Source organism: Pseudomonas sp. DWRC2-2, from assembly GCF_049897885.1.
Classification (GTDB): Bacteria; Pseudomonadota; Gammaproteobacteria; order Pseudomonadales; family Pseudomonadaceae; genus Aquipseudomonas; species Aquipseudomonas azotoformans_A.
Genome location: NZ_JAFCXD010000006.1, coordinates 285643 through 343313 on the forward strand (window position 1 = coordinate 285643; position 57671 = coordinate 343313).

49 protein-coding genes and 1 pseudogene (2 of these 50 only partly in view) are annotated in these 57671 nt (G+C 59.5%); 20 read left to right on the forward strand and 30 right to left on the reverse strand.

What is annotated here, in order from left to right:
• Positions 1 to 488, reverse strand: partial view of a GABA permease gene (gabP, locus tag ACP7EW_RS25130; RefSeq protein WP_426220659.1) — the 5' end (the start) only. It extends 922 nt beyond the left edge of the window; the window shows 488 of its 1410 coding nt (coding positions 1-488); the start codon lies at positions 486 to 488; the stop codon falls past the left edge of the window.
• Between the two features lie 351 nt (positions 489 to 839).
• On the opposite strand from gabP, the gene ACP7EW_RS25135 reads away from it, so the two are divergent.
• From ACP7EW_RS25135 to ACP7EW_RS25160, 6 genes are all read left to right on the forward strand, one after another.
• Positions 840 to 1121, forward strand: coding sequence for a BrnT family toxin (locus ACP7EW_RS25135; RefSeq protein WP_426220661.1), 282 nt, complete (start codon positions 840 to 842; stop codon positions 1119 to 1121).
• 3 nt (positions 1122 to 1124) lie between these two features.
• A complete protein-coding gene (locus ACP7EW_RS25140) occupies positions 1125 to 1493 on the forward strand; it encodes a BrnA antitoxin family protein (RefSeq protein WP_426220663.1) in 369 nt (122 codons plus the stop codon).
• A gap of 10 nt (positions 1494 to 1503) precedes the next feature.
• On the forward strand, positions 1504 to 1956 hold the full coding sequence (locus tag ACP7EW_RS25145; RefSeq protein WP_426220665.1) for a GNAT family N-acetyltransferase: 453 nt from the start codon (positions 1504 to 1506) through the stop codon (positions 1954 to 1956).
• Positions 1957 to 2152: 196 nt separating this feature from the next.
• Positions 2153 to 2902 carry a response regulator gene (locus ACP7EW_RS25150; RefSeq protein ID WP_426220667.1) on the forward strand — a complete coding sequence of 250 codons (750 nt, stop codon included), beginning with the start codon at positions 2153 to 2155 and terminating at the stop codon, positions 2900 to 2902.
• A complete protein-coding gene (locus ACP7EW_RS25155; RefSeq protein ID WP_426220669.1) occupies positions 2899 to 3960 on the forward strand; it encodes an ATP-binding protein in 1062 nt (353 codons plus the stop codon). Before ACP7EW_RS25150 ends, ACP7EW_RS25155 begins: the two co-directional genes overlap by 4 nt.
• Positions 3961 to 4179: 219 nt before the next feature.
• Positions 4180 to 4494 carry a hypothetical protein gene (locus ACP7EW_RS25160; protein ID WP_033903078.1) on the forward strand — a complete coding sequence of 105 codons (315 nt, stop codon included), beginning with the start codon at positions 4180 to 4182 and terminating at the stop codon, positions 4492 to 4494.
• Here the strand turns inward: ACP7EW_RS25160 and ACP7EW_RS25165 are convergent.
• The gene (locus ACP7EW_RS25165) at positions 4463 to 5362 is read right to left on the reverse strand and encodes a glycine betaine ABC transporter substrate-binding protein (RefSeq protein WP_426220671.1); all 900 of its coding nucleotides are present in this window, start codon (positions 5360 to 5362) and stop codon (positions 4463 to 4465) included. The genes ACP7EW_RS25160 and ACP7EW_RS25165 overlap by 32 nt on opposite strands.
• 156 nt (positions 5363 to 5518) lie before the next feature.
• On the opposite strand from ACP7EW_RS25165, the gene ACP7EW_RS25170 reads away from it, so the two are divergent.
• Positions 5519 to 7555: an FAD-dependent oxidoreductase gene (locus ACP7EW_RS25170; RefSeq protein WP_426220674.1), complete on the forward strand. Its 2037-nt coding sequence runs from the start codon at positions 5519 to 5521 to the stop codon at positions 7553 to 7555.
• Here ACP7EW_RS25170 and ACP7EW_RS25175 read toward each other — a convergent pair.
• The gene (locus ACP7EW_RS25175; RefSeq protein ID WP_426220676.1) at positions 7552 to 8223 is read right to left on the reverse strand and encodes a TetR/AcrR family transcriptional regulator; all 672 of its coding nucleotides are present in this window, start codon (positions 8221 to 8223) and stop codon (positions 7552 to 7554) included. The two genes, ACP7EW_RS25170 and ACP7EW_RS25175, sit on opposite strands and share 4 nt — an antisense overlap.
• A gap of 140 nt (positions 8224 to 8363) precedes the next feature.
• On the opposite strand from ACP7EW_RS25175, the gene ACP7EW_RS25180 reads away from it, so the two are divergent.
• Positions 8364 to 9140: a hypothetical protein gene (locus ACP7EW_RS25180; RefSeq protein ID WP_426220678.1), complete on the forward strand. Its 777-nt coding sequence runs from the start codon at positions 8364 to 8366 to the stop codon at positions 9138 to 9140.
• Between the two features lie 60 nt (positions 9141 to 9200).
• Here ACP7EW_RS25180 and ACP7EW_RS25185 read toward each other — a convergent pair whose 3' ends face one another.
• The 16 genes from ACP7EW_RS25185 to ACP7EW_RS25260 all read right to left on the reverse strand — a co-directional run bounded on the left by ACP7EW_RS25185 (position 9201) and on the right by ACP7EW_RS25260 (position 26308).
• Entirely contained in the window at positions 9201 to 10085 is an 885-nt protein-coding gene (locus tag ACP7EW_RS25185; RefSeq protein WP_426220680.1) for a DMT family transporter, read from the reverse strand.
• 114 nt (positions 10086 to 10199) lie between these two features.
• Entirely contained in the window at positions 10200 to 11696 is a 1497-nt protein-coding gene (locus ACP7EW_RS25190) for an aldehyde dehydrogenase (RefSeq protein ID WP_426220682.1), read from the reverse strand.
• A complete protein-coding gene (locus ACP7EW_RS25195; RefSeq protein ID WP_016979684.1) occupies positions 11696 to 12598 on the reverse strand; it encodes a dihydrodipicolinate synthase family protein in 903 nt (300 codons plus the stop codon). Before ACP7EW_RS25195 ends, ACP7EW_RS25190 begins: the two co-directional genes overlap by 1 nt.
• Positions 12599 to 12636: 38 nt before the next feature.
• Positions 12637 to 13968 (reverse strand): MFS transporter, encoded by a 1332-nt coding sequence (locus ACP7EW_RS25200; protein ID WP_038851411.1) that lies wholly within the window; start codon positions 13966 to 13968, stop codon positions 12637 to 12639.
• A 161-nt stretch (positions 13969 to 14129) separates the two neighbouring features.
• Positions 14130 to 15449: an NAD(P)/FAD-dependent oxidoreductase gene (locus ACP7EW_RS25205; RefSeq protein WP_426220685.1), complete on the reverse strand. Its 1320-nt coding sequence runs from the start codon at positions 15447 to 15449 to the stop codon at positions 14130 to 14132.
• 83 nt (positions 15450 to 15532) lie between these two features.
• Positions 15533 to 16255, reverse strand: coding sequence for a GntR family transcriptional regulator (locus ACP7EW_RS25210; protein WP_426220687.1), 723 nt, complete (start codon positions 16253 to 16255; stop codon positions 15533 to 15535).
• 137 nt (positions 16256 to 16392) lie between these two features.
• Positions 16393 to 17406, reverse strand: a complete 1014-nt coding sequence (locus tag ACP7EW_RS25215) for a GlxA family transcriptional regulator (RefSeq protein WP_426220688.1) — start codon at positions 17404 to 17406, stop codon at positions 16393 to 16395.
• 1 nt (position 17407) lies between these two features.
• Positions 17408 to 18253, reverse strand: coding sequence for an ABC transporter permease (locus ACP7EW_RS25220; protein ID WP_426220690.1), 846 nt, complete (start codon positions 18251 to 18253; stop codon positions 17408 to 17410).
• Entirely contained in the window at positions 18250 to 19098 is an 849-nt protein-coding gene (locus ACP7EW_RS25225) for an ABC transporter permease (RefSeq protein ID WP_038851404.1), read from the reverse strand. The genes ACP7EW_RS25220 and ACP7EW_RS25225 overlap by 4 nt, the downstream gene beginning before the upstream one ends.
• Complete coding sequence (locus tag ACP7EW_RS25230; protein WP_426220693.1) at positions 19095 to 20207, reverse strand: quaternary amine ABC transporter ATP-binding protein; 1113 nt, start codon at positions 20205 to 20207, stop codon at positions 19095 to 19097. Before ACP7EW_RS25230 ends, ACP7EW_RS25225 begins: the two co-directional genes overlap by 4 nt.
• An 88-nt stretch (positions 20208 to 20295) precedes the next feature.
• Complete coding sequence (locus ACP7EW_RS25235) at positions 20296 to 21144, reverse strand: glycine betaine ABC transporter substrate-binding protein (protein ID WP_426220695.1); 849 nt, start codon at positions 21142 to 21144, stop codon at positions 20296 to 20298.
• Positions 21145 to 21509: 365 nt separating this feature from the next.
• A complete protein-coding gene (dctA, locus tag ACP7EW_RS25240) occupies positions 21510 to 22796 on the reverse strand; it encodes a C4-dicarboxylate transporter DctA (RefSeq protein WP_033903071.1) in 1287 nt (428 codons plus the stop codon).
• 40 nt (positions 22797 to 22836) lie between these two features.
• Positions 22837 to 23778 carry a D-2-hydroxyacid dehydrogenase gene (locus ACP7EW_RS25245; RefSeq protein WP_426220697.1) on the reverse strand — a complete coding sequence of 314 codons (942 nt, stop codon included), beginning with the start codon at positions 23776 to 23778 and terminating at the stop codon, positions 22837 to 22839.
• Complete coding sequence (locus tag ACP7EW_RS25250) at positions 23775 to 24158, reverse strand: VOC family protein (protein ID WP_426220699.1); 384 nt, start codon at positions 24156 to 24158, stop codon at positions 23775 to 23777. The genes ACP7EW_RS25245 and ACP7EW_RS25250 overlap by 4 nt, the downstream gene beginning before the upstream one ends.
• Complete coding sequence (locus tag ACP7EW_RS25255) at positions 24151 to 25101, reverse strand: hydroxymethylglutaryl-CoA lyase (protein WP_426220701.1); 951 nt, start codon at positions 25099 to 25101, stop codon at positions 24151 to 24153. The genes ACP7EW_RS25250 and ACP7EW_RS25255 overlap by 8 nt, the downstream gene beginning before the upstream one ends.
• A 16-nt stretch (positions 25102 to 25117) precedes the next feature.
• Positions 25118 to 26308: a CaiB/BaiF CoA transferase family protein gene (locus ACP7EW_RS25260; RefSeq protein ID WP_426220703.1), complete on the reverse strand. Its 1191-nt coding sequence runs from the start codon at positions 26306 to 26308 to the stop codon at positions 25118 to 25120.
• A gap of 112 nt (positions 26309 to 26420) precedes the next feature.
• Between ACP7EW_RS25260 and ACP7EW_RS25265 the strand changes: the two genes are divergently transcribed.
• Positions 26421 to 27389 (forward strand): LysR family transcriptional regulator, encoded by a 969-nt coding sequence (locus ACP7EW_RS25265; protein ID WP_426220705.1) that lies wholly within the window; start codon positions 26421 to 26423, stop codon positions 27387 to 27389.
• 73 nt (positions 27390 to 27462) lie between these two features.
• Here the strand turns inward: ACP7EW_RS25265 and ACP7EW_RS25270 are convergent, their stop codons facing one another.
• From ACP7EW_RS25270 to vasI, 11 genes and pseudogenes are all read right to left on the reverse strand, one after another.
• The gene (locus tag ACP7EW_RS25270; protein ID WP_256733706.1) at positions 27463 to 29118 is read right to left on the reverse strand and encodes a GGDEF domain-containing protein; all 1656 of its coding nucleotides are present in this window, start codon (positions 29116 to 29118) and stop codon (positions 27463 to 27465) included.
• A 339-nt stretch (positions 29119 to 29457) separates the two neighbouring features.
• Positions 29458 to 32658, reverse strand: coding sequence for a hypothetical protein (locus ACP7EW_RS25275; RefSeq protein WP_178953886.1), 3201 nt, complete (start codon positions 32656 to 32658; stop codon positions 29458 to 29460).
• 12 nt (positions 32659 to 32670) lie between these two features.
• Positions 32671 to 34086, reverse strand: a complete 1416-nt coding sequence (locus tag ACP7EW_RS25280; protein WP_426220708.1) for a hypothetical protein — start codon at positions 34084 to 34086, stop codon at positions 32671 to 32673.
• Positions 34087 to 34141: 55 nt separating this feature from the next.
• Positions 34142 to 35167 carry a helix-turn-helix transcriptional regulator gene (locus tag ACP7EW_RS25285; RefSeq protein WP_426220710.1) on the reverse strand — a complete coding sequence of 342 codons (1026 nt, stop codon included), beginning with the start codon at positions 35165 to 35167 and terminating at the stop codon, positions 34142 to 34144.
• 585 nt (positions 35168 to 35752) lie between these two features.
• Positions 35753 to 36046, reverse strand: a pseudogene (locus ACP7EW_RS25290) (tyrosine-type recombinase/integrase); the annotation flags it as partial.
• Positions 36047 to 36110: 64 nt separating this feature from the next.
• A complete protein-coding gene (gene tssM / locus ACP7EW_RS25295; protein ID WP_426220712.1) occupies positions 36111 to 39722 on the reverse strand; it encodes a type VI secretion system membrane subunit TssM in 3612 nt (1203 codons plus the stop codon).
• Positions 39723 to 39807: 85 nt separating this feature from the next.
• Entirely contained in the window at positions 39808 to 41046 is a 1239-nt protein-coding gene (locus ACP7EW_RS25300; protein WP_426220714.1) for a T6SS immunity protein Tli4 family protein, read from the reverse strand.
• A complete protein-coding gene (locus ACP7EW_RS25305) occupies positions 41034 to 42830 on the reverse strand; it encodes an esterase/lipase family protein (protein ID WP_426220715.1) in 1797 nt (598 codons plus the stop codon). The genes ACP7EW_RS25300 and ACP7EW_RS25305 overlap by 13 nt, the downstream gene beginning before the upstream one ends.
• On the reverse strand, positions 42827 to 45349 hold the full coding sequence (locus tag ACP7EW_RS25310; RefSeq protein ID WP_426220718.1) for a type VI secretion system Vgr family protein: 2523 nt from the start codon (positions 45347 to 45349) through the stop codon (positions 42827 to 42829). Before ACP7EW_RS25310 ends, ACP7EW_RS25305 begins: the two co-directional genes overlap by 4 nt.
• Before the next feature lie 5 nt (positions 45350 to 45354).
• On the reverse strand, positions 45355 to 46773 hold the full coding sequence (gene tssA, locus ACP7EW_RS25315; RefSeq protein WP_426220720.1) for a type VI secretion system protein TssA: 1419 nt from the start codon (positions 46771 to 46773) through the stop codon (positions 45355 to 45357).
• Positions 46761 to 47357, reverse strand: coding sequence for a type VI secretion system-associated protein VasI (vasI, locus tag ACP7EW_RS25320; RefSeq protein WP_426220722.1), 597 nt, complete (start codon positions 47355 to 47357; stop codon positions 46761 to 46763). Before vasI ends, tssA begins: the two co-directional genes overlap by 13 nt.
• Positions 47358 to 47765: 408 nt before the next feature.
• On the opposite strand from vasI, the gene tssB reads away from it, so the two are divergent.
• From tssB to ACP7EW_RS25375, 11 genes are all read left to right on the forward strand, one after another.
• Positions 47766 to 48269 (forward strand): type VI secretion system contractile sheath small subunit, encoded by a 504-nt coding sequence (gene tssB, locus ACP7EW_RS25325; protein WP_178952879.1) that lies wholly within the window; start codon positions 47766 to 47768, stop codon positions 48267 to 48269.
• Positions 48270 to 48305: 36 nt separating this feature from the next.
• Entirely contained in the window at positions 48306 to 49778 is a 1473-nt protein-coding gene (gene tssC / locus ACP7EW_RS25330; protein WP_426220902.1) for a type VI secretion system contractile sheath large subunit, read from the forward strand.
• On the forward strand, positions 49779 to 50189 hold the full coding sequence (gene tssE / locus ACP7EW_RS25335) for a type VI secretion system baseplate subunit TssE (protein ID WP_426220726.1): 411 nt from the start codon (positions 49779 to 49781) through the stop codon (positions 50187 to 50189).
• A 7-nt stretch (positions 50190 to 50196) separates the two neighbouring features.
• On the forward strand, positions 50197 to 51963 hold the full coding sequence (gene tssF / locus ACP7EW_RS25340) for a type VI secretion system baseplate subunit TssF (protein WP_426220728.1): 1767 nt from the start codon (positions 50197 to 50199) through the stop codon (positions 51961 to 51963).
• Positions 51927 to 52949 (forward strand): type VI secretion system baseplate subunit TssG, encoded by a 1023-nt coding sequence (gene tssG, locus ACP7EW_RS25345; RefSeq protein WP_426220730.1) that lies wholly within the window; start codon positions 51927 to 51929, stop codon positions 52947 to 52949. Before tssF ends, tssG begins: the two co-directional genes overlap by 37 nt.
• A complete protein-coding gene (gene tssJ, locus ACP7EW_RS25350; RefSeq protein WP_426220732.1) occupies positions 52946 to 54295 on the forward strand; it encodes a type VI secretion system lipoprotein TssJ in 1350 nt (449 codons plus the stop codon). The genes tssG and tssJ overlap by 4 nt, the downstream gene beginning before the upstream one ends.
• Positions 54296 to 54332: 37 nt before the next feature.
• Positions 54333 to 55679, forward strand: coding sequence for a type VI secretion system baseplate subunit TssK (gene tssK / locus ACP7EW_RS25355; RefSeq protein ID WP_178952869.1), 1347 nt, complete (start codon positions 54333 to 54335; stop codon positions 55677 to 55679).
• Positions 55672 to 56514, forward strand: a complete 843-nt coding sequence (gene icmH / locus ACP7EW_RS25360; protein WP_426220735.1) for a type IVB secretion system protein IcmH/DotU — start codon at positions 55672 to 55674, stop codon at positions 56512 to 56514. Before tssK ends, icmH begins: the two co-directional genes overlap by 8 nt.
• Before the next feature lie 103 nt (positions 56515 to 56617).
• The gene (locus ACP7EW_RS25365) at positions 56618 to 57139 is read left to right on the forward strand and encodes an Hcp family type VI secretion system effector (protein ID WP_426220737.1); all 522 of its coding nucleotides are present in this window, start codon (positions 56618 to 56620) and stop codon (positions 57137 to 57139) included.
• 75 nt (positions 57140 to 57214) lie between these two features.
• The gene (locus tag ACP7EW_RS25370) at positions 57215 to 57472 is read left to right on the forward strand and encodes a PAAR domain-containing protein (protein WP_426220739.1); all 258 of its coding nucleotides are present in this window, start codon (positions 57215 to 57217) and stop codon (positions 57470 to 57472) included.
• Positions 57473 to 57497: 25 nt separating this feature from the next.
• Positions 57498 to 57671 carry the 5' end (the start) of a type VI secretion system Vgr family protein gene (locus ACP7EW_RS25375; protein WP_426220740.1) on the forward strand. 1758 nt of this gene lie beyond the right edge of the window, so only the first 174 of its 1932 coding nucleotides appear in the window; its start codon is at positions 57498 to 57500; its stop codon lies beyond the right edge, outside the window.

The following is a 57671-nucleotide window of genomic DNA, read 5'->3' on the forward strand; positions in this document are numbered from 1 at the left end:
ACCTTGGCCATGGCGAACCAGAACTCGAACTCGCCGTACTTGGACACGCTGAACAGATTGGTGACCACCAACAAAAAGATCGACAACAAGGCAAACAGCCAAGCGTCGATCTGTGGGAACCATTGGTTGAGGATATGCCCGGCGGCCAGGGCCTCGATGGGGATCACCAGCACCCAGAACCACCAGTACAACCAACCGATGGTAAACCCGGCCCAGCGGCCAATGGCCTGGTCGGCGTAGGTCGAAAAAGATCCGGTATCGGGGTTGGCCACCGCCATCTCCCCGAGCATGCGCATCACTAGCACCACCAGCGTGCCGGAGAACAGATAAGCCAGCAGCACCGCCGGCCCCGCCGCCGCAATCGCATGCCCGGAACCGACAAACAACCCCGCCCCGATAATGCCCGCAATGGAAAGCATGGTCACATGACGCGGCTTGAAGCCTTGCGCCAACTGGCCGTTGGAATCGTTGGAATTCAGGCTATTCATTGTTTTTGTTGTTCTCGGTGATCGACGTCAAGGTGTACTGACTGAAGAGTCAAGCGATCATCATTTCTTAATGATGGGTCACCTTACGCGGCCTGAGTTCATCAAAAATAGCCTGGGAGCGGCGGGGATTGGTCTGATATCGACATGGGTTCGCATCTGTCAGATGAATCAGAATCCGACTACTTAAAAAAGCACCGGGTGCCCACGGACATACCTAGGTGGCCTCAGCACAATCAAACCCTCATTGATAAGCAGGGATAAGGCGTATCCAAAATGTAATGCGCGGAAGTAAACCAGCCTCCTGACTGTCACTTTCTTCAATCGCTTTTATATACATATAAAGTATGCATAATGAGAACATTCAGGATTCAATATGACGAGACGAAAAACACCGCAAATCAGCAGAAGCACAATGGCATTAGCCTTGCCGAGGCGGAACCGGTGTTCTACGACGAGGCAGCTCTGACAATCCAAGATCATCGTCATGATGAAGAACGCTGGGTGATCGTTGGCTCGGACGCGAAGGGACGCGTGTTAGTCGTGGCTTACACCTACCGCGATCCAAATTTTGTGCGAGTCATCAGTGCGCGACTCGCATCGAAGAATGAAAGGCGCCAATACCTAGAGGCTTGAGACATGAAAGACGAATACGACTTCAGCTCCGGTAAACGCGGTGCAGTCGCCAGTAACAAGGGCAAGACCCGCATCACTATCATGCTGGACGACTCGGTGATCGAGGCGGCACGTGCACGCGCGGAAAATGCTGGTACAGGCTATCAGACCGTGATCAATAACCTGCTACGTCAGGCGCTGCTTTCCCAAGAAACACATAACCTGGCACCTTCGTCGGTGAAAAAAACCAAAACCCTGCACGTTATCAAAGATGGCATTAGCGTCTGCGAGGTCGAAGCGCTGGAACAACAGCTGATCGCACTCGCTGGCGAGTTAAATCGAGTGTTGGCTTCTCCCAGACTCACCAAGTCAAAGGCCAAGTCCACTTTATGAAGGTATTACTTTGTCTACACACCCTCTAAACATTATCCGCCGGGCCACATCCGACGACGTGCACGCCCTGATCGAACTGGACACCTACGCAGCGGCCCACACCCATCGCCGTGTGTTCATCCATGATGCCGTGGTTCGTCAAGAATGCCTGGTGGCCGTCGACACTGTTGGCCGTTGCGCCGGTTACCTCGTTCTGACCCATGACTTTTTCGAGTATGGTTTTGTGGCGCTGGTGGTCGTCTCACCCGCTCATCAGCGTCAGGGCATTGCGCAGCGGTTGCTGGCGGCGGCAGAGGCGGCGTGCAAGACGCCCAAGCTGTTTACGTCAACCAATGCGTCAAACACCGCCTCCCAGGCGCTGTTTGCAAAGGCCGGATTCGTGCCGAGCGGGCAGATCGACAACCTGGACGATCACGATCCTGAGTGGATCTATGTGAAATTCATCACTCCAACCGTGCGCTAACCTGCCCAGGCACGGCATGTACTCGGGGCAGCCCCTTGTAAAAAATTTCCCCTCTCCATCATTCCTCCACAAAACCTCCCATGAATGCGCACGTTAGCTGCGCATAATCGGGTTCGATGTTGAGCGCTATGATCAATACCTGACAGCGTGGGCCATGGAGCGGCAACCACGACAAGGCCTATTCACCGAGCAGACTATGAACGATTACCCCGTCGCATCGACACCCCCGCCCAGCAGCAACCGGGAGAACCAGGCCTTGGTGCTGATCGCCGAAGACGAGCCCGAGATTGCGGATATCCTGATCGCCTATCTCAAGCGCAGCGGCTTTCGCACCGCCCACGCCCTTGATGGCCGGCGTGCGCTGGAACTGCACCAGAGCCTCAAGCCGGATCTGATGCTGCTGGATGTGCTGATGCCCCACGTCAATGGCTGGCAGGTGCTGGCCGAAGTGCGCCATCGCGGCAACACGCCGGTGATCATGCTGACCGCGCAGGGTCAGGACATGGACAAGTTGATGGGCCTGCGTATCGGTGCCGACGACTACATCGTCAAGCCGTTCAACCCAGCCGAGGTGGTGGCGCGTACCCAGGCGGTGCTGCGGCGCTCCGTCAACTACACATCGGGTGTCAGCGCCAGTGTGCTGCGGGTAGATGGGTTTGAAATCGATATCGAAAGCCATCAGGTCACGGTGAACATCGATGGTAACGCCCTGCCGCTGCTGCTGACCGTCACCGAATTCAAATTACTGGCCCAATTGGCTCGCGCGCCGAAACGTGTGTTCAGCCGCGCTGAGCTGTTAGCCCTGTGCTCGCCGGAAAGCGATAGCCTGGAACGCACAGTCGACAGCCATATCAGCAAGTTGCGCCGCAAGATCGAGGACCTCGGGCTGCAAGGTGTGCCGGCAAGCATTCGCGGGGTGGGTTACCGCTTCGGGAGTGGCGCGTGAAACTATTCAACGGCTTGAGCCGCCAGATCATCCTGTCCATGTCGGTCGTGGTGCTGTGCGTGATCGCGCTGGCGGTGATCGGCTCCTATGTGTTCTACGCCCTGCTTTGGACCTACTGGCCACTTCCGGACGAGCAGGTCGATGAGTGGATGCCCGCCAATGCCGAATGGGCGTGGATGGGTTTGACCACTTGCGTCAGCCTGGCGGTCGGTGCATTCGTGGCGACCAAGTTGTCGCGGCGCATCCTGATGCCATTGAATTCGGTGGCCGAGAACCTGCGCAAACTGGCGGACGGCGACCTCGATGTGCAGGCCGTGGCTGGCGATCAGTCCATCGGTGAGGCGGCTATTTTGGTGAATGACTTCAACAGCATGGCCCAACGCTTGAAACGCATGGCGCAGGAACAGGCGTTCTGGAACGCGGCGATCGCCCACGAACTGCGCACGCCGCTGACCATCTTGCGCGGACGCCTGCAAGGTTTGGCCGAGGGTGTGTTCGAGCCGGACACGGCGCAGTTCTACAGCCTGCTCGGGCAGGTCGAAGGGCTGGCGCGGATGATCGAGGACCTGCGCGTGGTCGGCCTGGGTGACAGCGGCTACCTTGAAATCAACGTGCAAGACGCCGACCTGGCCGCAGGGGTTGAAGAGGATGTGCGACTGTTCGAACCGAGCCTGGCCGCTGCTGGTTTTACCCTGCAACTGGACCTGCAACGCCGCATTCTGCGCTGCGATCCCGCACGCATCCGCCAGGCGTTGCTGGCCCTGCTGGACAACGTGCGTCGGCATGCGACACCCGGCAACGTCAACGTGCACCTGAGCACGCGTGATGGCGTGCACTACCTGAGGGTGCGCGACGACGGTCCCGGTATTGATGAGAGCTTTGCGACGCACCTGTTCGAACCTTTCCAGCGCGGCGAAAACTCTCGCTCACGCGCCCAGGGCGGCAGCGGCCTGGGCCTGGCGGTGGTGCGCGCAATTGCGATTGCCCATGGCGGCGCTGTGACCTGTCGAAAAATGGAAAACGGCGGAACGCTGTTCGAACTCAGCTGGAACCTTTGAGTAAGCCAGGCCCGCCATGCGCATCTTTTCCAGGCTGTTCAGAACCACCCAGCGCTATCGTTATTTTGTCTTGTTGGACACCGCGCTTGTTTGCATTGCGTTCAAAAGCTGCGCCGCAATGCCTCAACACGGGCACTGGATAGAAGTTGAACACATCAACCTGTCGTGGCTGGGCAATCCCCTCCCCAGCCGTGCCCGGTTAACTGAGCGAGTGTGAACATGAGCCCTTCCCTATCACTCCTTGAAGAGTCGCTGCGACAGCACACGGCTCGCCTGAAACGCCTGCAACGGTTCTGGGTGCCGCTGCAACAGCGCGCACCGAAGTGGGTACTGGCGCTGTGGATCATCGGCGTTTTCGTGTCGCTGGCGACGCAATGCTGGTGCCATTGGTTCGTGACCGCGCCGCTGATCTGCGTGTTGATCGTCGCGGAAATCGTGATCGACGAGGCGCAGATGACACTGCAGTTGCGCACCGATGCCGTTCGCGATTCGTTGCGAGCGATTATGGCGACCGGGAAACCAATCCCGGATTGAACATCCCCTCAAAGCGCGCCTTGTTCGCCGCGTAATACGCCGCCACCGCCTTGTCTGCCGTGCTCTCGCGCGCCTGCATCATCAACGCTTCGAGGTCGGCCTGGGGGATGGAGAAATGCGCAAAGAAGTACGCCACTTCGGGATGCTCCTGGCTGAAGCCTTTGCGGGCCATGGCGTGGATCTGCTCGGCGCCGCCGAAAATCTGCTTGGGATCATCCAGGTAGCGCAGCGACCATCTGGAGAACATCCAGTGCGGGCTCCAGGCGTTGACCAACGACCACTTGTCGCGCTTGAGGTTGCGGTCCAGCTCGTTGAGCATGCCGCTTTCCGAAGACCCCACCAGTTTGTAGCCCGCCAGCTTGTAGTCCTCGATCGCCTTGACGGTGAGCTTGTACTGGCCGTTGCCGACTTCGGAGGTAAAGATCTTGCCGTCGAACTTCTCGCGGATCCCGGGTTTGTTCAGGTCTTCCACGCTGGCGACTTCCGCGACCGGCACCGACGTGGGCACAGCCATGCCGATTCGCCCTTCATACAGCACGCCGAGGTCTTCGAGGCGGTCTTTGTACTTGTCGTAGAACGCCTTGTGGGTGCTGGGCAGCCAGACCATCGGGATCAGGTCGATGTTGCCGTTGGCCAGCGCCTGGAACTGGATGCCGATGTCGGCCATCACCAACTTGACCGGTTGCTTGAGATGTTCCTGCAACGCCGTGCTGGCGAGCTTGACGGTGATTTCCGTGTCGGACCAATTCACCCAACCGATGCGCACCGGTGGTTTTTCCTCGGCGTGGGTCATCGCCGCACTGGCGCCCAGCGCAAGGCCGAGCAGGTAGGCACAGGCTTTTTTCCGATAGTGCACATGAGCATTCATCAGACGTCCTCCTAAGGGGTGAGGCCGATCTTAGCGACGACTTCAGGGCACCGCAATAAAAATGTACAGCTATGTCTATCATTATTGACACTTATGTACATTTATCCTAATTTCAGATCGCCGAGCCTGATGATGCCCACTACGGAGCACAGAATAATGTCCAGCGATCCCCTGCTGCAGCCCTACAAAATCAAGCACCTGACCCTGCGCAATCGGATCATGACCACGGCCCACGAACCGGCCTACCCGGTGGACGGCATGCCGCAGGCGTTGTACCGCGCCTATCACGTCGAACGCGCCAAGGCCGGCGTGGCCTTGACCATGACCGCAGGCTCCGCTGCCGTGTCACGGGACAGCCCGCCGGTGTTCAACAATGTGCTGGCCTACAAAGATGAAGTGGTCGGCTGGCTGAAGGACCTGACCGATGAGTGCCACGAACACGGCGCGGCGGTGATGATCCAGCTGACGCACCTGGGCCGGCGCACACGCTGGGACAAGGCCGACTGGCTGCCGGTGGTCTCGCCATCGCACCGTCGCGAGGCGTCACACCGCTCCTTCCCGAAGAAGATGGAAGACTGGGACATCGAGCGGATCATCAAGGACTACGTCGACGCCGCCGAGCGCATGCAGGCTGCCGGGTTGGATGGCCTGGAGCTGCAAGCCTACGGCCATTTGATGGACCAGTTCTGGTCACCGCTGACCAACGAACTGGACGGCCCTTACGGCGGTTCGCTGGAAAACCGCATGCGCTTTACCTTCGACGTCCTGCGCGGCATTCGCCAGCGCGTCGGTGAGGACTTTCTGCTGGGCGTGCGCTACACCGGTGACGAAGCGCTGCCGGGCGGGTTCACCGCCTACGAGGGCCTGCAGGTGTCGCACATGCTCAAGGACAGCGGGCTGGTGGACTTCCTCAACGTGGTACGTGGGCATATCGATACCGACGCGGGGCTGACCGACGTGATTCCGATCCAGGGCATGCGCAACTCGCCGCACCTGGATTTTGCCGGCGAGATCCGCGCGTCCACCGGCTTCCCCACGTTCCACGCGGCGAAAATCCCGGACGTGGCCACCGCGCGCTACGCCATTGCGTCGGGCAAGGTGGACATGGTCGGCATGACCCGCGCCCATATGACCGACCCGCACATTGTGCGCAAGATCATCGAGCGGCGTGAAGACGACATCCGCCCCTGCGTCGGCGCCAACTACTGCCTGGACCGCATCTACCAGGGCGGCGCCGCCTACTGCATCCACAACGCGGCGACCGGCCGTGAAACCAGCATGCCCCATGAGATTCCCAAGGCTGCGGTGAAGCGCAAAGTACTGATCATCGGCACGGGCCCGGCCGGGTTGGAAGCCGCAAGGGTTGCCGGCGAGCGCGGGCATGATGTGACCGTACTGGAAGCGGCGGACCAGCCCGGCGGGCAAATCCGCCTGACCGCCCTGAGTGAGCGGCGTCGCGAGATGATCGGCATCATCGACTGGCGCATGGCCCAGTGCGAACGCCTGGGCGTGAAATTCCACTTCAACACCTGGGCCGAAACCGAGACGGTGCTGGCCCATGAGCCGAACGTGGTGATCGTCGCCACCGGCGGCATGCCGCACACCGACGTGCTGGCCGCGGGCAATGAACTGGTGGTGTCGACCTGGGACATCATTTCCGGCGACGTCAAACCGGGGCGTCATGTGTTGATCTTCGACGATGCCGGCGACCACGCCGCGCTGCAAGCCGCCGAGGTGATTGCGCAAAGTGGCGCCAGCGTCGAAATCGTCACCCCGGACCGCGCGTTCGCCCCGGAAGTCATGGCCATGAACCTGGTGCCCTACATGCGCAGCCTGCAGGACCTGGACGTGACTTTCACCGTGACCTATCGGGTTGAGACGGTGGAGAAACGCGACGGTCGGCTGGTCGCGCGTTTTGGCAGTGACTACGGCGCGGTGCACAAGCAACGGATCGTCGACCAAGTGGTGGTCAACCATGGCACGATTCCCCTGGATGACCTGTACTTCGAGTTGCGCGCGCACTCCAGCAATGGCGGCGCGGTCGAGCAGCAGGACTTGATTGCCGGGAACGCGCAGAACATCGTGACCAACCCTGAAGGTCGCTTCCAGCTGTTCCGGATCGGCGATGCGGTGGCCGCACGCAATACCCATGCGGCGATCTACGATGCGTTGCGGTTGGTCAAGGACCTTTAAAAACGTTCAAACACCCCCGGTGTGGTTTCGGCATAGCCAAACGCCCCATAGAAGCGGTCCAGTTCACGCCGCTTCAGGGCCTTGCCGGTAAACACGCTGACATACTGGGGAATACGCCGGAACCGCACCACCACGTCCTCGCTGGTGTTCATCGAGATATAGCCGATCTGCGTCAGGTAGATGGTCCGGGCACGCACATCGGCGGCCTCGTCGTCGTAACCGAAACGCCGGAACATGCCGGTCAAGGCGTTGATACGGGTGTCATCGGCCTGCGCGATTTCTGCCGCGACCTCCGCCGACTGCATCGCCCAACTGCGCACGGCGAATTCGAATTGCGAGTCGAACAGTTCCGGGTTCAACCAGCATTCGAAGACGTTGAGAATGGCCTCGGAAATACTCTCGGCATAGCGCTCGCACTGGTACACCAGGTTACCGGTGTTTTTGTCGCGCCAACGGCTCAGCAAGGCGGCGAGCAGTTGCTCACGATCCTCGAAAAACCAATAGAAACTGGTGCGTGACAAGCCCAGCTGCTTGGCCAGGGGCATCACGCGCACGGCGTCAATACCGGATTCTTTGAGGGCCGCGTAGGCGGCGTCCAGCCACACATCGACCGAGCCGCGCCAGCCTGTGTCCTGGTTCTTGCCTCGCGGTTTTGCGGGTTGCGACATCCTTGGGTCACCTTTGCCGGGGAATTGCCGGTCACTCTACACGCCCTCATCCATGAGTGCAGTTCGTCGGTAAAACCGCACGGAGAAAAAATCCGGACTACTGTATTTATGTACAGTTAAATAACTTAAGGATGAGCATCATGAACGACAATTTGAAGCAGTCAGGTTCTACCACCACTTCCCAACCCACCACCACATTCGAGCAGGCCAAAACCGGCAGAGCCCTGGATTTCACTTGGACGCCTGACGCCAACACGACCACCACCATCGTTTCGGCGGATTGTGTCGACTACCGCGTCAATACCGCCCAAGGCAGCCCGACCGGTGACAGCCACTCCATCGCACGGCTGACCTATGCCCAAGGCAACGGCGGTGGCCAGGTCGGCACGCTGTTTCTCGAGGAGGTGCGTGCCGGCGTACGCGCCAACACCCAGATCGGACTAATGGTAGGCCGCAAATGGGCGCTGGATGCCGACGCAGCGGACACCGGCAGCATTGGCACCTACGTGGTAGAACAGTTCGATGACATGCGCGCCAGCGTCAACTATGTGGGGGCGTTCGCCCGCGTCTTTGCCGATCCCCGGATGGTCAGTTATCACGCTGGGGGTCATGTGCACACCAACATCTCGATCACGGGCAGCAGAGCCCTGACCATGGCGGACTCCGGCAAGTCGATCCTGGTCATCAGCAACACGGACGTTACGCTGACAATCGGCGACGACGTGACCGAAGGCTTCAGGGCCACCCTGATCCAGGCGGCCGCCGGCAAGATCAACCTCGCCGCATCGAGCAGCCACACCCTTTACAGCAATGCGGGAAACCGCACTCGCACCCTCAGCCCATTGGATGAACTGGAGGTCAGCACGTTTCCAGGGGGGCCGGTGTTCCTGGCGTTTCGGGTCAGGCCTGCGGCTTGATGCAAACGCTCGGATCTGGTGTCACCGCTACCGGATGGGTGCCGGTGACTGCAACACCACTTAGCCAGGCTGCGCGGTGCCTTTAGTGGCGGCGCCCTCCCCCTGCGCCGACAACACAATCGCCAGCACGATCAACGCCGCGCCTGCCAACATTCGGTAGGACGGCGCTTCATGGAACAGCCACCAGGCGCAGGCAATCGCGTACACCGGCTCCAGGGAAATGATCATGCCTGCGCTGCGGGCGTTCAAACCCTTGAGGCTTTTGACGAACAGCGCCTGGGACACCGCCGTGCAGAGCACGCCGAGAATGGCCAGGTTGAGCCAGTCGACAGGCTCCAGCGCCACCAGGTCGAACACTGCAACCGGCACCATGAACAGCGCCACGGTAGCGTTCTGCCAGAACACCACTTGCACGCCATTTCGGCCATCGGTGGCGCGGCGGTTGGTCATGGCCAGCAAGGCGAACGACAGCCCCGAGGCAATCCCCCACAGCAGCCCGACCGTGCCTTGGTTGGCGATCTCGAACGAGGGTGTCACCAGTATCAGGCCGAGCGTGACCAACAGCAGCAACAGCGCTTCAGCCAGGCGCGGCCGGTCGCGGAACACCGCCATGTCGAGCAAGGTGATAAACGCCGGAAAGCTGGCAAAGCCCAAGGTGGCGACAGCGACGCCACCGACCTTGATCGCAATAAAAAACGTGATCCAGTGCGCGGCCAGCATCAGCCCTGAGACGGCATAGATGCCGAGTTTCCTGAGGTTCAGGCCGCGCAGCAGCGCGCGGTCCTGCAGGTGTGCGAACACCCCCAGGGCCAGCAAGGCAAAGGCTGCACGGCCAAAGGTGATCACACTGGCGCTGGCGTGGATCAGTGCGCCAAAAATACCGGTCAAGCCGAACAGAATTGCAGTGATATGGGCAGAAGTAAGGGCAGTACGATAGGCAGTCATGAAAAGGCTTCGAAAAAACGAGCTGGGCCGTGGACTTCTTATTGTTGACCCGGTGGAAAGGAAGGCGCCCCAATCGCCGCTTGCGTGGAGCTTTGTAGAGGGACGCCTGGTTTTTTAACCTTCGGACACGTCGATCCAGATGGTCTTGATCTCGGTGTACTGGTCGTGTGCCCAGATGGACTTGTCACGCCCACCGAAACCCGACTGCTTGTAGCCACCGAACGGGGTCGAGGCATCGCCTTCGCCGAAGCAGTTGACGGTGACGATACCGGCACGGATCTCGCGGGAGAGCTTGATCGCATTGCGCAGGTTGTCGGTGTACACCGACGCCGCCAGGCCGTAGATGGTGTCGTTGGCCAGGGCAATAGCTTCTTCCAGAGTGTTGAACGTCGTGACGGTCAGCACAGGGCCGAAGATTTCTTCCTTGAACAGTACACTGTCGGCCCCCACGCCATCGACCACGGTCGGCTCCACGTAGATATCGCCTTGCGTCTTGCCACCGTAGACCACGCGCAGGTTTTCGTTGCCGGCCTGCACCAGGTACGAGCTGACCTTATCGAAATGCGCACGGCTGACCATCGAGCCCAGGCGATTGTCCGGGTCGAGCGGGCTGCCCATCTTCCACGCTTGCAACTGCACGCCGATGCGCTTGAGCAGCTCGTCCTTGATATCGGCATGGACGATAAGGCGCGAAGACGCCGAGCAGTTCTCGCCCATGTTCCAGAACGAACCATTGACGATATGCCCCGCCACCACATCCAGGTCGGCCACGTCGTTCATCACCACGGCCGGGTTTTTGCCGCCCAGTTCCAACACGATGCGCTTGAGGTTCGACTCTGCCGCGTACTGCAGGAACAGGCGCCCGGTGTCGGTGGAGCCGGTGAAGCTGACCATGGTGACGTCCATGTGGCGACCCAACGGTTCGCCCACTTCACGACCGCCGCCGGACACGACGTTGAACACGCCCGCCGGAATCCCGGCCTGGGCGCCCAGCTCGGCCACGCGCAACGCGGTCAACGTGGTTTCCTTGGCCGGCTTGACCACGATCGAGCAACCCGCCGCGAGGGACGGCGCGATTTTCCAGGCCAGCATCAGCAACGGGAAGTTCCACGGCAGCACCAGGCCGACCACGCCGATGGCTTCGCGTACCACCAGGGTCAAGGCGTCGGCGCCGACTGGGGCGGTGTTGTCGTAGATCTTGTCGATCAGCTCGGCATGCCAGCGGATCATGTGGATGGTTTCCGGCACGTCGGTCAGCTGGCACTCACGCACCGGCTTGCCGCTGTCCAGGCTTTCCAGCACGGACAGTTCGTGGGAGTGCTGTTCCAGCAGGTCGGCAAAACGCAGCAGGACTTTCTTGCGCGTGCCGGGGCTGAGCTTGTGCCAACGGCCGTCGTCAAACGCTTGCTTGGCCGAAGCCACGGCGTAGTCCACGTCGTCGCTGTTGCACGCAGTGATTTCAGCCAGCACTTCGCCGGTTGCCGGGTTGGTGGTGGTGAACGTCTTGCCCGAGCCCGAGGTGTGGGCAGCGCCGCTGATGAAGGACGTGTTGGGAAACCGGATGTCCTGGGCGATGGCCGCGTATTCGGCGGCGCTGAGCAGGTGAGTCATCATGCACCTCCGACGATTTGCGCAACGTCGCGCTTGAGGTTGGTGATCACAGTTTGCAGCGCCTGGTTTTCGCTTTCGGTCAACGGTTGCAGCGGTGCGCGCACGCTGCCGGTACGCAGGCCATTGAAGGCGCAACCGGCCTTGATCGCCTGGACGAATTTACCGCCTTCGAGGAAGTCCATCAGCGGCATGAAGGCGCTCATGATCTTGCGACCCTTGTCGAAGTCTTTTTCGACCACGCAGGCTTCATACAGAGCGACGTGTTCACGCGGCACGAAGTTGGAACCGGCGCACACCCAGCTGCGGGCGCCCCAGGCGAAGAACTCCAGGGCCTGGTCATCCCAGCCGCAGGACAACGCGATGTTCGGGTATTGAGTGGCCAGGCGGTGGACCTGGCCCATGTCGCCCGAGCTTTCCTTGATCGCCACGACGTTTTTCGAAGCGGACACGGCCTTGAAGTACTCATCGCCCATGCTCACGCTCATGCGGCCTGGGTAGTTGTAGAGCATGATCGGCAGGCCCGCAGCCTGGTCCACGGCCAGGGCGTGGATGGCGTTTTCCTGTTCGGTGGGCAGTGCGTAAGGCGGCGAACCAACCAGGATTGCGTCAGCCTTGATCGCACGGGCGGCCTTGGCGTATTCCACCGAATCTTCGGTACGGATGGCGCCGGTGCCGACGATCAACGCGACGCGGTTGCCAATGACTTCCTTGGCGTGGGCAGCCAGGTCGATGCGCTCCTGAGAGGTGTGCGCGTAGTACTCGCCGGTGGAGCCGCCGATGATGATGCCGTGTACCTTGGATTCGATCAGGTATTCCAGCACGTCGGCGAACGCGGCGCTGTCGATCTGGCCGGTGGCGGTCAACGGGGTGATTGCCGGGGTGTAGATGCCTTCAAACTTCATGAGTGTTTCTCCAACAGTGAAAGTGATGTGGTTTGCGCTCAACTGCTCAACGCAGCGGCGTCCCGCAAGTTCAGCGAACGTGTTTCCGGGGCCATGGCCCAGGCGGCGGCCAGGCCGATGAACGTCACGCCAGCCGCGACGTACATGGTGTTGCCGATACCAATCGAGTGAAGCGACAGTGGTACGAGATAGGTACCGATGGCAGCGCCGACTCGCGACAGTGAGGTGCCGATGCCCACGGCGAACGCGCGGATTTCGGTGGGGAACAGTTCGTTCGGGTAAACCAGTTGCAGCACCTGGGCGCCGCCGATGAACACGGCGTAGGCGCCGAACAGCAGCAGCACGAGAATTTCGTGGCTATTGGAAAACGCCGCCAGCAACAGCAAGGCAAGGCCTGACCACAGGAAGCTGTTGATCAGCATGCTGCGTCGACCGATGGTGTTGATCAGCCGCGTGGCCAGCACGCAACCCACCACGAACAGCAAGGTGATGAACATCGAACCGTAGGAGGCCCACTCGCCTTTCAGGTTGAGGGCTTGCAAGACTTTGGGGGCGAATGCGTAAACGGCGAACACGGGGATGATCGAACAGGACCAGAACACCGAGACAAAGAACAAGCGCTTGCCGTATCCCGAGCGCAGCAGGTCACGGAAGGTCATCTTGCGTTCGTCGGGTTGCTCCGGCAGATCGCGCAATGAGTAGTGCGGCCCGTAGACGCGCTTGATGACCTGCTCGGCTTCGGCCTCGCGGCCCTTGCTCAGCAACCAGCGCGCCGATTCCGGCGTACCCAGGCGCAGCACAAACAGCACCAGCCCGATCACCGAGGCACTGGCCAATGCGTAGCGCCAAGCGTCGTCGGCACCGGTATTGAGGATCGCGTTGCCGACCACATAGGCGAATGCCGCCCCGGCGAACCAGAGGATGGTCAGGGCGGCCAGCCGAGGGCCGCGTTGCTTCTTCGGTAGGAACTCCACCAGCAAGGAGGTGGCAACGGGGTATTCAATGCCCACGGCCAGGCCGATGATGAAGCGCAGGGCGAACAATGCCCAGGCCGACTCCACCCAGAACTGCGCCAGGGAACACACAATAAATAACGACGGGCCAATGAAATAAACTTTCTTGCGCCCTAACTTATCGGTCAGCCAGCCGCCGATAAAACCGCCAAAGAACACGCCGATCAAGGCAGAGGCGGCAATAAGGCCTTGCCAGAACTCGGTCAGTTCCAGTGCACCGGTCACTTGCAGCATCGCAATGCCGATAATGCTTAATACATAGCCATCCACAAATGAACCACCGCCCGAACGGGCGGTGAGCAATCGGTGAAAGTTGTTAAGCGGTACATCCTCAACTGAGGCATTCGGACTTGTCATTATTATCTCCTACTTCGCTTCGTTCATTCGCCGGGGTACAACGCACACTTGAAATCCAGGCGAATGAAAGCCGTCTCAATCAGAAACCGCAGTCGCGTAAACGCCTGCTGTTTTCCAATCAATAGATTAAGTTCGGTATTGCGTAACGAGCGTGTTGCGAATCAGCTTTCCTGGCCGGCGCGGCTTTGCCCCCATAGCAAGTTCATGTTTACACCCGCTGATAACAGCGGCTCCGGTGGGTTTCTGCTCGGGCCCGGGGACGTCAACAGGAAGTCCACCAGGTGATTGCGCTTGCCCGCCAGCCATTCGGCCAGCAAGGTGCCAGTAACCGTGCCGCGGGTGACGCCCAGGCCGTTGCAGCACAGCGCGCCATAGACGTTTTTGGCCAGCTCGCCGAAGTGCGCCATATGGTTGCGCGACAGGCTGAGGGAGCCGCCCCAGGTGTAGTCGAACGTCACCTCGCGGTGCAGCGGGAAGCGGCGGTCGAAGGACTCTTTGTGGCGCTTGACGAACCGCTGCAGGTACTTGGGGTTGCTGCGCCCGTCGGCGTTGAAGCTGAAGCTGTTGCGCACCAGCAGGCGGTTGTCGACGGTGCGGCGTAAGGTGGTGCCAAACGGGTCGGCGGGGATTACACCCCAGAATGGATGGCCACCCAGGCGTGCCTGCTCGTCTTCGTCCAGCGGTCGGGTCAGGCTGGCGTAGGTGAAGATCGGCAGCATGCGGCTCTTGAGGAAACCAAAGCTCATGGCGAACGCGTTGTTGGTCAGCACCAGCTTGTCGGCGATGATGCGCCCGCCCTTGTGGATCAACACGGTCTTGTCGCCATACTCCACTTCGGTAATCGGGGTGTTTTCGTACAGCGTCACGTTGGCCGGCAAGGTGTCCGCCAGTCCTTTCACCAGCGCCGCTGGCTGCACCAGTGCGGTGCCCGGTGTGAACAGGGCCTTGCGGTAGAAACCGGTGCCGATGTGGTTGGGCATATCGTCGGCTTCGATCACTTGATAGGCCTGGCCGAGTTTGTCGAGGCCACGGCGGTAGGCATTCAGCACGGCAATGCCACGGTCCTCGACGGCGGCCTGGTACTTGCCGCAATCGCGCCACTGGCAGTTGATGTTGTGCTGCTCTACCAGCGCGCGCAGCATGGACTGCCCGGCGAGATTGAGCTCCATGCTGATCCGGGCGGTGGCGATGTCGCCGATGTAGTCTTCGGCACCGATGTCATGGGGCAAGTCGATGGCAAAACCAGCGTTGCGCCCGGAAGCGCCGTAGCCGACCTCCTGGGCTTCGATCAACACGATCTCGTCATCCGGAAAATTCAGCGCCAGTTGACGCGCCGCCGCAAGGCCGGTGTACCCCGCCCCGACCACGGCCCAGCGCGCCGAGCGAATACCGCTGTGGCGCGGGCGTGCCACGCGCGGTGGGCTGAGGTGAAACCAGCCACAGGTTGAATCGTCTGCCGGGGTGTTTCTGATGAGTGCCATTTTCGCGACCTGGGTTCTTTTATAGTTGTTAGAGCTAACAGCTACCCGTCTGCATCGCGTCACACTGGCCCGGCATCAACCGATCAGAAGGTGAGCGCTACATCCAGGCCTTCGGGCGCCGCGTACTCGGACATCCGCCGACGGGACAGTTCGAGGTGGGCCCGCACGATTTCCCCGGCCGAGACCGGATCGTGGTGTTCGATTGCATGGATCATCTCGTCGTGCTGCTGGGCGGCCACTTCCAGGTCTTCCTGCATGTCGACGGTGGTCGGATGGCGATAGAAGATTTTGCCCAGGCGTGCGTGGTCGATCAGCAATCGTTGCAAGCTCGGCATCAGGTAGGCGTTGTGGGCCATCTTGCCGATTTGCAGGTGGAACTCGTCGTTGTACAACACACGGTTCTCGACATCTTTTTCCTCGATAGCGATACGGAACAGCGCCTGGATACGCTTCAACTCCACCACCTCGGCAGGCGTTGCGTGGGAGCAGGCCAGCTGTGTGGTGGCGATGTAAATCAGCGGTGCCGCCAGGAAAAAACTGCGCAGCGACTGGTAACTCATGGCCGACACCCGCGCGGCGCGGTTGGCTTCGAGATCGATGTACCCTTCCGCCGCCATCTGCCGCATCAGTTCACGCACCGGTGGGCGCGACAAACCGAATTCATCACACAACGCCAGCTCGTCCACCACCGCACCGGGTGCCAGTTCCATGCTGAGGATGCGACGCCGCAGCGCTTCACCCAGTACCGCCTTGCGATCGATGCTTGGCTCGGCCGAAGCCGGTGCAGTGAGTTCTTTAGTAGCCATGTGAAACCTTCCTAGTAGTAAGTGCACACGGTCTACTACCTGTATTCGCACTATAAAACAACAAAATACTTTGTGTCTACAATTTAAATACACGGCGTTAAATTCAGTTGAAACCCTTTGCCAGCGGGGCTTTCCAGCTATTTGACCAAGCGAATTTCCTTGGACGGACGATGGCCGAAATAGGCGCTGTAGCACTTGCTGAAATGGCTGGGCGAGACAAAACCACAGGCTACCGACACCTCGACGATGGTCAGCGAGGTGTGCTGTAACAAACGCCGTGCCTCGGTGATGCGCAGGTCCATGTAATAGCGTTGCGGCGAGGTGCCCAGTTGCTCCTTGAACAGCCGCTCGATCTGTCGCCGCGAGCGCCCGGCGTAAAGGCACAGGTCGACCATTTGCAACGGCTCTTCGAGGTTGACGTCCATCAGGTTGATCACTTCGCGCAGCGGCCCACTGACCGAAACGTTCAACATCGGCTTGATCCGGCGAAAGCGCGACGCCTCAAACGCCAGGATGTCTTCAATACCGTCGGTGAGGCTCTTGCCGTGCAAGCTGCGGATCCACTCCAGCGCCATGTAGAACGTGCCGGTGGGGCTCGATGCCGTCAGACGGTTACGGTCCACCACGTAGGCTTCACTGGTGACATGACTGAGCCGCGCGATCTCGGCCAATGCAGGGCGATGCTCGGGGTGAATCGCGCATCGGTATCCCTCCAACAGCCCCGCCCGCTCCAGAAACCAAGCACCGTTCCACACGCCCGCCAGCGTTACGCCCTGCTCCGCCGCCGCACTCAGCAGCACGGTCAATTCATCGTTGTAACGCAGCGGCGTGCGATAACCGCCGCAGATCACCAGCAAATCCAGATCGAGCACAGACTCCAGGGTCAGGCGCGCGTCGGGGCGGATCACCAGGCCCAGGTCACTCACCACCTCATCGCAGACCAGGCCGAAGGTGCGCGTGGCGAACAGATCCGCGCGCAAAAGGTTGGCGGTGACGATAGTGTCCAGCGCCTGGGTAAACGCCGGCAGCGAAAAGTGCTCCAGCAATACAAACCCCGCTCGCGCCTTGCGCACCTCCTGGCCGTGATGATCATTGAGGAAACGCAGGTTCTTGCCATGCATAGCACCACTGAATTGACGTCGCACTACCACGTCATACCCGCCGTGCCTGGCGTTGCAATGCGCCGCGTGACAAACGGTCGAGCAACAGCGCCACCGCCACAATCGCCAGGCCGGCACGCAGGCCCAGGCCCATCTCCATTCGCGTCAAGCCACGGGTCACTTCGGCGCCAAGGCCCCCGGCCCCGACCAATCCGGCCAACACCACCATAGCCAGCGACAACAGGATGCATTGGTTCAGCCCCACCAGCAGCGTGGGCGCCGCCGTGGGCAATTCGATTTTGAGCAGGATGTACCGTGGCGATGCGCCCATGGCCTGGCCCAGTTCCAGCAGGTCCTTGGGCAACTGCTTGAACGCCAAAGTGGTCAGCCGCAGCATCGGTGGTATGCCATACACGATGGTGGCAATGATGGCCGGCACGCGCCCCAGGCTGAACAGCATCACCGCCGGGATCAGGTACACCCACGGCGGGACGGTTTGCATGATGTTCAGGATCGGCAGCAACGCCGCGTCCACACGCTTGACCCGTGCGGCAAGAATGCCCAGGGGAAACGCAACGCTGACGGAAATCAGCACCGCCACCGAGACCAGCGCGATGGTCTGCATCGACGCCACCCACAGCCCGGCAAACAGGCAGAACGCCAACATCAAACCGGCAAACAGCGCCACGCGCCAGTTGGCGAAGATCCATGCCAGCACCACCACGATGGCAATCAACACGTAGGCATGGGGCGCAAGCAGCAGGCCCTCGATCACACCCAACGAGGCCTCGATCACCTTGCCGATCAGCACGAACAGACCGTGCAGGTGGGTGTTCAGCCAGTCGATGGCAGGGGCCAGAAACTCACCCGGTGAGATACGCAAATCAGCAAGGCTCATTGACTGGCTCCTCGGCGCGATTCAGCCGCGCTTTGTGCAAGACGGTCGAGAATCATCGTGAGGATGACGATGGCCAGCGCCGCATTGATCGACTTGGCGATGTCCAGGGTGCGCACCGCACCGTAGATGGACTCGCCCAACCCACCGGAGCCGACGATACCGGCAATCACCACCATGCCGAATGCCATCATCAGGCTCTGGTTGACCCCGGCCATGATGCTCGGCATCGCAAAGGGCAAGCGGATCTTGAAGAACATCTGCAAGCCGGTAACGCCGCTGGCATCACCCAGCTCGACGAACTCCTTGGGCGTCATGCGGATGCCCAGGGAGGTCAGGCGCAGTGCCGGCGGCACCGCGACGATAAACGTGGCCAGCAGCGCCGTCGCCGGGCCATAGCCGAGCAAGGCAATCGCCGGCAATAGATAGATATAGGGCGGCAGTGTCTGCACCAGGTCCAGGCACGGGTCGACCACACGATCGAACGCCGGCGTGAGCCCGGCCAGCACGCCCAACGGCACTGCCACCAGCAATGCCAACAGCGTGGCGGTGAGCACCAGCGCCAGGGTGCTGACAGTCTCGGGCCACAGCCCGATAACTTCACACAGCAGCAAGGCCAGCGCCGACAACACCGCAAAGCGCAGCCCCACCATGCGCCAGCCCAGCAGGCCGATGACGAGGGCAATCACATAGAACGGCGGCGCAGCGATGCACCACTGCACGCCTTTGAATACAGCCGTCAGGGCCGTGTTGGCGGCGTCGAAGAAAAACTCGCCATTGTCCTGCAACCACATCAGGCCGGCGTCTACAGCGGCATCGAACGGTACCGAGAAATCCGGCGTACTCATGTCGACGCCTCCAACACCGGGGCCAAGGCCTGGGCCTCGTTGGGAATGCCCTGCACGCCGCGCAGCAGATCCCCAGGTGTGATGATGCCCACCACGACGCCCTGCTCGACCACCGCCAACGGCTCAAGATCGGCGCCCATGGTCAAGCCGATCAGTGCGTTGATATCGGTTTCTGGCGTGGTTTGAATGAGCCGGGTGAAATCGCACAGGGGGAACGCCAGCGCATAACGCGCCACCGGCGTCATCACCGAATGGGCCTTGACCAGGTGCAAGCGCGAGATGCCCGCGACGAACTCGGCGACATAGTCATCGGCCGGGTTCAACACAATCTCTTCGGCCGTGCCGACTTGGATAATCACGCCGTCCTTCATGATGGCGATGCGGTCACCGATGCGGATGGCCTCTTCCAGGTCGTGGGTGATGAACACCGCGGACTTGCCCAGCTCCTTGGTAAGCTGGCGGAACTCGTCCTGCAACTGACGACGGATCAAGGGGTCGAGCGCACTGAACGGCTCATCCATCAGGATAATTTCCGGGTCGGCAGTCAGCGCGCGCGCCAGCCCGACACGCTGCTGCATGCCGCCAGACAGCTCGCTCGGGTAGCGCGAAGCCCAGTCACTCAGGCCGACCTTGGCCAGCGCACGCTCCGCCACCTGATAACGCTCGGCCCTGCCAACGCCCTGCACTTCCAGGCCGAAAGCGGTGTTTTCCAGCACGGTACGGTTGGGCAACAACGCCACACTCTGAAACACCATGCCAATGTGTTTGGCCCGCACTTCGCGCAACTGTGCGGGAGATAAAGCGGACAAATCCTTGCCCTTGACCAGCACCTTCCCGGCGCTGGGGGTGATCAGTTTGTTGAGCAAGCGGATCAGGGTCGATTTGCCACTGCCGGACAAACCCATGATGCAAAAAATTTCACCGCGGCGAACCTGCAGGCTCACATCCGACACCCCCACCACGCAGCTGAAATCCTGCAGCACCTGGGTTTTGCCGAGCCCTTTGTGAACCACCGCTTGCATCGCCGCCTTGGCATTCTGACCGAAGATCTTCCAGACCGACTGGCAATCCACAAGCACTTCGTTAGTGTCTATTTTGAGCGTTGTCATGTTTGAGCCTATTGAACCAGTTCGACTGGTTTTTCTAATTGATCAGAACGCGTTATCTGTACCCGGCAGTGGCAAAAAAGAGTGAGGTTTATTGTTTGATATTGGCCCAGCGTTTCATCAAGTCGGCATGGTTGTCGGCCCAGCCCGCAACGGCCTGATCCATGCTCTTGCCGTCCTTGACGGCGCCGTTGATAGCGGTGATGTCGGCAAGCGGCACGTAGACGCTGGCGATGACTTCGCGGGCGTGGGGGTATTCAGCGGTGAAGCCCTTATGACCGATCCAGTAATAGGCCTGCGGGGGAGCGAAAGAACCTTTGGGGTCCTTGAGGAACTTAAGGTCGAACTTCTGGGCCATCCACGACGGCTCCCAGATGGTGACCGCGACCCACTCCTTGCGGTCCACGGCGGACTTCAAGGCGGCCGTCATCGCGGCAGTACTGCCTTCGAGCAACCGCAGTTTGAATCCGTAATCCTTGACCGCCTTATTGGCGTCGCTCATCAACCCTGAACCCGGCTCGATGCCGATGATCTTGCCGCCAAACTTGTCGGCGTTATCGTTGAGCTGTTCCAGCGAATCGATATCGACGTACTTGGGTACGGCGATCGCCTGGTAGAGGCCATAGGAAACCGGCGAGAGTTTTTCCAGGCGGTTCTTGTTTTTGTTCCAGTAGTCCTGGGTGGCGTAATCGGTCTGTGAAGCCAGGACTTGTACATCACCCTTGGTCAGGGCCGCATAGGCAATACCGATTTCCGAGAACTCAACCACTTTCACGGTATAGCCGGCGTTCTCCAATACCTTCTTGGTAATGCCGGTAATCGGCGTCAGGTCCTCCCAGGACATGGTGCCGACCGTGATGGTTTTTTCTTCGGCCTGCACCGGAAGCGCAACCACACCCACTAACGCAACCGCACAAACGGTTTTCCAAAAGTTCTTCATGGCGCGCCTCGATCTACGTTGTATTTATAGTTTCTGGCCCTGTTCAAAGGCCGGTGTGTTGGAACAACAAGGAAGGGTTCGGCAGCGCTGAGGGCGGCCTGTTGAAGCGAGATTCGCATGGGAAAAACGGAAGGTCAAGAGAATGTATTTTCTGTGTATACACATATAATTCACACAAAACACAAACCAAATAATATTTTTGATATGTAATTCATAGAGTTAGACGAGAACGACAAAATACCGACAAGTCGGTTATAGGAAAGTATCAGGTCGCTTTTGGAATGCTATGAAGAGAGGAAAACGGACGGGGTCGTAGAGGTCTGGAGTGGGAGGCACTCCAGACAGATTCAAAAAAGCCTCGCGCCCTACCCCAACTCACGCTTGAGTTGCTCGCGATCCAACGCCCCATCCCAGCGGGCAATGAACAACGTGGCCACACCGTTGCCGATCACGTTGATCAGCGCACCGCCTTCAGAGATAAATCGGTACACGCCGAGCACCAGCACCAGCCCCGCAGCCGGTATCACATCGATGGAGCCGAGGGTGGCGGCCAGGGTAATGAATGCGCCGCCGGTCACGCTCGCCGCGCCTTTGGAGGTCAGCAGCAGGATCAACAGCAAGGTCACCTGGTGATACAGAGACACATCGATGTCCAGCGCCTGGGCAATGAAGATCGCCAGCACCGTCATGTTGATGCAGCTGCCGTCGAGGTTGAAACAATAACCGGATGGCACGACCAGCCCCACGGTGGACTTCTCACAGCCGAGCTTTTCCAGCTTGCCCATCAGGCGCGGCAAGGCGGATTCCGAGGACGAGGTGCCCAACACCAACACCAGTTCCTCACGGATGTACTTGAGGAACTTCCAAAGGCTGAAACCGGCCAATCGCGCGACCAGGTTCAACACCACGAACACAAACACCAACCCGGTAAGGTAGTAGCACACCAACAGGTTCACGTAGGCCCCCAGCGATTGCACGCCGTATTTGCCGACGGTGAACGCCATGCCGCCAAAAGCCCCGAGCGGCGCCAGGTACATGACAATCTTGAGCATACGGAAAAACGCCTTGGCCACCAGGTCGATGGTGTTCAGCAAGGGTTTGCCGGTATCGCCCAACAGCTGCAGGCCAAACGCGAACAACACCGAGATGAACAGCACCTGGAGGATGTCGCCGTCGGTAAACGCGCCAAACACCGTACTGGGCACGATATGCGTGAGGAAGCCGACCACGCTCTGATCGTGGGCCGCCTTGGTGTAACCGGCGATAGCCGATGCATCCAGGCTGGCCGGGTCGATGTGCATGCCCGCGCCCGGTTTGAGCAGGTTGACACCGATCAGGCCGATCACCAGGGCGATGGTGGTCAGTACTTCAAAGTAGATCAGGGATTTGAAGCCGATGCGGCCGATGCGCTTGAGATCCTGCATGCCGGCAATGCCGCTGACCACCGTGCAGAAGATGATCGGCGCGATCAGCATCTTGATCAGCTTGATGAAGGTGTCGCCCAAGGGCTTCATCTGTTCGCCCAAACTTGGGCTGAAATGGCCGAGGATCACCCCCAGCACAATGGCTGCGAGCACTTGCACATACAGGTGCTGATAGAACGGTGTGCGCTGTGGCAGCGCTTGGATCGACGAGCTGATTATTTTTGTCATGGCTCTGCCTATAGGGTTTATGAGCGACGTCGCTGGGGTTTCAGGTCACCACGTTGATCGGTTTGTTGGCGGCGAATGCCTCGATGTTGGCCAGCAGTACCGCCTTGAGGCGCGCTACACTGCTTTGGCTGGCCCAGGCAACGTGGGGCGTGATCAGCAGATTGGGATGCTCACAGTGCAGCAACGGGTGGTCCGCCTGCGGCGGCTCCACGTGCAGCACATCCAGTGCAGCGCCGCCCAATTGACCACTGGCGAGAGCGGCCAGGACGGCGTTTTCGTCCACCAATGCACCGCGAGCGGTATTGATCAGCAAGGCGCCGGGTTTCATCCGCGCGATTTCGGCGGTGCCGATCAGGTAACGGGTCTGGGGCGTCAGCGGGCAATGCAGAGTCAGCGCATCAGCCTTGGCCAACACCTCGTCGAACGTCACGTAGCCCGCCCTCACCTGCGGCGCGCCACGGTGTTCGGCAAACAGCACGGTGATGTCCAAAGCCTTGGCCAGGCGCGCGACACGGCTGCCGATATCGCCGCGACCGACGATGCCCAGGGTCGAGCCTTGCAGGTCCTGGATCGGCGCACCGTGCACGCAAAAATGCGATGACTGTGGCCACAAGCGCGCCGAGGCGACACGGTACGCCATCAAGTGACGGCGCAGCGCAAACAGCGAGCCGATCACCGACTCTGCCACGCTGACCGCGCTGTAGGCCGGCACGTTGCACACCGTCACGCCTTGATCACGGCAGGCGGCGAGATCCACGCAGTCGTAGCCGGTCGCCGCCACGCAGATCAGCTTCAGGCGCGGCAATTGCTCAAGAGTGGCGCGATCCAGGCGCACCTTGTTGGTGATCGCCACGTCGGCGTCGGCCAGGGCTTCGATGACGTGATCGGGGCGGGTGTGCTCACGCGCGGTCCAGTGGCTGGCTTGGACGGGACGTGTCAACGGAGACGGCAAGCTCGCGCCGTCGAGAAACACGATATTCATGCGGGCACCTGCTCGGAAATTTCGATGAGGTTCAGGTCGGGGTCGCGCACATACACCGAGCGAATCGGGCCGGTTGCGCCGGTACGCAGCACCGGGCCTTCGATGATCGGCCAGGTTTGAGCCTTCAAATGGGCGATCACTGCTTCCAGGGGAATACTGGCGATAAAGCACAGGTCCAGCGCGCCAGGCACCGGCAGATGGGCCTTGGGTTCGAACTCATGCCCACGCTCATGCACATTGATTTTCTGGTTGCCAAAACGGAAGGCGACGCGGCCATTGCCAAAGGTCTCCAGGCGCATGCCCATGACGCGGGTGTAGAAGTCTTTGCAGGCGGTCAGGTCAATAGTCGTGAGGACCAGATGGTCGAGATGATCAATCATGATGGGCTACCTGTTGGGTCAGGGTGTGGACGTGTTCGGGAATGGGATGCAGGTCCAGGCGCTTGCCGGCCTTGAGGATCTGGCTGGGCGTGGCGTGGCCGATCAGGCCGGGTAAGCGGGCAGATGCGGCCAGTACACGGTCCAACTGCAGGCCAGTGTCATAGCCCATCAGGTCGAGCATGTGCACCAGGTCTTCCATGCACACGTTGCCGCTGGCGCCGGGGGCATAGGGGCAACCACCGAGGCCGCCCAGCGAAGCGTCGAAACGGTCGATCCCGGCCTCCAACGCCGCCAGGGTATTGGCCAGGGCCATGCCACGGGTGTTGTGAAAATGCAGGGTCAGTTGCAGCTCGGGAAAGCGCTCGCGCACTTGCCGCGACAAGGCTTCCACCTGTGTGGGATAGGCCATGCCGGTGGTGTCGCACAGCGTGACGCCGCGCACGCCCAACTCGGCAAAACGCTCAACCCATCCCAACACATCGTCCGCCGGCACATCGCCCTGCATCGGGCAGCCAAACACCGTGGACAACGACACATTGACGGCCACCGGCCCATGTCCAATCACCCCCACGATATCCCTCAACTGGGCAAATGATTGATCACGGGTCATGCGCAGGTTGGAGCGGTTATGCGGCTCGCTCACCGACATCACCAGGTTGGCCTCGTCGATGCCACAACCCAGCGCCCGTTCGGCACCGCGCACGTTGGGTACGAGCACCGTGTACTCCACGCCCTTTTGACGACGGATCCCGGCCATCACGGCCTCCGCATCGCGCAACGCGGGGATAGCCTTGGGTGAGGTAAACGAGGTCACTTCGATCTTCGCGTAGCCGCACTGGCTCAGTTCGTCGAGCAAGGCGATTTTCTGTTCGGTGTCGATAAAAGTCTTTTCGTTCTGGAAGCCGTCACGGGTCGCGACTTCCTGCAGGTACAGGCGTTTCATAGAGCGACTCCTTGATTCAGATCAAGCCGCGAGCGCGCCAGGCTTCGCGGGTCGGTGCATCGATACCGATGCCGTCGAGCACCGCATCGGTGTGTTGCCCAAGCGTGGGTGCACGCGAGTGCACGCGGCCGGGGGTGGCCGTCAACTTGGGCACGATGCCGGGCAAGGTGACGGCGGTGCCGTCGTCCAACTGGCTGGCGAGCAGCATGTCGCGGGCCTGGTAATGGGGGTCGGCGGCGATGTCGGCGGCGTCGTAGATCTTGCCGGAGGGGATGTTGGCGTCCTTGAGCGCGGCCAGCACCGCATCGAGGTTTCTCTCGGCCGTCCAAGTGGAAATCGCCGCATCGATGCGCGCCACATGGCGCACGCGGCCGTCGTTCTGCGCCAGTTCCGGGTCGTCGGCCAGGTCCAGGCGTTCGATCTTTTCCATCAGGCGCCGGTAGATGCTGTCGCCATTACCCGCGATCAAGGCATACTTTCCATCCTTGCAACGGTAGGCATTGGTCGGCGCGATACCTGGCAGGCTGCTGCCGGCCGGTTCGCGCACGCTGCCGAACACCGAATACTCGGGAATCAGGCTTTCCATCATGTTGAAAACCGACTCGTACAAGGCCACATCCACCTGCTGGCCCGCACCGCGATTCTGCTCACGATGGCGCAAGGCAAGCAGCACACCGATCACGCCGTGCAGCGCGGAAAGCGAGTCGCCTATCGACACCCCTACCCGCACCGGCGTACGGCCCGGCTCGCCGGAGAGATGGCGCAGGCCGCCCATGGCTTCACCGATCACTCCAAAGCCTGGCAAGTCGCGATAAGGCCCGGTCTGGCCGTAGCCGGAGACCCGCAGCATCACCAGCCCAGGGTTGATCGATGACAGCTCATCCCAGCCAAGCCCCCATTTTTCCAGGGTTCCAGGGCGGAAATTCTCGATCAGGATGTCGGCTTCCTTGACCAGCCGCTTGACCACCTCACGGGCTTCGACCTGGCGCAGGTCGAGGGTGACAGACTGTTTGTTACGCGACTGTGCAGCCCACCACACTGACGTCCCGTCGTGCAGCAAGCGCCATTTACGCAGGGGGTCGCCGGTGGCCGGTGGTTCGATCTTGATCACTTCGGCGCCGAACTCGGCGAGGATCTTGGCGGCGAAAGGCCCGGCAATCAGTTGGCCCATTTCGACCACCTTGATGCCTTCCAGGGGTAGGCTCATGACGTTGTCCGTTCTTGTTGGAGGTGATGGCCGGATAATCCCCCCAAAAACAGACCGTGAGAATGTCAAAGATTTCCACTACTCTTTCCTGACTGGAAACACGGAGGTGGAAATGATCAACCTGCTGCAACTGGACCTGGCCTCTCTGCGCCTGCTAGTGCTGGCCGCCAAAACAGAAAATCTCACCCAGGCCGCCAACAGCGCACACATGACCGTTTCCGCCGCAAGCAAGCGGCTGGCCGAACTCGAACGCGTCACCCACTGCACCCTGTTCACCCGCGTGCCCCGTGGCCTGCAACTGACCCCGGCCGGACGCGGCCTGGCCGAGCATGCGCGCACACTGCTGGACGTGGCCCAACAAATGGCCCATGACGCCAACGACTACGCCAAGGGTGCGCGCGGCCACGTGCGGTTGTTTGCCAATACATCGGCGGTGATCCAGTTCCTGCCGGCGGACCTGGCGAGTTTCCTGGCCGCCAACCCACATGTGCGTATCGAATTGGAAGAAGCCCTCAGCGACCGCACCATTCACGCCGTGGAAAACGGCGAGGCCGAGATCGGCATCTTTGCCGACAACGTGCCCGCTCCCGGCCTGCAAATGCGGCCCTATCGACGTGACCGGCTGGTGGTGCTGGTGCCGCAAACCCATGCGTTGGCGCAGCGTTCAAGCGTGACGCTGGCCGACACGCTGGACTTCGATTATGTCGCCTTGAACCAAGGCAGCTCGCTGCTGCGGCGCATCAACGATGCCGCTGCCGGCACCGGCAAGCACCTCAAGGTGCGTATCCAGGTGAGCAGTTTTGATGGTATTTGCCGGATGATCGAAGCGGGACTGGGGATCGGCATACTGCCGCTGGGATCGGTGCATCCCGAGTTGCTGGCGTCCAAGCTGCGGGCGATACCGCTTGAGGGAGAATGGGCGTCGCGGACCTTGTATGTCGGCGTGGCGGATGCGACGCGCCTGTCGCCGGAGGCGGCTAACCTGTATCGCTATTTGAGCAATCTGGAAGTTTCGCCTGATCGCCAGCGCGTTGGTCATCAACTCTCGGATGGGTGCGCTCAGTTCGGCTTTCATACTTGAGTCTCCCTCTCCGGTCAGCATGCGGATCATCAGTTCAGTATCAATCGATGGACGCCCAATCCACGCAGCAACTTCAAGCCTGCGCTGCGATACTGGCTTTGCTTTGGAACATGGCGGTGTCAGCCTTGAAAATCAAATCGTCGAGGTCTTCACCATCTTCCGGATACCACGCCACCCCTAGGCTGGCGCTAACCTTGATCTGGCTGTTTTCCCATGGAATGGGCAAGGCGACGGCTTCGCAGATTCTACCTGTGATGCGCTGAATATCGCTTCTGTGATGCGCGCCATCGAGCAGCACGATGAATTCATCACCGCCCATGCGCGCAGCTATTTCGAACTCGCAAATATTGGATTTGATCGCCGAGGCTGCGTGGATCAGCATGGCATCGCCCGCCTGATGACCATAACGATCATTGATCTGCTTGAAGTGGTTCAAGTCGATATAGCACAGGGCCAGATGCTCTCCACGATTCTTTGCATCGAGCAGCCTCTGACTAGCGAAGGGAATAAAACTATTGCGATTGGGTAAGCCAGTCAGGCTGTCATAGAAAGCCAGCTTGTGTACTTCCTCTTCGGCGAGTTTGCGCAACTTGATCTCGTTGCGTAGATGGCGCTGGGCATTCAACAAAACCAGAGCGAATATCAGGACAAGCACGGAGCCGATGCTGATCAGCACAATGGTCTTGCGCAGCCGCTCGACGAGTTGCGGCGGGTTGGGATCGTAAATGAAGTTTTCCAGACCGGCGATATTCTCTACCATGCCAAGTTCGAGGAAAGTTTCAGCCATACGTTGCCAGCGCCCTGGGTTCATATGACCGATCTCGATCAAGTCAGATACGACCAGCGGACGCATGGCCTGAGCTTCGAATTGCAAGTGCGCGCGACTTTTATCCACCGAATACTGGTCGAGCAGCAGGTCTATGATTTGCTCGGGGTTATCCATCGCGTAACGCCAGCCGCGCAAGGTAGCGCGGCGGAAGGCCTCGACCCGCTGTGGATTTTCGTCAATCTCGGCCTGGTTGGTGAACAGGATATCGCTGTAGAAGTCGATCCCGTAGGTGGCGGGCGAGATGATGTTGTATTCCACGCCCCGCTGTTGCAGGTAGAAGGGCTCGTTGGTCAGGTACGAGTTGAACGCCGTCACTTTACCGCTGGCCAGATCCCCAATTTGAAAACTGCTGGGAAGCAGTTGTAGTTTTTCGAGGGCTATACCCTCGCTACGGAACATCGCCAGAAAATCGGCGTCTGTCTGTGCATCCATCAGCATCACCGGCTTGCCGATCAGGTCGTGCACCGTGCGAACACCTTGGTCTGTGCGAGCCACGAGCACAGAAGGTGAGTGCTGAAAAATCACCGCCAGCGCGACCAAGGGCTTGCCATGCAGGCGTGCGTAGAGCAATTCACTATTGGCTTCGCCGTATTGGGCACGCCCGGAGAGCACTTCTTCGACCGGTGTGACATTAGGGCCACCTTCGTGCAAGCGCACGTCCAGCCCTTCTTCGCGGTAATAGCCTTGGGCGATGGCGGCATAGTAGCCCGCGAACTGGAACTGATGCTTCCAACGCAGCTGTACATCAATCACCTGCGCAGCACCATTCTGTTGAGTGACCGGACTCGCCCACGCAGCCTGAGCCGTGAGCAGCACAAAACACAGCAGTCGACGCAGCCGAACCAACAGAAGTCTCTCCGGCCGGTCGAGCGCGTTAGAACAGCAACAGAGGCTGGGCATCGTGAGATTCCGTGAATCGCGCTCGTGGTTGAGCGTGCAAGGCGTAGCGCCACATTGTGACATCACTCATGCAGGACCAGCAATCGCGCGCCACGCCGCAAGCGGCCGTTATCCTCGCTTGGGGCTTGGCTCGCGTTTGCGTCCCTGGAACAGACAGTTCTCGGCCAAAAGCAGCCCGTCGGGTCAAGAGGCTTCCAACCCGCTTGCGTCATTCAGAACTGGCTAACTGGCAAGAGTCAGACAATTGAACGCGTCTATGAAATCAGGGGCGATTCAGTTCATCGACTGAACCGTCGAATTGATGACAGAGGGGCATCGACGATGCCCCCCCGATCCGCGCTACGCTTTCGGCTGGCAGATATAGTTGCCGCTTCGCAGAAAAGTCTCGTGCTTGTTAGGCGAATAGACGCTCAAGGTGCCCTGTTCGTTGGCCGTGAAATGCTTCCAATGGCCTTCTTCGAGTACCAATTCGGCAAAGCTTTCTCCCGTTTGGCTCACGTAAAGTGCCTCTCGCCCCCAGCGCGTCGTAAACAGGCTGACATCTTGCAGATGGGCACTGGCGTTGATGCGAATATCCTTGGATTGAAGCCCCCACTCATAACCTTTGTCGGAAGTCATTACACAATCCGAGTAGAAGCACATTACTGTCTTCCCTAGGCGGGTAATGAGGGGCGCGTCGTAACTGTCATCTTCGCTGGCCCACGTGCAGGTTCGCCAGCCTTTCCCGGGAAGGTAGTAACTGACATACGATGCGGCGTTGTTCTTTTTTTTCAGTGACTTGAAAAGCCAGTTGTATTTGCAGAATGCAAGCAGGCTGCTTCCATCAGGCAGCGGCTGGATGCTTTCTACTTCGACGCCCTCAGCGATCCTCGGCGTGTCTTCCCAGCGTTGCCATGTGCCTTCCAGGTCTGCGGTGCAGAAGATGACGACCTTGTCGTAATTGCCGGACTTGGTGGAGTCGAAAATCAGTCCTTTCTCGACGTAAGAGTATTCCTGGCGCTCCTTGAATCTCCACAGCCACAAGCCGTTGAAACGGATCACCTCGTCAGTTTGGGTAAACTCCCACCCCTGAGCATCAGGGAACGGGGTCTGTTTCCACTGCTGCGCATCGTGCGAGTAATAGAACCCCTCTTTGTAGCCCGCCACGGCAATCCACAGTCCGTTCACAAAAGACAGCCGGGAAATAGCGGGCGTGTCATCGGTAGCGGTGAGACGTACAGATTGCCAGTGTTCTCGATCCAGGCTGCGGTATAGGTGATTGTCTTGATCCACGATCAGCCAAGTGGTGCCATCGGTCTTGATGTACTGAATTTTCTCAGGGTCGCACGGAGGCAGCGTTATCTGATTCCATTCGATGCTGAACAGATGATCTCGACCCTCTTTTTCGATAACGACCGATTGTTTGGCCAGCTTCTCCTGCTGTACCTGCTGAAGCCGCTCGGCGCGCTGCTTCGCTTTGCGCTCAACTACCGACTCGGCGAATCGTCCCTCTGTAAATTGCGCGAGTTGTTCGGCCACGTCGCTACACGCGGTTGAAAAGGAATTCAACGTGCCGTCTAGCTGGCGTTCAAAATGACTGAAATGGTTGTGCCAGTCATGGTTATCAACTGAGTTATCCAGTTCGAAATCGCTGTAGCCGGACTCGTCATTGAACGCGATCGTGGGCATGCCCCAGCGTGCCAGAAGGCGATTGCCTTGATTCAGCGTGCTTGAGTGCCCAGAGACGAAATCACTGATTTTTCGGCGCATTTCGTTTAGCGACGACAGGCACGAACCTCGACCGATGGTGTACGCCGTGCTCTCCACTTTGCTGCTGACCTTGCCCAGGAACGAGTCATCCCAGCTTTCCATGAAGAACGAATAATCCGAGGCCTTGCGCGTGGCACTCATCAGGCTCATCGAGAGACCGTGCACGTCATAGCCGATCGCACGCAGGCTGGTGCGCGTTTCGCTAAACGTCTGCTCGAAGCGCAGCGCGCGGTAGTGAATAATATTCTTCCAGCCGTGCGTCTGCTGCTGCAACTTCTCGGCAGCCGCCAGCACCGGCTCTTCATCCGTCGCGGCGATAATTACCAGGACGTGGGCGAAGTTCTCCTTGAACTGGGCTGGCTTTAGCGCGTTGAGCACACGCTGCACGTGAGGACCTTCAATCTGTTTCTGGCACAGCGTCAGCAGGTAGAACGCATCAAGCAACCAGGTGTAAGCCTTGTCGTCGCTCTTGAGCAGATCCTGCAACATCGGCAAGTAGTCCTGCGCCTTGCGAGGGTTGTCCGCCAACACGGCGATTTCACCCAGTGCTTGCGGGCACCCGGCCTTGTGTGCCAGCAGGTCGAGAAACTCTCGTCCGAGTCTGCTCAATGATGCCGAGTTATCGACGCACAGCGCGAGCAGCAACACGTAGTTATGCCGGGCCTCAATGTTATCAGTGGTGTCGAAGAACGTGTGGGAGTGGATATCCGGCAGCGACGATACCAGTGCAACCGGCTCTGCATTGGCGTCTTCATCCGGCTCATCCGTCAAGAGGTTCAGGCCGTGCTGATCCTTGTAAATATCCAGGGTTAGCAAGCTGCCGCCGATGATTTCCTCGATCAGGTCGCGCATCTGGTATTGGGTGTACAGGCCGGAAAACTCCTTGCCAAAAAACTTGGAGATGATTTTTTCGCGTTTCTCGTCGCTGTCGCAGACTTCACCGTCCGAGATCAAGTCGATGATCCGATCGTACTGATCGCTAAGGTAATACAGCGAGTTGAACGCCAGACCCGAGATGTTTTTCTGGACGAAGTACGAATCGGCGACGTGCTCCTCGAAGGACAGCTCGATGACCGAGCGATAGCGTTCGATACTGGTGGTTTCGATCTGATCGATCAGGTCGATGATGAAACTCAACAGTTCCACTTCTTCGTCACAGTCCACCTCCAGCTTTTCCAGCGTGACAATCAAGTGATTGATGTCTTGCGTGGTCAGCATCACGCCGGGGTGGCTGCGCATGAAGTCATACACCAGATTCAGCACCAGCAGCGCCTTGGGCATCGACTTGTAGCGGCGCTTGTTGGCTTCGATGTTCAACGACCATTGATGAAAATTGGTGTTGTTCTCCACCCGGATCAGGCGCCGATTGATCTTGTCGACGGCTTTGAAGAGGAATTCGCGGGTTTCGATGATGTATTCGTTCATCGTGCCCAGGTTGTTGCGAATCACCGCGATACTTTGGGCGTTGATCAAGTTCTGCTGCTGCAGTTGCTTGAGGTAATGCCAGGCGAACTTTTGCATGTGCAGCGCGTCGACCTGGTTCTGCAATTGGTTCTGGCGGGTCTTGCCGCTGAACGCACTGGAAAACCGTTTGAAAAATCCGCTTTCGGACTGTTGCTTCAGGCGCTCCTCGCTGGAGGTGATCAGCCTTGAAGCATCCACGGCCAGTTGCTGGGTCAGTGCTGCGTTATTCTTGTGCTGGGCAACAAGTGCTTCAACCGCTTCCTGCTCCGAGGCGTCCAGCGGTTGACTGAAAATTTCCTGTGGTGCTGTTTCGACCGTTGTGCTCATTGAAAATACGCCTTAAAGATTATCGATCAGGTTCTTCAACTGTGTGCTTTGGGCTGCCATGGTCTTGACCTGACCTGCAAAATGGCGCTCTGACAGGTACAGACCTTTGTGAAAATCGGCATAGAACGACTGCGACATCTGCAGGTATGCCAGCGAGTCGTGCATGATCATCGCGTTACTCACCACGTGTTCAGTGGCGGTCAGGGTTAACCGGAAGCTTTTCTCGATGTGGTTGTCGATGGCAATGCTCATGGCCATCGTGGTAATCAGGCCGCCGATGATGCCGCCAACCAGCGCACCGACGGGTCCCCCTAGGGCGCCAACCGCGGCGCCCACTGAACTGCCGACGACGGCGGCGCCGGTTTGCAGCACATTGTGGCCAGTTCGGGTTTCCAACTCTTCACGAGTGATCTTGCCCGCCGCAAACAACACTACGTTCTGCACCACGTCCACGGCACACACCGCCGCAGCGGCGATGCCATTGTTGGCGAAGGTGCGCTTGAACGCCGAGCCAGCGAACAGAGTGGGCAGGTTGCGCGCAGTGATGCTGACCGATGCAGTCGCAATACCGGCTTTCAACGCACTGTCACCGGCGGCAATCGCGGTGTTTTGCAAGATCTGGAAAGTCGCCTGCTCAACCGTGATTTCGCCGTCACGCACTTGTTTGATCGACTGAAAGGTATTGATGCTGCCAGCGATAACGGTGGTGATGACGGCTGCGGAACCAGCCGCGCGCACGCTTTGCTGAACGGTGGCCTTGTCCAAGTAGCCGCCCTGCATTTTTTCATGCAATTGCTTGCCTGCCTCGGTGCCACTGCCCAGATGCTCGGCGTCTTTCTTGCCCAGCGGCGTCGACTGAACGCCCTCGACATCAAGGTTGGCGGTCGTCTTGTCGCGAACCTTTTCGGCGGCGGTAGCCACCTCAGGGCGCGTGTGCTGGTTTCTCTGCATGTCCCGTTTTGCCGCTTCCCTGATCTGGTCGATCTGGTCTGCAGGCCCGATGAATGCATCACTGTCCTGATACTGGTGGATGCCGTCTTTAGTGGATCTGAACGCTTTCTGAGTCGCGTCGCCGTCTTTGAAATATTTTAGTTGGGCGCCGAGCAACTGCTCGTCGCCCTTCATGACCACAATATCGTGGGTGGTGTGATTCTTCGCTAACGGGGTGTTGGTGAAGTTGTCAGTAAAGGCGCGGACTTCCTTGTCCTTGAGGATCGCGTCCAGGTTGAATGATTCGGCGTGCCATGTCTCTGCGGCGAACCCGCCTTTGATCGCGCTGTTTTGCGCGGTTCCGGCAATCTTGTCGATGATGGCGTTCGCGTGATTGATTTCGCCCAGCATGTGGCCAATCTTTTCCGACGCCTGGGTAGGCCAGATCGGGCAGAGGCTGACTGAGCTGTTCAATGCCTTTTTACGTTGGTTGTCCATGGAGCTTCCTTGGCATCATCTAGATACAGAGGGTTGATCGGCGCGCTGTCGGGCATCAGGTGCTTGTTGAGACAGCGTCGCAATAGAGGGTTCGCAGGTTATTCAGCTTCTGGCTGATCTCATCGACCCAGACCTGTGGCGCATGGACCCGAATGTTGTCGTTGAGCCCAAAAATCCACCAAAGCGTGTCACGGTCTAGGGATACTTGAGCGTGCAAGCGTTTCCAACTGTGATCAGGGATGTCGCTTAGTCTCTGCACGCTGCTCAGCGGTGTCTCACTGAGCAGGGCGGCGATCTGCGGGTGAACGTCGGCGACCAGTTCGACCTGCGCATCGGCTTGTCGATGGTTGAATATCCCTGTGTCGATGTAGTCGTCGACGTCAAACGTGGCGTGCAGCTCCGCCACTTCATCCAGCGCCCTGACCTCGCGAATCCGATGCAGGGCGAACTGGCGAAGATCGTCGTACCCGTCAACCGATGCCACCAAGTAGCTGATAGCGTGTCGCGACACCAGTCCGGCGGGGTGCAGACGGAACTGCTTGAGTTCGCTTTTGCTGCGGCTCTGATACGTCACTTCCAGTTTTCGGCGCTCCAGCAGCCCGGTTGAAACCTCACTCCAGACCTTGGGTGCAATGCTAGCAGGCAGCAATGTCTTGCCGTTGGGAACCGTTCGGACCCGCTTTGCCCAATCCGCCAGGCCGTTGTTACCCAGATCGCCCAGAAAGTTTCGGGCGCGCCTGAATTGGGGGCCGAGTTGGTCCAGCACCGCTTGCGGGAGCAGGGTGGTCAGATGTCGTTCGGAGAGGTAGAGCGCCAGTGCTGTCGGGGTGTCCATGTCTTCCAGTTTCAGCGGCGCGTCGCGAGTGAAACTCCAGCGAAAGGGAGTTTCACTGTCGTTGCACTGGAGCGAGAAGGGAATGGACAACCGGCTCAGATCTCGCTGAACTGAGCGCAGCGTTACGGAAAAACCCTTGTCCCGGAGCTTTTCCAGCAGTGTCGATGTAGCAATGCGCTGCGGCTCCGTGGGTATCAGACGCAGCAATGCGAACAGCCGCAGCAGCGTATCCTTCGCTTGAGACATGGCAACTACCTTGTAAGCCTATTCAATGTATGGTCGCCATTTTGGCGCCAACTTAGCATCGATGCTACGAGATTAGATGGCTTAGTGCCATCCTTCTGTGCTGCATAAAACTAAAGTCTCGACATGTGCAATTGTCTTCGCCTGCTCAACCGGGGGCACGCCGGCTCTGCGCATCGCGTTTGAGATCGCTGAATTCGCGATAGAACTCGTAGCCTTTCTGCAGAACGACAAATAATCCGATCACCGCAAGCAGGTTTTTCATAAGTGGCTCCTTGATTTGCAGTCATTGTCTTCAGTGGGGCGACAAGGTATGTCGCGCTCTATCCTGTTCAGGACCAGAAATTCTTCCAGACGCGCCTTGAGCACCTCTTTGCGAGTCGCCTCCCGATATCGGAGCGGCAAATCATGGCAAGCCGGACAGCTTGTAGGAGGTGGCAAAACTCTCGGTCTTGAATCACAACAAGGCAAGACGGTCGTTTTCCAGAAGCATTCGGGACAGACAAAGGTGAGAGGGAGTGACATGAACATGGCGACCACGTGTAATCTTCGGTTCTGCAAGATTGCTTTGCGGGAGCGACAGCACTTGTCGCCAATCTGCAGGCGCAGGTTATTACGACCAGCCGGCAAGTATTTCTGTGCCGGCCGAACCCGCTTCAACAGTTGCTGCACTATCTCAATTGCCTGGGTCGAGAGCGGTACGATGTAGGGCGGAATGTCCTGAGCACGCTTATTTTTTTGCAGCTGCTTAACCACCTCGGACGGAATGGTCCACAAATCTTGCGTGAGATCAAACTGACTGGGGGTCGTCCAGCGCAGCTCTCCGGTACGCACGCCGGTCAACAACAGCAGGCGGATACCCAATCGGGTCTGCAAGGGTCCTATTGCGCACGTTGTTAACTCATCTCAGCACTGGCTGATTTCTCACTCGTCACCCATAGGGTTCTCACCGCTGTGTAACGTTGTCTGTGATCTTTTTCCCCCGACGCTCTTCCAGTAATGTCCGCGGCAACACAAAGCCGTCGAAACTGCGCTGGGTAATCGGGTTGTTCGCCTTCTCTGCACCAATGCGATAACGCATCAGCCCATCGGCAATGGCAAAGGTGAGGTCCACGCTGGTGTCGGTGCGGCCATTAAGGTGCCCGCGACTGAGCAGCCGAAACAGTGACCACGGCCCGCGATAGCTCAGGCTGGCGGTGTTGCCCGTGCTGTGTACCAGCGTCAGTTGGCTGCCATTGGTGTTGCCCAGGCTGTTGGGCCACACCAGCCCGGTGCGTTGCGGCGCGCCGTGCTGGTAAGGGATCAATTGGCCGTCGACGCTGAGCATACTGCTCAGGCGGGTGGCGCTGAGGGCCAGGGGTTCGATGGTGAGTTGCACCGCCAGATGGCCGCGATGGTTGAAGAAGGTGTCGCGGATGCGCTCGACCTTTTTCAACTGCTCCAGCACGTCGCTACGCACCAGGTAGCCACCGAGGCTGTCGGAGTACAGGGCGTCGAGGTTGTCCTTGAGAAACACGTTCAGGTATTGATCGTGAAACTGCTGCAAGCGCCCCTGCGGGCCAAAGAAGGCTTCGAAGTCCTCCAGCGAAGCGTCCTCACCATTGGCCTTGAAAGGGTAGCGACCTGCCAGGCGGTCGCGGTAGAAGCTGTAGATTTCACTGTCCCAACGTTTTTCCAGCTCACGCAGGGCGGCAATCACCAGTACCTGCGAGGTCTGGTCGGCAAGTTTTTTGACCTGCTGGTTCAGTGGCTCGGGCAGGCCCACGGCGACGCGTTGCAGGTTGGCAATGGGATCGGCCCCGCCCAGGGAGAAGCGGTTGAGTACGGTTTTCAGCGCCGCCTTGCCAGGGTCAGGATTGTCGTGCACGGCTTTGGCGTAGTCGTAGACGGCACTGACCGAACGCAGGGTTTCTTCGTAATAGGACGGCTGCTCGCCTCGCGCAGAGATCAGCTCGGCCAGGCTGGAGAACGCGCGCCGGATGCCGGCGGCTTGTTGCTGGCCGTCCGAGACCTTGTCCAGCGCGAGCGGTGCCTGCCCTTCGGCCAGGGGCACCGACGGGTAGATCACGCTGTTGTCGCGCAGGGTTTCCAGCAAGCGTCGCAGCGGCGCGGCCGGGCCGGTGACTTGTTCCAGTACCGCCACGCCGTGGCTGAGGTCGTCGAAGTCGGTGACCGCAAACTGATTCAGTGCGCGTCGCCAGCTGTCCACGTAGTCGGCGCTGTACAGGGCGCGAATACGCTGGGTCAGCACTTTGCGGTCTTCATCCGAGTAGTCCAGACGTTGGCGTTCGCCGAGCACCCACTGGTCGATCATGGCTAGTTCGATAATGCCCTCGGTGCCGGGCTCGAAGTAGTCCTTGAAGCCCTTGGCGGTAAGCAGCGGCGCCAACAACAAGCCACTGCCCTCTTGATCGGTGTTCAGCGGACGGTAGACGATATCGAACGCCGGACCGACTTCGTTACGCAAGTCCAGCGGGCGATGCAGGCGCTCCAGAGCATCCTGTTTGAGACTCATGTAGACCCGTTCGGCCATGGGCAACTGGCGCAATTGCTGTTGCACTTGGGCAATGCGTTCCCAGTAGTGCGGAAGATCGGCGTCGGCGTACTTCAGCGCGTAACCCAGATGCCCCATCAGATCGGCCTGCAATTGCCCCTGCCCCGGATAGGCCCGCTGCCACTGTTTGGCGACCCACTCTTCGACGATGGTCGGGCGGCGGTTTTGGCGTTCTTCGAGCATGCGGTAAACGCGCAAGGCCGCCAGTTGCTGATTACTGCCGGCAGGTGCGGCGTTGATGGCGTCCAGCACACCGCTGGCAATCGCCGGCAGGAAGCGTTTGGACAGCAGGTTCAGATAGGCCTCATCCACCGTTGGGCCAATCGCCCTCCCCTGATACAGCCCCATATCCGACAGCAACGGCCACGCCTCGCGGTAGTCGCCGTACACCAACACCGCATCACGAATCTGGTCCAGCGGCACCAGCAGGTTGCGACCGGTGGTGTCGACCCTGGCGTCGATGTCCCGCCCACTGAAGTCCTGGCTCTTGGCCAGGACGCTGGCAGCCTTGTCGCGGTTGATATTGAAGTAAAACTGCCAGGTTGCGATGACTACGAAACAACCCAGGGACGCGACGCTGAACCCGGCGATCAGCAGCCGCCGCTTATTACGCGCCACCTTGATGTTATCGCCCGCCAAGCCCGCTTCGGGGTAGATCACCCGTTGGAACAGTTGCTGGGCAAAGTAGATCGCCGTGCCACCGGCCGGTTTGACCTCGGGGGGCGGAGGCGGCAGTTGATAGGCTTGCCCTGCTTCTTTGACGAAGGCATTGCTCAGGGTGCCTTGCTGCAAGACCGAGGAAAAATACAGACCACGCACCAGCGCCGGAGTGGTGAAACGATCGCTGCCAAGCATTTCGCTCAAGAAGCCAAACAGTGCCGGGCGTAGGCCTGCTATCTGATGCACCAGCGCCTGTAACCGATCACGCTCTGTCAACGAGTGCGACTCCCGGGTGCTGTCGAAAACCTGTTCGCTCAGACAGGCGACAAAGGCTTGGTACTGGCGCGTCAACTCTGCCAACCAGGCATCAAAGTCATCCACTGCCTCCAGGCTGAAGGTGAAGCCCAGCAGGTCTTCACGCCCACTGCGCGACAACCGGGCGAAGAACTCTTCGAAGCCTTCCAGTAGATCAAACTTGCTCAACGTCACGTAAACCGGCAGGCGCGTTCCCAACTGCCGCGTCAGCTCAAATAATCGGGTGCGCAGCAGGTTGGCGTGGGCCTTGCGCTGTTCGGGACGTTGCGCCAACAAGGCCTGCACATCAATCACCAATACCACCCCATTCAGCGCCCGACGACTGCGGTTGCGCGTCAGCCAGTCGAGCAGGTGCAGCCATAGGCGTGGATGGGTACCAGCGGGCAATACCGGTTTGACCTTGCCCTGCTGCTCAACGTTTTCAGCGGGTGAATCTGGCTGGCTGAGGAACTCACCGGGTGGGTCGATCAACACCGCCTCGTCACCAATCCACCAATCCACCGGATAGGCGAGCTGCTCCTCCTGGTGCGCCCTGACACCGACCTTGGTCACATGGGACAAAGAAAAACTCTGATTAGAGCGCGTGATCAGGCTGGTCTTGCCGGCATTTTCCTCGCCCAACACCAGATACCACGGCAGTTGATAAAGCGAACGGCGGCGCTCCATGTTGTTCAATAAATGGCCCAGGCTGCGGTCCAGCGCCCTTTCCTGCGCCTCGATATAGGGCAGGCACGGATCGGTCTTCACCGCAGCCTCATGCTGGCGTTCAAGCTGCAGACGCTGATAACGATTACGCACCCGCCATGCCCAGATCAGCAACGGCACCACCAGCACCACGACACTGGCCGAAATACGCATCGACAATTCACTCAGCGGCTGACGCTCACGCCAGGTCCACTGCGGGCCCAACCACCAGATGGCGATCAACAAAAACACCACGCCCAGCAGCACCAGTACGGGCACCGCCTGGTTGAACTGACACAGTACCGGCAGGCCACAGCGTTTGAGGTAACTCCAGACCGTTTTCATGAATCGCTCCTAGCGTATTTGTTGTGTTCGTTCCCATGGACAGGATGAATGTGCCCCTTCGCTCTCGCTAAAACCCCACCCATCGTCATGGCTTGCGCGCCTCAAAGCTGGCGATGAACTCATCCAGGATGCGTTTGCTTTCGGCGGCATCTTCGGGCGTAGGTCCACGGGGGTTGAACCATGGGTCCGGCTTGGGTGCGACCGCGCCGTAGCGGATGCGCACCGACTTGAGGATCGCGTCCCAGACGGCCATGGCTTCGTAGTCGGTTAGAGACGGGTTGACAGGGTCCGGCGTAGCGGGTTGTTGCCAGAGGGGTAGCTCGTAGCCTTTGTTGGCGAAGCTGGGTAGGGTCCAGCGCACTAGGTCTTCAGGTTCATCAGGGTCAACGGGACCTGCTTTCATCCCCCCCGCCGAAAGGCGGATACTCATGGCTGGGCGATTCAGCGAGGGGTTGTCGCGATAGTTTTCGCTCACGAAGAGTATTTGACGGTGAGTGTCGTCACTGAAACCGATCAGGGACTCTTCGGCTTGCATGTCAGCCAGGGTGATTTTCCCAGCACGCAGATTTTCGTAATCGCCTGCGAGAAATATTTGCGTGTCTTTTTTAGTTCGGACATGCAAACGCTCTTCGTCATCTGGTGATAACGCGTTGATGTAGACGTTCAGCTCCACATCCGAAGCTGGAGGGCTAAAATCGAAGCTGGCGATTTCCTGATCGTGATGGCTTCTGATGACGATGGGGCCCAGGGCGAAGCCTGCGCCGGCGTTTTGCGGGGCGGTCACCTTGAAGATTTCTTTGGAGAGTTTTAAAAGGCGCGCCTCAACTGGGGCGGTGTTGCCTTTGAAGGAGTCGGCGCGGAGCATGACGTAGACATCATCGATCAGCAGATGAGATTCATGAATGAACCAGTCCGGAACCTCAGTGCTCTCGTAGTACTGTAGTAATTTATGCTGCGTATTTACTCTTTTTAACGACACTAGCATCGGTACATTGCCCATCTCATCATTCTTGACCGCCGCAATTCGATGCGCCCGCTCGCTCAACGCGGCATCAAACCGCTCCTGGGTCACACCCTCCCCCAACACACGTACTTCAACCGACGAATGATCGGCGCCTAGCCCGTAGTACAGCTTTACATCGCCGCCGCCACCCCAGTTGGCAGGCAAGTCGATCAGGCCTCGGCCCAATGCCCAGGTGCGCATGTGGGTAGTCATTTCGCTCACGTTGTTTTTCTCCTGCTCGCTGGGCTGCTGGTTGAAGGCGGCACATCCAGTGAGGGCCACCAGCGTCAGGCATGCAAAAACTAGCTTCAGTTGACGCATAGAGGCCTCTTGGCTTTCGCCGCGATTTTGATGAGGGAATAAAGGGTGAAATGCTGCGCCAACGGGTTGGCAAAGGAGGCTTCATGATCAAAGCCGGGGGCCTTGATTTGCTGGCGAACCTCGCCGTTGCGTGCATGCTTTATCGGCGCGCTACCCGAGCTCACTGGAACGGTGCCGTCGCCAGACCCATCCTGCATTCGGCAATGCAACTCCCAGTAACTGGTTTGCACGGTTTTGACTGGTGCATCGGGGTCGCCACGCATGGGAGGTATAGATTGAGGTTGCCCTCCCACATACACAGGGCTGCGGCCATCATCCCTAACCTGATACATCTCGAGATTGGACACCGTGAAGCTATTGGGGTATGAGCCGTGGGGACCATTGAGACGAGACCCGCGCTGCATTTGCCAGGTGATGGATTCGAAACTGGGGTGTTTATCTTCGCTGCCGTAGTAAACGTAGGTTTGAGGGTGGTAGGAGCCACTGATACGTTGATGAAATGCTTTTGCTTTTTTAATGTTGATAGCAAATGTTTCCCAGGTGATGGGATTCCCATCCTTCGGCGCCAACCACTCTTCACGCAGCAACCCCCACCAACGGTCACGGCGTAGATAGATTTCTTCATATGGGTCTTTTACTGGCTGGCGCGGCATCGCCGATACGCCTTGATTGTCAATAAGTCTCAGCCAACCTGGAGCGTAATCTTGTGTGGGCAGCAATTGCAGAGCACCAGCCGCCTGTGCAAAAACGGCTGTCACTTCCTGGCCGGTTGGACCGATCACCGCACCGGCAATGGGATCTTCGTCGCTCATGCCAACCTTGCAACGGCGATACGCAACCGGAGCCCCAGTGGCTGGCATTACCCCATGCACGACACCAGCAATTTTGGCGGCCATACCGGGCAACTGCGCACATCGACGCGCCACTAAACCGCCCATGGAATGCGTCACCAGAATGACTTGCTGGCAGTTGCGACCGTATTGGTGCATCAGCTCATCAATGCGTTCGGCCAGACGCTGCGCAGCGACTTTGTTGGAATCCAACCAGTTATACCCACACGCATGCACCGGCATTCGATAGCCACCTCGCGCCACCAACTCGTCCGAAAGAATCGACGGCAACTGGCTGGCCAAGTTTGCGCCCAACCCTGGCATGGCGATGGGGGTCTCGGGCTTCAACCGGGTGATGTGCGTCGGCCCAGGTTCGAGGGCGACGGTATGCAGATGCTCCGGCCGGATGTCGAATTGTGGCCAACGATGGGGCAGGAATTCGCTATTGAGCGCCTCCTCCAACCAGAGCAGGAAAGCGTGATAGCTGGTTTCACTGACCTCGCCCCAACCGCGTTCTTGATAGCGTTTGCTCAGGGCGAGGACAGTCTTTTTCCTGTCCAGCCCCGGCTGTGCCAATACCGTGCCGACAGCTCGCCCAGGCACCGCGCCCTGGTTGTCGACTTCCACCCTATTCGGGTGCAACAGCTTTTGCCGGATACCGGCTTTTTTATTGATCCAATTCAAGGCAAGCCACATATTCTTGCCCATGAACCCCGCGTCCAGGCGCCAGACGGGAACGGCCTTTTCCTTTTTATTGCGTTTGTCCGGCTTACTCTTCAAATTCGACCCCATGATCCCCGGCACAAAAATTACCGGCAAAATCCCATCCGGCGGCAATATGCACTGCACCGGGTCGGTGATATGGCTGGGTGTCAGCGTCCAGGTATGCACCGGGTTACCTCGGGCGTTGTAGGTCATGGGCGCAATACGCGGCACCGATGGGCTTTCGGTCATGCGGGTTCTCCGTTATCAAGCCATTCCAGTACCAGCCCTTCGAGCGTCATGCCCTGTTGCAAGGTGACGTAGCCTTCCCCGTCGGTTCGCCCCTCGAAACGTGCGCCGTCTTTGCGAATCAAGGCGTAGGCGCGGTCGCGGATGGGGTCACCGTTGGTGAAGCGGGTTTGGAAGCGTTCGTTGAAAGAGGTGGCAGGCCAACTATTGAGCTCGGCTGCGGCATTACTTGGATCAATGAAGTATTTGTTCGCGGCCTTCACTGTGAAATTACCGGGCATGCCCAGCTCGATATTGCCGCCCTGCATCTTGATGTACGCCCCGCCGCACAACAGGGTGATGTGCTTGTCCGCCGCTACCAGCACATGTTGCTGGCTGGCGCTGATTTCCACGCTTTGGTCCGCCTGCACCTGAATGCTGTTGTGCTGGGCCTGCAACAGCAATTGGCCGTTGTGGGCGATATGACGCATGTCACCGCCCTGGGCGAACAGGCCGATTTCGTCACCCGCATTGATCACCACTTTTTTACCCGCGGTGAGCTGCTGGTTGTGTTGTGCGACGCTGTCAATATGCTCGCCTGCGCCCATGGCGATACTGCGGGACGTCGCGGCAGCGATGCCGGCTGGCCCACTGAGCGCGATGATGGGGTGCGTGCCATTACCGGTGCCATGGGGTTGATCATTGGCACCATGGCCCAGTGCATTCACTGCCTGAGTCAGCGCCTGTTGCGGTTGTGAGTCCTGGGCAATTCCCTGGGCATTTTCGGCAGAAGCGCCCAACTGCCTGGCCAACGTCAGGGCTGCTTGCAACACATCGATCACCTGCTCGCGCTCCAACTGGCCCGCCCCAGCCTTGAGTTGAGCTTCAGCGGTCAGCAATAAACCTTTCGCTGCGCGCAATGCACCGTGACCATCGGTGCGCAACTCAAACCCCTCGCCCCTGGGTTTGCCGCCACCATGGTGGCGTGGATGGGTGAGGTAACCGAGGTGCAGCGCGCTATGCTCGTGGTCACTCATCAACGCCGCGCTGATCTGCGCGGTGGTATCGTCGATACGCAACTCGTTGGCCCGCGTCCCCCCGAACTCGCGGCTTTTGGTGGTTGCCAGCGCCTTCAGCCTGGGCAGTTCGTAGGGCGGCAAATTGGTCTGCCGGTACGCTCGTCCAATGGCAATTGGCTGGTCTGGATCACCGTCCAGATAGCTGATCACTAATTCCTGGCCCACACGCGGAATGGCCATGGAGCCCCAGGTTGCCCCGGCCCAGCCTTGAGTCACGCGAATCCAGCACGAGCTGTGGTCGTTGTTTTTGTCCGAACGATCCCACGGGAACTGCACCTTGACCCGGCCCCATTCATCGCAATAAATCTCCTCGCCCGGTGGCCCGACCACCGTGGCGATCTGCGGCCCGTCGATGCACGGTTTGTCGCGCATCGGGGCTTTCCAATCTGAGGTCCAGCGGATGGCGCTGGCTTTCAACGTGTAAGAGGTACCGAGGCCACTACCAAACGATTCTTCCTGCAAACTGGTGTGCTGCTTGCCCTCGTGCTTGATGGCAATGGTGCGCCAACGGTCATTGAAGTCCTCACGCGGATGATCGTTGAGGTCGAACGCCAACCCCGGTTGCAGGCGTTCATCGTCGCCTTCCAAGTGTGCCAACTTGGCGTCGTTGCGCAGCGCCGCCAGGCGCGTTTTGGTGAAGGGCTTGCCGGCGATATCGCGCTTGTAACGGCCGGGGTAGTCGTAGCGTTCGTAGTCCTTGTGCTGGTTGTTCAGGTCCTGATCGCCGGTGGCGGTGTGTTGCTGGTTGTAGCGCGGGTGGGTGAAGGTGTAGTCGCGCTGTACCTGCACGGCGGTGCGCACTTGCTCGGTGTAGTGGAAGCGGTTCAACGCCGGTTCCATGGCATCGCCGCCGCCCATCGGCTGGTAGATCACCGGGCAATCGGTGTGTGTGCCGATGGTGCCCAGGCCGCCGACGCGGTCGGTGAGGACGAGGGTGTGGCCGTCAGCGCGGTGTTCGAAGGTATAAAGCAGACCTTCTTCGGCGGCGAGGCGCGCGATGAAATCGAGGTCGGTTTCGCCGGCCTGCACGCAGTATTCGCGGGGTTGGTGCTCAAAGCAGATTTCGCTGCGGATGTCGGTCAGTTTTTGTTCGGCCAGCATGCTGGTGATGATGTCGGGCACGGTTAGGGCCTGGAAGATGCGCCAGTTGGAGCGCAGGTCGAAACGCTTCAGGGTTGGCTCGATCACGGCGGTGTAGCGGGTGCGGCGAAAGCCGGTGTCGCCCTGTTGGAATAGGCTGACCAGGCCGTGGACGTAGCGCACCGGAGTTTCTCCACGCCAAATCGTGAACAGCCCCGCTAGATCGAGAACTCGATTGAAGTCGATAGCCGCATTGTGGCTGGCCAGTTCGAGTTCGAGCTTGAAGGGTTCAGACACCCCCTCGTGAAGCGTGAATGAGACCACCTCGAAAGGGTCGCCTTTCAATGGCTCGAATGTGAAGCGCAAGTCACTTTGGCGAGACATCACGACTACTCCTTCGGCTCACTGACAACGCTCGCCACCTTCTGATACAGCTCCGGCTCCCACCCCTGCGCGGAGGTATCACGCATCATCCGCGCAACGTTGGCGTACAGATCCTCCGCCAGCCACGACAGGCCACGGGACGCCAGCAAATCCGCGGCAATCACCGTGGCATAGCTGCGCTGGCGCGGGGCATCACGGCTGGCGTGCAGTTCCTGCAGGCGCAGCAGCACCACCTCGACGCCTTCAGTAGCGAGTTGGGTGGCCAGTTCATCGCGCAAGCTGGCGTATTCTTGCACCGGGCTACCTGCCGTCTCGGCCTGATCAGCGCCGGTGATCCATGCCTGGGTTTGTGCATCCACAAACGGAGTGCCGTCGCTGAAACACAATTCCAATAGGGCCGGAAGGCGGCAAACGAAGCGCTCACAGGTCTGGCGGATGGCGGCAGCCACCTCCTCCATCGCCAGGCGCAAGGCAATGTGGGCGGCCAGGTAACTGCCACGCAGCCAATACGGCGATGCCGCAACGCTCTTTTCGATGCGCAGCAGCAGGTTCGGATCCAGGGTGTTGTGGTTCAGGGCGTCTTGATAGACGTCAACGATGTCCTTGGGTACAGCAGTCAATTCAGTGCGTCGGTCGCGGGTGATTGAAGGCGCGGTGCGCAGGTGGGACCACAGGCCGAAACGCCTCAACTGGTAGCCGGTCGGATCATAGGGGTCCTGCTGATTGATCTGGTCGGCCATGCTCAACACGGCTCGGCGTTGTTCACGTTCATTACCCGGCGGCTGCGGTTTGGGGCTGGCGAAAAAAGTCGAATCCAGCCCTTTCCCAATAGCCGTTGTACCGGTCGGCTCAGTCGCGACGACCGGCTCGCTGTACTTGCTCAACTGCCGTTGCAACGCGTCCAGGGGGGCCGGATCAAGCTTGGCGCTTTCGGCACAACGTTGCAGGCTGGCCAATGCCTGTTCCGCCGCGGCTTGATACGCCGGGGCGAAACTGCTGCGGTCCAGGCTCGGCAGCACTTGCCCCAGGTCACCCAGCAGGCGCTGTACCTGCTTGCGTTTATTCAAGTAGCCGGTCGGTCCTGGCTTGGGATAGGCACTGTCCCAAAAGTGCTCAACCATGCCGGCCACCAAGCCAAGAGCATCCGCCCAGCGTGCCCATTGTCGGGTACGCAGCCAAACCACTTGCAGATGGCCAAGGATGCGCCAGTGTTTGCATTGGGTGGCCAGGTAGTCGCGGGACGCTTCGTCAATATAGGGCCAGTCAATGTCACTCTCACGCAGGCCACCGAGCTTGACCATTTCCTGGTCGATGGCTTGGTAGGTCTCGTCCTCCACATCAAAATGGCCAGCAGGTTGGTCGGGGTCGATAGGCGTCAGCAGCCGTTGAAGGGCGTGCTCGGGCACATCAATCACCAGCGACATACTTGGCGCTCCTGCTCGATCAATGCACCCAAGCCTTCAGCGTCAAATACCAAGCCGTGCAAGCGGGGATAGTCGCTCTCAAGCCGCAGGCGCTGACCGCCACCCATATTGCGTAACAAAGAAATGGCCTGCAGACCCCGTCCGGCATCGACCACCAAGCCGGCGTCGTCCAGTACCTGCCACTGGTAAGGCGCGGAGACTGGACGCTCATCCTTGAACAGCTGGATGCGGATTTTGTTCGGCTTGGCCGGCTCGTCCAGCACCAGCTGCAGGCGCGAAATTCTTGATTCGCAACTGATCGCCAGGTAGGGCCGGGGAGGCAGCGCGCCCAAGGCCGGGGCCGAGATCACCAGCCGCAGTAGCTGGTCGTTGTCCGGATCAGGAAAAGACGACAACAGAAAACGCTGGTCTTCAGCCGGTCGCTTGGCTTCATTGCGCTGCACCAGATCGATAATCGGCAACACCCGACCCAGCACAGGTGGCGGCGTAGGCGGCTGATGGATGGGCGTGCCTGCGGCCAGGTCGAAGCACTCCAGGCGCTTCAATGGCGACACGATTGCCGGGCAATCTTGCGTCGCGGGCACTGCTTGCACGTGTGGGACGCCCAACGCTACACACACGCCCCCGATCCAACCCCAACGTTGCAATCCCTTGCGCATCAACGCCTCACTATTTTTATTAATAAAGAAGACTCTGGATTTTCATCTAAGGTGATAACCCAGCCCACTCCAACAAAAGCAATTTAGCGTGACCTCGCAAGCAACTAACAAACAAGCCACGGAAACACTTTTCCCGAAAAAAACTCAATTATCAGAACCACCCCTCAGATTTAAGAGCTAATGACGTATGAATTCCCCTACTCCGCTTTAAACACACCAAACATGGATATTTCTGACATCCAAAGACCACAAAACGGATCGACTTCGTCCGACATGACAAGTCCTGAAACATAGGTTCTTAATAGCGCCACTTTACAAAAAAGGACTTTTCCCATGTCAAAAACCCAAAGTTCCGTCGCGCCAAAAGAACGTATCAACATCAAGTACGTGCCTGCCACTGGCGACCAACAGGCGGAAGTAGAGCTACCACTTAAGTTACTCATCACTGGAGACTTTAAAGGGCACGGCGAACTTACCGCCCTTGAAGACCGGCAATCTACCCGAATAGACAAAGACACCTTTAATGAAGTACTGACCAAAGCCGAAGTTTCCTTGGGCATGGCGGTCCCGTCGGTTTTGAACAATGACCAGGACACTGACTTGAATGTGCAACTTCACTTCAACAGCATCAATGACTTCAACCCCGACGCTGTCGCCCGGCAAGTGCCCGAGTTGAACAAGTTGCTGGAGTTGCGCGAAGCCTTGGTCGCACTCAAGGGCCCAATGGGCAATGTCCCGGCGTTTCGCAAACACCTGCAAAACCTGCTGACCGATGAATCCGCCCGCCAACGCTTGGCCAGCGAACTCAACCTGGTGCTCGACGCACCGGACAACTGATTGAACGCCCTTCTCAACGGAGTACTCCCCATGCCTATGGAAAGCGCCGCCGCCCAAGTGCTGGTGACCGACGAACATTCGTCGCTGCTGGATCAATTGTTGGCCAACACCACCATCCGCCCTTCTCAGGAAGGTTATGCCGTTGCCCGCCAGGGAGTCGCCGCATTTATCAGCGAGATCCTGCAAAGCGGCGATCACCAGCAACCGGTCAACAAGCACCGGGTCGACCAGATGATTGCCGAAATCGACCATGCCCTGAGCAAGCAGATGGACGTGATCCTGCATCAGCCGCAGTTCCAGCAACTGGAGTCGGCGTGGCGGGGCTTGAAGCTGCTGGTGGATCGCACGGATTTTCGCGAGAACATCAAGCTGGAAATGTTGCATGTCACCAAGGAAGAACTGCTGGATGACTTCGACAACGCCGGCGACATCACCCGCAGCGGCTTGTACAAGCACATTTACACCGCCGGCTACGGTCAGTTCGGTGGCGAGCCGGTGGGTGCAATCGTCGGTAACTACACCTTTGGCCCCAGCTCGCCGGACATCAAGTTGCTCAGCTTTGTCGCCTCCATCGGCGCCATGGCCCACGCACCCTTTGTTTCTGCAGCAGGGCCTGAGCTGTTCAACCTGGAAGGTTTCCAGGGGCTGCCGGACCTCAAGGAAATCAGCGATATTTTTGACGGCCCACGCCACACCAAATGGCGCGGCCTGCGCGAATCCGAAGATGCCCGCCATCTGGCCCTGACGTTGCCACGCTTCCTGCTGCGCACGCCGTATAGCACCGAAGACAACTCGACCCGCAGCTTCGGCTACAACGAAACCGTCGACGGCAAGCACGACAATTATCTGTGGGGCAACACAGCCTTCTTGATGGCCTCGCGCATCACCGACAGCTTTGCCCGCTACCGTTGGTGTCCAAATATCATCGGCCCGCAATCCGGTGGTGCCGTGGATGACTTGCCGGTGCATTTATACGAATCGTTCGGTCAGTTGCAGGCCAAGATCCCCACCGAAGTGCTGATCTCCGACCGCAAGGAATTCGAACTGTCAGAAGCCGGGTTCATCCCGCTGACTATGCGCAAGGACAGCGACAACGCGGCGTTCTTCTCCGCCAACTCGGTCCAGAAACCCAAGAACTTCCCCAAGACCCGCGAAGGCCAGGAGGCCCAGACCAACTACAAGCTCGGCACCCAGTTGCCGTACCTGTTTATCGTCAATCGCCTGGCTCACTACATCAAGGTGCTGCAACGCGAACAGATCGGCAGTTGGAAGGAACGCCAGGACCTGGAGCGTGAGCTGAACACTTGGCTCAAACAGTACATCGCCGACCAGGACAACCCCTCGACCGACGTGCGCAGCCGGCGCCCCTTGCGTGCCGCGCAGATCGAAGTCCAGGACGTGGCAGGCAACCCAGGCTGGTATCAGGTGTCGCTGTCGGTACGACCGCACTTCAAGTACATGGGTGCCAACTTCGAGATCTCTCTGGTGGGTCGGCTGGACACCCAATAGGTGGGCAGCCTGTTCGAGCGCCTGGAGCCGGATGCACCGCGTTACCGCCCAGGCGGCACGGAGGAGCAAGCGCACCAGCGTGTCGAGGCGATCAAGCGTCACCTGGAACAGGTGCTCAACTCACGCCAGGGCTGCTCGCAAAGCAGCCCTGAGCTGGGCCTGCGCGACTTCAACGGCGTCACCCAGGCAAGCAGTGATTTGGTAGTGGCCATCAGCGCCGATATCCGGCGCTCCGTGGAGGCGTTTGAACCAAGGATCACGGTGACTGGCGTGCGCTATCAGCCCGACCCTGACCTGCCGCTGGAGCTGAACTTCCGCCTGGATTGCCAGGTGCGGGTCAATCACAAGGACGAACAGGTGCAGATCGAGGTGGCCATGCATGGCCGCGACGGTTACACCCGCGTGAAATGAGGATGCGATGGACTTGAAACAACGCTTTGCCGAGGAGTTGCGCTACCTGCGCGAACTCGGCCGCGAGTTTGCCGAGGACAACCCGCAGCTGGCGCAGTTTCTCGGCGATCAGGCCGGCGACCCGGACGTTGAGCGGCTGCTGGAGGGCTTTGCCTTCCTCACCGCCAAGCTGGGGCTGAAGATCGACGACGACTTGCCGGAGCTGACCCACCCGCTATTGCAGATGCTGTGGCCCAACTACCTGCGGCCCCTGCCCAGCGCGACCATCATCCGCTTTACTCCGTTGCACGATGCGATCAGCCAGCGCCAGGTGATTCCCAAAGGCACGCCGTTGTTTGCCAAACCGGTGGATGGCATCTCCTGCCAGTTTCGCACCTGCACCGACGTTAACCTGTACCCGTTGGCCTTACAGGCAGTCAGCGATGCCCACAGCCGTGAGGCTTCGGTGATGCGCATCGACCTCAAGGTGCTGACGGAGCAGCCGCTGACCAGCATGGCCTGTGACCAGCTGGACTTTCACTTGGGCGGCGATAACGCCACCGCGCTGACCTTGTACCTGTGGATCGCCCACTACCTGGATAGCGTCACGCTGCACATCAATGGCCGAAGCTATCGCCTGTCGCCCAAGGATATCGGCTTTCCCGGTTTCGCTGCAGAAGAGGCACTGCTGCCCTACCCGCGCAATGTATTCGACGGCTACCGGATCCTGCAGGAGTACTTTGTATTCCCGCAGCGTTTCCACTTTTTCAGCCTGACGCGGTTGGTTCAGGTGTGGCCGGAGGTCAGCGCCACCCTCCTGCGTTTCGAGTTTCAGTTCAGTCGGCCCATGCCGACCGATATTCGCCTGCGTACCAGTGACCTGCATTTGTACTGCACGCCTGCGGTCAACCTGTTCCGCCACGATGCCAACCCCATTGCGTTGGATGGTCGCAGCCTGGAGCGACGCATCAGCCCCAGCGGCAACCGTCCCGAAGCGTATGAGATTTTCAGCGTCGACCAGGTGGCCGGCTGGGACGCCGCGGACAAGGAGCGCAAAGGTGATCCGCTGCGCAGGTTTACCCCATTCGAATCGTTCCAGCATGAGATCGAGCACGCACGGGGCCGCACAGCCCTTTACTTCCGCACGCATATCGAAGAGTCCCACGGCCGCGAGGGTTTGCGCCATCGCATCGCCTTTGTGCGTGGCGATGAGAGCTTGTACATCGGCGAGCATGAGGCAGCGTCCATCGAACTGACCTGCAGCAATCGCGACCTGCCGCAGTTGCTGGGTGTGGGCGATGTGTCGCTGTCTACCGAAATCACGCCGTCGTTTGCCACCTACACCAACCTGATTGCACCGACCCGCAGCTATCGACCCGTGCTGGACAGCAGCCTGCACTGGACGCTGATTTCCAACCTGTCACTGAACTACCTGTCGCTGCTCTCGGCCGAGCCGCTCAAGGCGGTGATCCGCGCCTACGACTTCGCCGCATTGCACGACCTGCAACAGGCCCGCGCCACTCGCAAGCGCCTGAATGGCATTCACGACGCGGTGACCACGCCCATCGACTGGCTGATGAAGGGCCAGCCGGTACGCGGCCTGCACACCCGCCTGCAATTGGACCAGAACGCCTTCCTTGGCGAGGGCGAGTTGTACCTGTTCGCCAGTGTGCTTTCGCACTTCTTCGCCCTGTACGCGAGCATCAATTCCTTCCATCGCCTGGAAGTGATCAATACCACTAATAACGAGTGCTACGAATGGCCACTGTTGACCGGCAGACAACCCGTGATCTAGCCGACGTGCTGCTGGCCGACGCGCGGAACTACTCGTTTCACCGTCTGCTGGAGCACCTACACGCCTTGCATGGCGATGACCTGGAATCACGCCCCTTGAGTGCTGCGGCACGTCGCCGCGTACGCCTGCAAAGCCATGCGGGATTGGGCTTTCCGGCCTCCGACGTGGTCGAGGCGGCACGCCTGGAAGATGATCGCGAAGAGGTGCGCTATCGCCTGCAGACCAGCTTCTTTGGCCTGCACGGCACCGACTCGCCGCTGCCCGGTTACTACCTGGACCGCCTGGCCTACGAACAGGCCCAGGAGCGTGGTATTCGCCCGGCGTTCATGGACTTTTTCAACCATCGCTTGCTGACCCTGCTGCATCACAGCTGGCGCAAGTACCGCTACTACATCCGCTTTCAGTCTGAGGCGAGCGACCGGTTTTCACGCTATGTGTTTTCCCTGATCGGCCTGAACGACAACGATCTGCGTGGCGCGACACCGCTGCCGTGGGGCCGTCTGCTGAGCTTTGCCGGTTTGATCGCCAGCCGTAGCCGTTCGCCTTCGGTAGTGTCCGGCATTGTCGAGCATTGCTTTGATCTGCACGGCGTGCACATCCGTGAATTCGAGGCGCGTTCGGTGAGTTTGCCGCAACGTCAGCGCATGGCGTTGGGCAAGGCCAATGGCACCCTGGGCAGCGACTTTGTGGTGGGTGACCGCAGCAAGACCCGCGCCAGCAAGTTCACCCTGGTGATTCCCAACCTGACGCAGGCACGGTTTCGGCAGTTTTTACCCAGCGGTGAGCAGTTCGGGCTTCTGCGCCAGTTGATGGATTTTTTGCTGCGCGACGTCACCGCCTACGATTTGGAACTGGGACTGCGCGAAGAAGATGTACCGCCGTTCAACCTGCAACGCGACAGCGGCACCCATCTGGGCTGGACCAGCTTTATTGAAGATCAGGAGCAACGCCATCCCGCCGTGGTGCGGATTCGGGGGCGCGCATGAAACTGACCTTGGTTATCAATAATCCTGCGCAGTTGCTGCACGGGTATCTCCCCCTTCACCGGTTCGGCCCACAGGGCGGCAGCATCGGCAGTGCCGCGGTGGACTGGTGCCTGGAAGATCGCCACAACAGCGTGCAGCCCAACCACTGCGACATCCGCGTTGTCGAAGGGCGCTTTTGCGTGATCGACCGCAGTGGCCGCACTTACGCCAATGGCCATGACGTGCCATTGGGCCGCAATGTGGCAGTGACCCTCAACGATGGCGACCTGTTGCAGATTGGAGCGTATCGGGTCGCGGTACAGCTGGGTGAGCATGCGCCACGCGCGCTAGATGAGCTGCTCACCAGCCAGCCGGAAAATATGCAAGCCTGGCACCTGGAGGATTTACCGGGCCTGCCCCTGCCCGATCCGCGACCTGCCAGGTGCCCGGAATTCGAGCGTCTTTGCCAGCCCGTGAACTTGGCGGAACAGGGTGATCCGCTGCAAGCGATGAAGGCGGCAGAGCCGCCAAAGCCACTGCCCGACATTGGCGAGCCTGTACCCAAGAAGCCCGCCAGCCTGTTCAGCAACCTGCGACTGGGCACCTTGTTGCTCGCCTGTCTGACTCTGGGCGGCTGCACCATGCTCGGCAAAATCGGCCAGGTGATCTGGACCCCATCGATCCCGGTCGGCGGCCCCGATGATCAGCCCAGCCGTTACTCCCTGAGCCTGCATGCCAGCGACGATGTCAATCAGCGGCTGGTCAGCACCGGCACCGCCCCTACGTCTGACGAAGATCCGGGCCCCTTGCCCTACAACTTGAACGTTCAGGCCGCCAACCCGCAGGCACTGACGGACAAAGTGCAAACCCTGCTCAATCACCTCTACGAAACCGTTCCGGCTCAGTCTTTGCTGGGTTTTGATCCTGCGCCCACGGCCCCCATCTCGCCCCTCGAAGGCGTACTGCTGGGCGATTACGACGATCAGGGAGTCAGCCTGACTACTCCATTGGGCAATCCGGCACTCCAGCAGATCGCCACACCGATTGCCTTCAAGGTCCTGCAACTGACCGACGACTCACTGCTGGTCAACGCCAGCCCTCAAGCCCTGGCTGAGGACCTGAAAAAAACCTTGGGCAGCACCTATATCCGCGCCGACGACTACCTGCTCCAGCCCGGTCAATTCAAGTTCGTCGACCTGCGTCCCCTGGATGAGGACACCCGCTTTATCGCGGTCATCGCCAACTACCACAACGACGAAGTCGGCCAATGGAAACAGCGCCTGCGGGTCGAGCCCAAGGGCCGGCAATACGCCGTGCTGGTGCAGTTGGACGCCGAGCAAGTCAGCCTCAAAAGGGAAACCCGATGACGTCCTTTTCAGCCGTTTTTGTGCAGAGTAATCAACGATGAGTTCACGCAACCCCGTCATCTGGCATGAAGGTTTGTTCGTCAAACCCCAGCACTTCCAGCAACAGGCCCGCGCCGCCGAAGCCGCCGTGCATCATCGTATGCATAGCCTTAATGACGCCCTTTACGGCTTCAGCGAGTTGGAGCTGAACAGCGAATATTTGAGCTTCGGCAAGGTCGCCATCACCCAGGCGCGCGGGATCATGCCCGATGGCAGTGTGTTCGATATCCCTCGCGACCTGGCGCCACCTGCGCCGCTGGAGATTGCCGACAGCAGCGCAATCAATCAGATCGTCTATCTGGCCCTGCCGCTGCGCTCCAACGGTGCCCTCGAAGTGCGTTGGCCCGACCGCTACGGCAATAGCCGCTACATCGCCCGCCGCGAGGAAATCCGCGACACCCACAGCGATGACGGCGACCAGGTCGGCATGGACCTGGCCGTGCCCAACCTGCAATTGATGCTCGAACGCAGCGACCGCAGCGCCTTCACCGGTATCGCCATCGGCAGAATCAAAGACAAACGCCCGGACGGCAGCCTGGTGATGGACGAGCACTTCTACCCCACTAGCCTGTCCTTGCAAGCGGTGCCGGCGCTGCACCGCTATCTGGGCGAAGTGGCCGGGCTGATGCGCGCGCGCGCCCAGAACCTGGCCCAGCGTATTGGCTCGCCGGGGCAGTCAGGCGTGGCCGATGTCACCGACTTCAACCTGCTGCAAACCCTCAACCGCTTGTTCCCGTTATTTCAACACTTGGCCCGCCAACGCCAGGTTCACCCGGAACGGCTGTACATCGCACTGGCCCAGGCTTGCGGGGAACTGGTGACCTTCACCGATGAAGGTCACCTGCCGCAGGAATACCCGGCCTACCAGCACGACAACCTGCGCGAATCCTTCCAGCTGTTGGAACACACCCTGCGCAGGGCCTTGGGCACCGTGCTGCAACCGCGTGCGGTATCGCTGCCGATTGTCGTGCAGCAATACGGCGTACGCACCGCTGCGTTGAACGACAAACGCCTGCTGGACAACGCTGAATTCATCCTCGCGGTGCGGGCCGAACTGCCCGCCGAGACCCTACGCCAGCAACTGCCCAAGCAGATCAAGATCAGCTCCGCCGAGGGCCTGGAGCAACTGGTCAGCCTGCAACTGCCGGGCATCCCGTTGCTGCCGCTGCCGGTGGCGCCACGGCACCTGCCGTTCCATGCCGGCTTCAGCTACTTCGAACTCGACCACCATCACCCTGCCTGGGCAAGCCTGAGCAGCGGCAGCGGGTTTGGTTTCCATATCGCAGGAGAATTCCCAGAGCTGGAGTTGCAGTTCTGGGCGATCAGGAGTGAGAAAGATGAGTGAGTCCATGCCCACCGAAACCACGCCGCCAACGGACGACAGCAACCCGCTCTTCAGCTATTTGCAGCAGGCCACCCACACCAAGGAGTCCGACGCCGCAGAGGACCAGGCCAAGCCCGAACCGCTGCTCGCAGACCCCGAATTCGACATGCGCGGCCTGGCCTGGAACCCACTGTGCGATGCCGCCACGCCCTTGATCGGCCTGGTCATCCGCCTGCGTCGCTTGGACCAGCACGATGATGTGACTGCGTTGTACCGAAGCGTCAGCAACCAGATCACCACGATCATGGAAGAAGTCAGCCAGCTCGACTACGACGCCGGCATGCTCAAGGCCTACTCCTACAGCCTATGCCTGTTGCTGGACGAGGTCGTCATGAGCACCTCCTGGGGCAGGCTCTCCAGTTGGAGTGAACGCTCGTTGCTCAGCCAGTTCCATGGGGAAACCCGAGGCGGTGAGCGATTCTTCACCGTCATGAACAACATGATCCCCGAAGCGGCCCGCTACCAGCATGTACTGGAGTTCATGTACCAGTGCCTGATCTCCGGCCTCAAAGGCAAATACGGTGCTCATGCCAAGGGCGATGACGAAATACAGAAGATCATCAACCAACTGCACGGACTGTTGCGCCCGCTACGCGGCGAGACGCCCAGACGCCTAACCGATCCCCTGAAAAACGTCGCCCCGCGCAATTACCGGATCAAACGTGCCTGGCCATTGTGGACGCCATGGGCATTGGCCGCTGTTGTGCTGACCTGCGCCTACACGATCTATTCCATGCGCCTGAACAGCATCACCCAGGAAGTGCTCGCCTCCCTCGAACGGACTCTCAACCTTTAACCGATTTCAGCGCGCTCATCCCGAGCGCCTGCAAAGCCATGGCCGTCTCGGCCATAACCCGCGACCCACGGGTCGCTCAATTGATCGCGACAAGGAGCAAGTCATGCCAACACCCGCGTATATCAGTATCCACGGCAAAGACCAGGGCCACATCACCAAAGGTGCGTTCACCGCAGACTCGGTGGGCAACGTGTTTGTAGAAGGCCACGAGGACGAAATTCTTGCCCAGGAAATCGACCACCAGATCGGTGCCCCTACCGACCCGCAAAGCGGTCAGCCTACCGGGCAACGGGTGCATAAACCCCTGACGTTCACCAGCGCATTGAACAAGGCTTCGCCAATGCTGTACCAGGCACTGGCCACCGGAGAAATGCTGCCGATCGTCGAAGTCAGGTGGTTCCGTACGTCCACCGACGGCAAACAGGAGCATTTCTTCACCACCAAATTGGAAGAGGCCACCGTCGTCGACATCCACACCGTGTTGCCTCACGCCCAGGACCTCGAAAACAAGAATTACACCCAACTGATCAAGACCAGCCTGTCATATCGAAAGGTCAGCTGGACCCACAAAGTGTCGGGTACCGAAGCCTCGGATGACTGGCGTAAACCGGCAGAAGCGGGCTAAACGCGGGCCTCGTTCCGTCGCAGCATTCGTGCAGCGGCGGAACCTTCACTGACTCACTACTGCTTAGGAGGCGCTATGCCTGCCGTCGTTCTGGTCGGACACGACCATGATTGCCCTTTGTGCGGCCCCACTACCGTCGAAAGCGGTACGCGCAACGTCACCGTCAACGGCCGCGCCATCGCCCGTGTTGGCGACACCCTCGGCTGCGGTGCCGTGATCATCAGCGGCTCGCCCTCAATGGTCATCAACGGCAAAGCCGTAGCCCGCGTCGGTGACAGCACCGACCACGAAGGCATCCTGGAAAACGGTGATGCCAGCTGGATGATCAACTGATCCGGACTCACTACAAGGAGGTTCCATGCCCCGTCAAAGCGACCTGCGTTACACCTTCGAACCGCTGCGGGGCGATCCCTTCGAAGTGGTCTCTTTCACCCTCGAAGAGGGCTTATCCCAGCCGTTCAAACTTGAACTGGAACTGGTCAGCCACCACCCCGCCATCGACTTCTACCGCATGCTCGACCTGACTGCGGTA

What these genes read in the sequence shown, in the direction of transcription:
- tssC (WP_426220902.1), top strand. Translation starts at nt 48,306, where the DNA reads ATGGAAAGCGCCGCCGCCCAAGTGCTGGTGACCGACGAACATTCGTCG.
- ACP7EW_RS25260 (WP_426220703.1), bottom strand. Translation starts at nt 26,308, where the DNA reads ATGAGCCTACCCCTGGAAGGCATCAAGGTGGTCGAAATGGGCCAACTG.
- ACP7EW_RS25310 (WP_426220718.1), bottom strand. Translation starts at nt 45,349, where the DNA reads ATGTCTCGCCAAAGTGACTTGCGCTTCACATTCGAGCCATTGAAAGGC.
- ACP7EW_RS25210 (WP_426220687.1), bottom strand. Translation starts at nt 16,255, where the DNA reads ATGGCTACTAAAGAACTCACTGCACCGGCTTCGGCCGAGCCAAGCATC.
- ACP7EW_RS25270 (WP_256733706.1), bottom strand. Translation starts at nt 29,118, where the DNA reads ATGCCCAGCCTCTGTTGCTGTTCTAACGCGCTCGACCGGCCGGAGAGA.
- ACP7EW_RS25225 (WP_038851404.1), bottom strand. Translation starts at nt 19,098, where the DNA reads ATGAGTACGCCGGATTTCTCGGTACCGTTCGATGCCGCTGTAGACGCC.
- ACP7EW_RS25140 (WP_426220663.1), top strand. Translation starts at nt 1,125, where the DNA reads ATGAAAGACGAATACGACTTCAGCTCCGGTAAACGCGGTGCAGTCGCC.
- ACP7EW_RS25370 (WP_426220739.1), top strand. Translation starts at nt 57,215, where the DNA reads ATGCCTGCCGTCGTTCTGGTCGGACACGACCATGATTGCCCTTTGTGC.
- ACP7EW_RS25150 (WP_426220667.1), top strand. Translation starts at nt 2,153, where the DNA reads ATGAACGATTACCCCGTCGCATCGACACCCCCGCCCAGCAGCAACCGG.
- ACP7EW_RS25305 (WP_426220715.1), bottom strand. Translation starts at nt 42,830, where the DNA reads ATGACCGAAAGCCCATCGGTGCCGCGTATTGCGCCCATGACCTACAAC.
- ACP7EW_RS25195 (WP_016979684.1), bottom strand. Translation starts at nt 12,598, where the DNA reads ATGAAGTTTGAAGGCATCTACACCCCGGCAATCACCCCGTTGACCGCC.
- ACP7EW_RS25285 (WP_426220710.1), bottom strand. Translation starts at nt 35,167, where the DNA reads ATGTCTCAAGCGAAGGATACGCTGCTGCGGCTGTTCGCATTGCTGCGT.
- ACP7EW_RS25170 (WP_426220674.1), top strand. Translation starts at nt 5,519, where the DNA reads ATGTCCAGCGATCCCCTGCTGCAGCCCTACAAAATCAAGCACCTGACC.
- tssB (WP_178952879.1), top strand. Translation starts at nt 47,766, where the DNA reads ATGTCAAAAACCCAAAGTTCCGTCGCGCCAAAAGAACGTATCAACATC.
- ACP7EW_RS25365 (WP_426220737.1), top strand. Translation starts at nt 56,618, where the DNA reads ATGCCAACACCCGCGTATATCAGTATCCACGGCAAAGACCAGGGCCAC.
- ACP7EW_RS25200 (WP_038851411.1), bottom strand. Translation starts at nt 13,968, where the DNA reads ATGACAAGTCCGAATGCCTCAGTTGAGGATGTACCGCTTAACAACTTT.
- tssA (WP_426220720.1), bottom strand. Translation starts at nt 46,773, where the DNA reads ATGTCGCTGGTGATTGATGTGCCCGAGCACGCCCTTCAACGGCTGCTG.
- ACP7EW_RS25190 (WP_426220682.1), bottom strand. Translation starts at nt 11,696, where the DNA reads ATGACTCACCTGCTCAGCGCCGCCGAATACGCGGCCATCGCCCAGGAC.
- ACP7EW_RS25135 (WP_426220661.1), top strand. Translation starts at nt 840, where the DNA reads ATGAGAACATTCAGGATTCAATATGACGAGACGAAAAACACCGCAAAT.
- ACP7EW_RS25255 (WP_426220701.1), bottom strand. Translation starts at nt 25,101, where the DNA reads ATGAAACGCCTGTACCTGCAGGAAGTCGCGACCCGTGACGGCTTCCAG.
- ACP7EW_RS25250 (WP_426220699.1), bottom strand. Translation starts at nt 24,158, where the DNA reads ATGATTGATCATCTCGACCATCTGGTCCTCACGACTATTGACCTGACC.
- ACP7EW_RS25180 (WP_426220678.1), top strand. Translation starts at nt 8,364, where the DNA reads ATGAACGACAATTTGAAGCAGTCAGGTTCTACCACCACTTCCCAACCC.
- ACP7EW_RS25185 (WP_426220680.1), bottom strand. Translation starts at nt 10,085, where the DNA reads ATGACTGCCTATCGTACTGCCCTTACTTCTGCCCATATCACTGCAATT.
- ACP7EW_RS25300 (WP_426220714.1), bottom strand. Translation starts at nt 41,046, where the DNA reads ATGCGTCAACTGAAGCTAGTTTTTGCATGCCTGACGCTGGTGGCCCTC.
- ACP7EW_RS25165 (WP_426220671.1), bottom strand. Translation starts at nt 5,362, where the DNA reads ATGAATGCTCATGTGCACTATCGGAAAAAAGCCTGTGCCTACCTGCTC.
- ACP7EW_RS25245 (WP_426220697.1), bottom strand. Translation starts at nt 23,778, where the DNA reads ATGAATATCGTGTTTCTCGACGGCGCGAGCTTGCCGTCTCCGTTGACA.
- icmH (WP_426220735.1), top strand. Translation starts at nt 55,672, where the DNA reads ATGAGTGAGTCCATGCCCACCGAAACCACGCCGCCAACGGACGACAGC.
- tssM (WP_426220712.1), bottom strand. Translation starts at nt 39,722, where the DNA reads ATGAAAACGGTCTGGAGTTACCTCAAACGCTGTGGCCTGCCGGTACTG.
- ACP7EW_RS25265 (WP_426220705.1), top strand. Translation starts at nt 26,421, where the DNA reads ATGATCAACCTGCTGCAACTGGACCTGGCCTCTCTGCGCCTGCTAGTG.
- ACP7EW_RS25230 (WP_426220693.1), bottom strand. Translation starts at nt 20,207, where the DNA reads ATGACAACGCTCAAAATAGACACTAACGAAGTGCTTGTGGATTGCCAG.
- tssG (WP_426220730.1), top strand. Translation starts at nt 51,927, where the DNA reads ATGGCCACTGTTGACCGGCAGACAACCCGTGATCTAGCCGACGTGCTG.
- ACP7EW_RS25160 (WP_033903078.1), top strand. Translation starts at nt 4,180, where the DNA reads ATGAGCCCTTCCCTATCACTCCTTGAAGAGTCGCTGCGACAGCACACG.
- dctA (WP_033903071.1), bottom strand. Translation starts at nt 22,796, where the DNA reads ATGACAAAAATAATCAGCTCGTCGATCCAAGCGCTGCCACAGCGCACA.
- ACP7EW_RS25235 (WP_426220695.1), bottom strand. Translation starts at nt 21,144, where the DNA reads ATGAAGAACTTTTGGAAAACCGTTTGTGCGGTTGCGTTAGTGGGTGTG.
- ACP7EW_RS25280 (WP_426220708.1), bottom strand. Translation starts at nt 34,086, where the DNA reads ATGGACAACCAACGTAAAAAGGCATTGAACAGCTCAGTCAGCCTCTGC.
- ACP7EW_RS25220 (WP_426220690.1), bottom strand. Translation starts at nt 18,253, where the DNA reads ATGAGCCTTGCTGATTTGCGTATCTCACCGGGTGAGTTTCTGGCCCCT.
- tssK (WP_178952869.1), top strand. Translation starts at nt 54,333, where the DNA reads ATGAGTTCACGCAACCCCGTCATCTGGCATGAAGGTTTGTTCGTCAAA.
- tssJ (WP_426220732.1), top strand. Translation starts at nt 52,946, where the DNA reads ATGAAACTGACCTTGGTTATCAATAATCCTGCGCAGTTGCTGCACGGG.
- ACP7EW_RS25275 (WP_178953886.1), bottom strand. Translation starts at nt 32,658, where the DNA reads ATGAGCACAACGGTCGAAACAGCACCACAGGAAATTTTCAGTCAACCG.
- tssF (WP_426220728.1), top strand. Translation starts at nt 50,197, where the DNA reads ATGGACTTGAAACAACGCTTTGCCGAGGAGTTGCGCTACCTGCGCGAA.
- ACP7EW_RS25175 (WP_426220676.1), bottom strand. Translation starts at nt 8,223, where the DNA reads ATGTCGCAACCCGCAAAACCGCGAGGCAAGAACCAGGACACAGGCTGG.
- ACP7EW_RS25205 (WP_426220685.1), bottom strand. Translation starts at nt 15,449, where the DNA reads ATGGCACTCATCAGAAACACCCCGGCAGACGATTCAACCTGTGGCTGG.